40 protein-coding genes and 1 pseudogene are annotated in these 42,100 nt (G+C 59.8%); 18 read left to right on the top strand and 23 right to left on the bottom strand.

From position 1 onward, the window contains the following. Positions 1 to 121: 121 nt before the first annotated feature. Entirely contained in the window at positions 122 to 1,093 is a 972-nt protein-coding gene (gene pfkA / locus VF629_RS23855; RefSeq protein ID WP_331061022.1) for a 6-phosphofructokinase, read from the bottom strand. 234 nt (positions 1,094 to 1,327) lie between these two features. On the opposite strand from pfkA, the gene VF629_RS23850 reads away from it, so the two are divergent. Then, positions 1,328 to 1,786: a TerB family tellurite resistance protein gene (locus tag VF629_RS23850; RefSeq protein ID WP_331061021.1), complete on the top strand. Its 459-nt coding sequence runs from the start codon at positions 1,328 to 1,330 to the stop codon at positions 1,784 to 1,786. Between the two features lie 158 nt (positions 1,787 to 1,944). Here VF629_RS23850 and VF629_RS23845 read toward each other — a convergent pair whose 3' ends face one another. The 4 genes from VF629_RS23845 to VF629_RS23830 form a co-directional block, all read right to left on the bottom strand. Beyond that, complete coding sequence (locus VF629_RS23845) at positions 1,945 to 3,144, bottom strand: aspartate aminotransferase family protein (RefSeq protein WP_331061020.1); 1,200 nt, start codon at positions 3,142 to 3,144, stop codon at positions 1,945 to 1,947. 206 nt (positions 3,145 to 3,350) lie between these two features. Beyond that, positions 3,351 to 3,845: a hypothetical protein gene (locus tag VF629_RS23840; protein ID WP_331061019.1), complete on the bottom strand. Its 495-nt coding sequence runs from the start codon at positions 3,843 to 3,845 to the stop codon at positions 3,351 to 3,353. A gap of 14 nt (positions 3,846 to 3,859) precedes the next feature. Continuing rightward, on the bottom strand, positions 3,860 to 4,330 hold the full coding sequence (locus VF629_RS23835) for a hypothetical protein (RefSeq protein ID WP_331061018.1): 471 nt from the start codon (positions 4,328 to 4,330) through the stop codon (positions 3,860 to 3,862). Positions 4,331 to 4,390: 60 nt separating this feature from the next. Further along, positions 4,391 to 4,942 carry an RNA polymerase sigma factor gene (locus tag VF629_RS23830; protein ID WP_331061017.1) on the bottom strand — a complete coding sequence of 184 codons (552 nt, stop codon included), beginning with the start codon at positions 4,940 to 4,942 and terminating at the stop codon, positions 4,391 to 4,393. Positions 4,943 to 5,180: 238 nt separating this feature from the next. On the opposite strand from VF629_RS23830, the gene VF629_RS23825 reads away from it, so the two are divergent. The 3 genes from VF629_RS23825 to omp85 all read left to right on the top strand — a co-directional run bounded on the left by VF629_RS23825 (position 5,181) and on the right by omp85 (position 7,506). Continuing rightward, positions 5,181 to 5,525, top strand: coding sequence for a DoxX family protein (locus tag VF629_RS23825; RefSeq protein ID WP_331061016.1), 345 nt, complete (start codon positions 5,181 to 5,183; stop codon positions 5,523 to 5,525). Continuing rightward, complete coding sequence (locus VF629_RS23820) at positions 5,526 to 5,885, top strand: DoxX family protein (RefSeq protein WP_331061015.1); 360 nt, start codon at positions 5,526 to 5,528, stop codon at positions 5,883 to 5,885. 232 nt (positions 5,886 to 6,117) lie between these two features. Further along, positions 6,118 to 7,506, top strand: coding sequence for an Omp85 family outer membrane protein (gene omp85, locus VF629_RS23815; RefSeq protein ID WP_331061014.1), 1,389 nt, complete (start codon positions 6,118 to 6,120; stop codon positions 7,504 to 7,506). A 20-nt stretch (positions 7,507 to 7,526) separates the two neighbouring features. Here the strand turns inward: omp85 and VF629_RS23810 are convergent, their stop codons facing one another. Then, positions 7,527 to 7,691, bottom strand: coding sequence for a hypothetical protein (locus VF629_RS23810; RefSeq protein WP_331061013.1), 165 nt, complete (start codon positions 7,689 to 7,691; stop codon positions 7,527 to 7,529). Positions 7,692 to 7,806: 115 nt separating this feature from the next. On the opposite strand from VF629_RS23810, the gene VF629_RS23805 reads away from it, so the two are divergent. Together VF629_RS23805 and VF629_RS23800 are read left to right on the top strand one after the other, a co-directional pair. Next, a complete protein-coding gene (locus VF629_RS23805; protein ID WP_331061012.1) occupies positions 7,807 to 9,507 on the top strand; it encodes a hypothetical protein in 1,701 nt (566 codons plus the stop codon). Between the two features lie 234 nt (positions 9,508 to 9,741). Next, positions 9,742 to 10,473 carry a class I SAM-dependent methyltransferase gene (locus VF629_RS23800; protein ID WP_331061011.1) on the top strand — a complete coding sequence of 244 codons (732 nt, stop codon included), beginning with the start codon at positions 9,742 to 9,744 and terminating at the stop codon, positions 10,471 to 10,473. A gap of 107 nt (positions 10,474 to 10,580) precedes the next feature. Here the strand turns inward: VF629_RS23800 and VF629_RS23795 are convergent, their stop codons facing one another. From VF629_RS23795 to VF629_RS23765, 7 genes and pseudogenes are all read right to left on the bottom strand, one after another. Beyond that, positions 10,581 to 11,537 carry a transketolase family protein gene (locus tag VF629_RS23795; RefSeq protein ID WP_331061010.1) on the bottom strand — a complete coding sequence of 319 codons (957 nt, stop codon included), beginning with the start codon at positions 11,535 to 11,537 and terminating at the stop codon, positions 10,581 to 10,583. A gap of 105 nt (positions 11,538 to 11,642) precedes the next feature. Then, a pseudogene (locus VF629_RS23790) lies at positions 11,643 to 11,964 on the bottom strand (endonuclease domain-containing protein). 140 nt (positions 11,965 to 12,104) lie between these two features. Beyond that, positions 12,105 to 13,463: a vWA domain-containing protein gene (locus tag VF629_RS23785; protein ID WP_331061009.1), complete on the bottom strand. Its 1,359-nt coding sequence runs from the start codon at positions 13,461 to 13,463 to the stop codon at positions 12,105 to 12,107. 165 nt (positions 13,464 to 13,628) lie between these two features. Continuing rightward, positions 13,629 to 14,516, bottom strand: coding sequence for a transketolase (locus VF629_RS23780; protein ID WP_331061008.1), 888 nt, complete (start codon positions 14,514 to 14,516; stop codon positions 13,629 to 13,631). Between the two features lie 136 nt (positions 14,517 to 14,652). Further along, positions 14,653 to 15,099, bottom strand: a complete 447-nt coding sequence (bcp, locus tag VF629_RS23775) for a thioredoxin-dependent thiol peroxidase (protein ID WP_331061007.1) — start codon at positions 15,097 to 15,099, stop codon at positions 14,653 to 14,655. Between the two features lie 108 nt (positions 15,100 to 15,207). Next, entirely contained in the window at positions 15,208 to 17,211 is a 2,004-nt protein-coding gene (locus VF629_RS23770; RefSeq protein WP_331061006.1) for a M23 family metallopeptidase, read from the bottom strand. 133 nt (positions 17,212 to 17,344) lie between these two features. Further along, positions 17,345 to 17,959, bottom strand: coding sequence for a fumarylacetoacetate hydrolase family protein (locus VF629_RS23765; protein WP_331061005.1), 615 nt, complete (start codon positions 17,957 to 17,959; stop codon positions 17,345 to 17,347). 206 nt (positions 17,960 to 18,165) lie between these two features. On the opposite strand from VF629_RS23765, the gene VF629_RS23760 reads away from it, so the two are divergent. Together VF629_RS23760 and VF629_RS23755 are read left to right on the top strand one after the other, a co-directional pair. After that, positions 18,166 to 18,960, top strand: a complete 795-nt coding sequence (locus VF629_RS23760; RefSeq protein ID WP_331061004.1) for a M48 family metallopeptidase — start codon at positions 18,166 to 18,168, stop codon at positions 18,958 to 18,960. A gap of 100 nt (positions 18,961 to 19,060) precedes the next feature. Further along, positions 19,061 to 19,624: a hypothetical protein gene (locus VF629_RS23755; RefSeq protein ID WP_331061003.1), complete on the top strand. Its 564-nt coding sequence runs from the start codon at positions 19,061 to 19,063 to the stop codon at positions 19,622 to 19,624. Between the two features lie 134 nt (positions 19,625 to 19,758). Here the strand turns inward: VF629_RS23755 and VF629_RS23750 are convergent, their stop codons facing one another. Further along, positions 19,759 to 20,463, bottom strand: a complete 705-nt coding sequence (locus VF629_RS23750) for an alpha/beta fold hydrolase (RefSeq protein WP_331061002.1) — start codon at positions 20,461 to 20,463, stop codon at positions 19,759 to 19,761. Further along, on the bottom strand, positions 20,463 to 21,872 hold the full coding sequence (locus VF629_RS23745; protein ID WP_331061001.1) for a UDP-N-acetylmuramate--L-alanine ligase: 1,410 nt from the start codon (positions 21,870 to 21,872) through the stop codon (positions 20,463 to 20,465). Before VF629_RS23745 ends, VF629_RS23750 begins: the two co-directional genes overlap by 1 nt. A gap of 279 nt (positions 21,873 to 22,151) precedes the next feature. On the opposite strand from VF629_RS23745, the gene dnaB reads away from it, so the two are divergent. Then, a complete protein-coding gene (gene dnaB / locus VF629_RS23740) occupies positions 22,152 to 23,768 on the top strand; it encodes a replicative DNA helicase (protein ID WP_331061000.1) in 1,617 nt (538 codons plus the stop codon). Here dnaB and VF629_RS23735 read toward each other — a convergent pair. After that, entirely contained in the window at positions 23,765 to 24,544 is a 780-nt protein-coding gene (locus VF629_RS23735; protein WP_331060999.1) for an L-type lectin-domain containing protein, read from the bottom strand. The two genes, dnaB and VF629_RS23735, sit on opposite strands and share 4 nt — an antisense overlap. Before the next feature lie 252 nt (positions 24,545 to 24,796). Beyond that, positions 24,797 to 25,522, bottom strand: a complete 726-nt coding sequence (locus VF629_RS23730; RefSeq protein ID WP_331060998.1) for an SIMPL domain-containing protein — start codon at positions 25,520 to 25,522, stop codon at positions 24,797 to 24,799. Between the two features lie 94 nt (positions 25,523 to 25,616). On the opposite strand from VF629_RS23730, the gene VF629_RS23725 reads away from it, so the two are divergent. Then, complete coding sequence (locus VF629_RS23725; protein WP_331060997.1) at positions 25,617 to 26,387, top strand: sulfite exporter TauE/SafE family protein; 771 nt, start codon at positions 25,617 to 25,619, stop codon at positions 26,385 to 26,387. Between the two features lie 127 nt (positions 26,388 to 26,514). Here VF629_RS23725 and VF629_RS23720 read toward each other — a convergent pair whose 3' ends face one another. From VF629_RS23720 to VF629_RS23710, 3 genes are all read right to left on the bottom strand, one after another. Further along, the gene (locus VF629_RS23720; protein ID WP_331060996.1) at positions 26,515 to 27,783 is read right to left on the bottom strand and encodes a PepSY-associated TM helix domain-containing protein; all 1,269 of its coding nucleotides are present in this window, start codon (positions 27,781 to 27,783) and stop codon (positions 26,515 to 26,517) included. Positions 27,784 to 27,882: 99 nt separating this feature from the next. Next, complete coding sequence (locus VF629_RS23715; RefSeq protein WP_331060995.1) at positions 27,883 to 30,414, bottom strand: TonB-dependent receptor; 2,532 nt, start codon at positions 30,412 to 30,414, stop codon at positions 27,883 to 27,885. Between the two features lie 227 nt (positions 30,415 to 30,641). Continuing rightward, entirely contained in the window at positions 30,642 to 31,691 is a 1,050-nt protein-coding gene (locus VF629_RS23710) for an LLM class flavin-dependent oxidoreductase (protein ID WP_331060994.1), read from the bottom strand. Between the two features lie 129 nt (positions 31,692 to 31,820). Between VF629_RS23710 and VF629_RS23705 the strand changes: the two genes are divergently transcribed. Next, positions 31,821 to 32,582, top strand: coding sequence for a dienelactone hydrolase family protein (locus tag VF629_RS23705; protein ID WP_331060993.1), 762 nt, complete (start codon positions 31,821 to 31,823; stop codon positions 32,580 to 32,582). Here the strand turns inward: VF629_RS23705 and VF629_RS23700 are convergent, their stop codons facing one another. Together VF629_RS23700 and VF629_RS23695 are read right to left on the bottom strand one after the other, a co-directional pair. Further along, positions 32,583 to 33,626: a bile acid:sodium symporter family protein gene (locus VF629_RS23700; protein ID WP_331060992.1), complete on the bottom strand. Its 1,044-nt coding sequence runs from the start codon at positions 33,624 to 33,626 to the stop codon at positions 32,583 to 32,585. It abuts the gene before it with no gap. A 122-nt stretch (positions 33,627 to 33,748) separates the two neighbouring features. Further along, positions 33,749 to 34,258: a hypothetical protein gene (locus VF629_RS23695; protein WP_331060991.1), complete on the bottom strand. Its 510-nt coding sequence runs from the start codon at positions 34,256 to 34,258 to the stop codon at positions 33,749 to 33,751. A gap of 183 nt (positions 34,259 to 34,441) precedes the next feature. Between VF629_RS23695 and VF629_RS23690 the strand changes: the two genes are divergently transcribed. From VF629_RS23690 to VF629_RS23660, 7 genes are all read left to right on the top strand, one after another. Beyond that, a complete protein-coding gene (locus VF629_RS23690; protein WP_331060990.1) occupies positions 34,442 to 35,485 on the top strand; it encodes an SDR family oxidoreductase in 1,044 nt (347 codons plus the stop codon). A gap of 105 nt (positions 35,486 to 35,590) precedes the next feature. After that, positions 35,591 to 36,358: a prolipoprotein diacylglyceryl transferase gene (locus VF629_RS23685; RefSeq protein WP_331060989.1), complete on the top strand. Its 768-nt coding sequence runs from the start codon at positions 35,591 to 35,593 to the stop codon at positions 36,356 to 36,358. Positions 36,359 to 36,416: 58 nt separating this feature from the next. Next, entirely contained in the window at positions 36,417 to 37,157 is a 741-nt protein-coding gene (locus VF629_RS23680; protein WP_331060988.1) for a hypothetical protein, read from the top strand. Between the two features lie 25 nt (positions 37,158 to 37,182). Beyond that, positions 37,183 to 37,731, top strand: coding sequence for a hypothetical protein (locus tag VF629_RS23675; protein ID WP_331060987.1), 549 nt, complete (start codon positions 37,183 to 37,185; stop codon positions 37,729 to 37,731). Positions 37,732 to 37,804: 73 nt separating this feature from the next. Next, entirely contained in the window at positions 37,805 to 38,344 is a 540-nt protein-coding gene (locus VF629_RS23670; RefSeq protein ID WP_331060986.1) for a hypothetical protein, read from the top strand. Positions 38,345 to 38,363: 19 nt separating this feature from the next. Beyond that, complete coding sequence (locus tag VF629_RS23665) at positions 38,364 to 39,167, top strand: tetratricopeptide repeat protein (RefSeq protein WP_331060985.1); 804 nt, start codon at positions 38,364 to 38,366, stop codon at positions 39,165 to 39,167. A 43-nt stretch (positions 39,168 to 39,210) separates the two neighbouring features. Continuing rightward, positions 39,211 to 40,617: a radical SAM protein gene (locus VF629_RS23660; protein WP_331060984.1), complete on the top strand. Its 1,407-nt coding sequence runs from the start codon at positions 39,211 to 39,213 to the stop codon at positions 40,615 to 40,617. Between the two features lie 320 nt (positions 40,618 to 40,937). On the opposite strand, the gene mutM is transcribed toward VF629_RS23660, so the two are convergent. Then, on the bottom strand, positions 40,938 to 41,918 hold the full coding sequence (gene mutM, locus VF629_RS23655; protein ID WP_331060983.1) for a DNA-formamidopyrimidine glycosylase: 981 nt from the start codon (positions 41,916 to 41,918) through the stop codon (positions 40,938 to 40,940). Positions 41,919 to 42,100 lie beyond the last annotated feature (182 nt).

The following is a 42,100-nucleotide window of genomic DNA, read 5'->3' as shown; positions in this document are numbered from 1 at the left end:
GGGACCCTGGCTATCTGTGGGTGTAATTAGGGTAAGTGGGTAGGGGGGTGGGAGGGCAGGAGTTGGGGATGATTGCCGCAACCCTTACCCTCCCACCCCCATACCCTCTTACCCTAAAAACCTACACGCTCAGAATCTCCACCATGCGCATGAAGCTTTGGTTAATCAGCTTCTTCTTGTTGATGGTGTCGGTGAACGGGGTGTAAACCAGTTTTTTGTCGATGATGCCGGCCATGACGTTGCGCATGCCGTTCATGAGGCCCTCCACGGCGGCGATGCCGATTTGGGAACCCAGCAGGCGGTCGGAAGCCGTGGGCGAGCCGCCGCGCTGAATGTGGCCAATGACCGTGACGCGGGTGTCGAGTTGCGGAATGGCTTCCTTCACGCGGGCGGCCACGGTGGTGGCGTTGCCTTCTTCGTCGCCCTCGGCCACGATGACGATGAACGACGTTTTGGAGCGCTGCCAGCCCGTCTGCAGGGTGTCAATCACCACATCTACGCTCATTTGGGTTTCGGGAATCATCACGATTTCGGCCCCGCCGCCGATGGCGCACGGAATGGCAATGTAGCCGGAATCGCGGCCCATTACTTCCACGAAAAAGCAGCGGTCGTGCGAGTCGGCCGTGTCCCGGATTTTGTCGATGCAGTCCAGCGCCGTGTTCACGGCCGTGTCGTAGCCGATGGTGTAGTCGGTGCCGTAGAGGTCGTTGTCGATGGTGCCGGGCGCGCCCACGGTGGGAATGCCAAACTCGTCCTCAAAAATCATGGCGCCGGTAAACGTGCCGTTGCCGCCAATGGCCACCAGCCCTTCGATGCCGTGGTTCACCAGCTGGTCGAAGGCCTGCTGGCGGCCTTCTTTGGTCATGAATTTCAGGCTGCGGGCCGATTTCAAAATGGTCCCGCCCTTCTGCACCGTATTCGACACCGAGGCCGAATCGAGGCGCACAAACTCGCCCTTTATCATGCCGCTGTAGCCGCGCATAATGCCGTACACCTCAATGCCGTGGTAGGTGGCCGTGCGCACCACCGCCCGAATAGCGGCGTTCATGCCCGGCGAATCGCCCCCACTGGTAAAGACTGCAATTCTCTTCATCTGAACTTTCTTAAATCAGGTGGGCGCGCAAATGGCGCCCAAACCCCGCAAAGTTGGCGAAAGGAATGCAAACCTTTGCCCTATGGCTTTAAATAACTCCTGGCCGGGCGTTATCTTTTTTTTGCCTTTCGCGTAGGTCACCAGTAGCGACGAGTTGATTTTTCGTGTACCTTGACTATCAAGTACCAGCCCACGGGCACCTTATCCAATTTTCACTCCTAATTCCCACGTTGTATGTTCGGTTTTTTCGAAAATGAGCAGGCTAAAAAAATCAAAGGCCATTTGCTAAACCTGGCGGCCCTGGCCAAAGCCGATGGCCACATCGACGCGCGGGAAATGAACTTCATTCTGGCCGTCGGCAAGAAGAACGGCATTAGCTCCTCCGATGTGCAAGCCATCATATCGGGCTCCAAAGGCACCAGCACCGACCTGCCCACCAACGACTCCGAACGTTTCGACCAGATTTTCGACCTAGTAGACATGATGCTCGCCGACGGCGTGGTGGACGACACCGAGATGGATTTCTGCATCATGATGGCCGAAAAACTGGGTTTCCGCAAAGCCATTGTGGGCATCCTGGTTCGCAAGATTTCGCAAGGCGTGAAAGACGGCCTGCCCCGCGAGCGCATCAAAGAAGAAAGCAACGCCTTCCTGAATTACAACGAATTGCCCCGGCCCAACATCGTGGTGTGAGCAGTTGGCAGTTAGCAAAAGGAACGTCATGCTGAGCGGAGCCGATGCATCTCTACTGCACTACTAATTAGAGTTAGTAGTGCAGTAGAGATGCTTCGGCTCCGCTCAGCATGACGTTCTGGTTTATTAGCCTATGTTCTGGTCTAATCCAAACTGGCTTAGGCGGCCGTCACGGCGTCGATGGCCCGCAGCAAGGCCGCGCAGGCTTCGTCAATCTCTTCGTCGGTGATGATGAGCGGCGGCGCGAGGCGCAGGGAATTGTCGCAGAACAAGAACCAGTCGGTCAGGATGCCTTCGTGCGCCAAGGCGTGGTCGATGATGGGTTTGAGCACGGCGAAGGACTCAAATTCTACCGCCATCAACAGCCCGCAGCCGCGCACGTCCCGAATGGCCGGGTGCCGCAGTTGCGCCCGAAACCGCGCCGCTTTGGCGGCCACGCCCTCGGCCAACCGCTCCTCCTGAATGACCTGGAGCGTGGCCAGCGCCGCCGCGCAGCTCACCGGGTGGCCGCCAAAGGTGGTGCAATGTCCCAGAATCGGGTTGGTTTTGAAGCCGCTCATGATTTCCGTGCTGGAAATGAAGGCCCCGATGGGCATGCCGCCGCCCATGCCCTTGGCGCACACCAAGATGTCGGGCTCGATGCCGAACTGCTCGAAGGTCCACATGGTGCCGGTGCGCCCGTAGCCGCACTGGATTTCGTCGAGGATGAGCAGGGCGCCTACCTCGCGGCAGCGGCGGCGCAGAGCGGGCAGGTAGTACGGCGTGGGGATGCGCACGCCGGCTTCGCCCTGCACCGTTTCGATGACCACGGCCGCGGTGCGCTCCGTAATCAGGGCCAGGTCGGTGAAGTCGTTGTGGCGAATGTGGCGCACGTCGGGCAGCAAGGGGCGGAAGCTGTTTTTGAAGCCTTCGGAACCGGTGATGGAGAGGGCGCCGTGCGTGGAGCCGTGGTAGGCGTTGAGGCAGGAAATGAGCTCGGTGCGGCCGGTGTGACGCTTGGCCAATTTCAGGGCGCCTTCGATGGCTTCGGTGCCGGAATTGGTGAAATACACCGAATCGAGGTGCGCGGGCAGGGTTTGGTGGATGGCCTCGGCTAGTTGGGCGGGCACGGCTTGCACCAGCTCGCCGTACACCATCAGGTGCAGGTATTTGTCGAGTTGGGCCTGAATGCCGGCCAGCACGCGCGGGTGACGGTGGCCCACGTTGCTCACGCCGATGCCCGAAATAAGGTCGAGGTAGCGCTGGCCGTCGGGGCCGTACATGTACACGCCTTCGGCCCGCTCAATTTCCAGCAGCAGCGGGAAATCGGAAGTTTGGGCCTGATGGCGCAGAAATAATTGGCGGGGAGTGAGAACCACTGAGATAGAAAATGTGAAGCTTTTGTAGAACGAGTAGCCCGAATTTTCAATTCGGTTCGCCAGGACTTTCTGCCGGGCCGAATTGAAAATTCGGGGTACGCGTGCAACCGGCCGCGCCTCGTTTCGATTTTTTACAAAAATAACGAGGCCGCTGTGGGTGCAGCGGCCTCGGGGACTTGGGTAGGGAAAACGGGTACGGCCCAGGGTTATTCTTCGCCGGCGCCAGCCTGGACGGGCTGGCCATTCGGGCCGGCCACCCGCTTGATAACTTCCTTGGTGAAGTCGCGCTCGGCCGCGAAAAGCTGCGCTACCTGCCGCAGCGAAATCACCTTTTGAAATTTCTCGAAGTATTCCTTCTCCAGGTTCAGCTCCTGCTGGCGCTTGTTGAAGGTTTGCGCGAAGCCGTCGCGGATTTGCTGGTCGGTCATGCCGTCCGGCACCCCGCGAAAAATGCCCCGGTTGCCCCGGTTCAGCTGGCGGCGCTTGTCCACAAACTCGTTGTAGAGCGGCCAAAACTTCTGGGCCTGGTCCTGGGTGAGGGTCACGCGGTTGGTGATGAAGGCAATCTTGGCGTTTTCCAGCTGCGCCAGCCGCTCGCCGCGCCGCGCGCCGCCCGGCGACTGGGCGTGGGCACTGGGCGTGAGCACCAGCAGCAAGGCCGCCAAGCTGAGAAAACGAAAAACAAATGAAAGGGTGGACATCGTGGGAATGAACATTATAATAAATAGGTAAGGTCTTCGGAAGGCTGCGCGTCGAGCGCCTCCGTCAGCTCGTCTTCGGTGGCCTGCAAAAAGCCGTTGGCCAAACCGGGGTTGGCCGCCGTGAGCACGGCCAGGTCGGTGGTTTCGACGCGGGCGCCGCTCGTGAGCAAGTAGCCAACCAGCTCGGTGCGCGGCACGGCATCGAGCGAGGCCGTGGCTGCCGACGCCGAACCAGCAGCCGGCGGCCCGCTCAGGTAAAACGACGCAGCAAACCCGCCCAGCACGGCCACCGAAGCCAAGCCGGTGCGCAGGGCCGGCGACAACCAGGCCAGCCAGCGCCCGCCCGCGGCGGTGCCGGGGGCCTCGGCCCGGGGCAGGCGGGTCATGATGTGCATGGGCAGCTTATCGAAGTAGTCAGCCGGCGGCTCGCTCAGCAGCGGGCGGGGCCGCCGGGGGTGCGCGTCGAGCTTGAAGGGAGGTTTCATGGCAGTTGGATGGAAAAACGGGGGCGGCGTTTAATTCTGCTGATTATTAAATGCATTGAATCACCGCTCGTCGACGGTGCGGGTCACGTACTCTTCTACTTTTTTCACGGCGTGGTGGTAGCTGGCCTTCAACGCGCCTACGCTGGTGCCCGTTACTTCGGCCATTTGCTCGTAGGGCATCTCGTCGTAGTAGCGTAGGTTGAACACGAGGCGTTGCTTGTCGGGCAGGCGCAGAATGGCTTGCTGCAGCTTCCGCTCAACCTCGTCGCCGGCCAGGGCGGGGTCGGCTTCGATTTTGGCGGCCAATTCGGCGCCCACGTCGGTGAGCGGCAGCAGAAACTTGCGGCGCTTGCTGCTCAGGAAATTCAGGCACTCGTTGGTGGCAATGCGGTAAATCCAGGTGAAAAGGGCGGCGTCCTGCCGGAAGTTCTCCAAATGCTTCCACACCTTCACAAACACGTCCTGGGTGAGGTCGTCGGCGTCGTCGTGGTCGATGACCATCTTGCGCACGTGCCAGTACACCTTGCTCTGGTATTTGCGCACGAGCTGGTTGAACGCCAGGTTGCGCGAAGCGGGGTCTTGAAACTTGAGAAGGATGTCGTGGTCTTCCAAACGCGGAGGCCGGGGAAAATCAGGGGGCGAGCGGTTGGACGGCAAGGTAAGCGCCGCGTTTAATGGCTGCCGAAGAATTTCTGACGCTTGGGCGGCGGGCCTTGCCGCGGGGCCGCTCCGCAAGCCGTCTTTATGAACATTGTGGGTACAGCCGTGCTTATCAAAGACGCCCTGCCCCACGCCCGGGGCCAGTCCTCTCGGTTAAGACCACACGCTTGCACCTTCATCCGCCCGCACCATGCTCAGCTTCGTCGCCCTTGCTCGCATCATTGTCGCCGTTTCCGTGTGGTTTGTCTGGACGTTTCGGTTCGGGAACGTTGTGAAAGAATTTCAGCAGTTTGGCTTGTCCGACTTAACCCGCAGCCTGGTGGGCGCCGCCAAAATCATCCTGGCCACCCTGCTGGTCGTGGGCATCTGGTACCCGGCGCTGGCGCTGATTCCGGCCCTGCTGATGGGCTTTTTCATGCTAGCCGCCCAATACTTCCACTTCAAGGCGAACAACCCCTGGCCGAAACGCTTGCCCTCGCTCGTGCTGCTGCTATTGTGTGCCTACGTAGCCACCGCTTCCCTGAACCTCCTGTAGATGAGCCTGCTTCAACTTCTTGTTCTGTTTTCCAGCTTATCGTTTTTCGCGTATGCGGTTTCCTATTTCCGGTCGCCGCACATGAAGGCAGAATTCCGGCGCTTCGGCCTGGAAAAAGTGGGCTTGCTCACCATTGTATTGGAAATACTTGGCGCAGCGGGCTTGCTGGTGGGCTTGTTTTTCAACCCCATTTTATTAATTGCATCCGGCGGCTTGGCGGCGCTGATGTTTCTGGGCGTTTTGGTTCGATTCAAAATCAAGGACGGTTTGTGGGTTACTATTCCGGCCGCGTTTTTCATGGCCCTGAACACCTACATCTTTTATGAGTCGCTCGAAATTGCCCGGTCGGGGTTGAGCTAAACATGGCCCGGGTGGAACCGGCGGCGCGTTGCTGGATGGCTCGGTGCAAACATCGTTTCCTGCGGCCCGGCCAGCTTCTTCGGCGACTGGCGCCGCCGTTATCTTGCCGCCGCAAATTGGCGCATTCGTCTCTTGCCCGTTTGGCTACGTTCTGACGCGACCACGCCCATTGGGGCAACGTTGTGGAGCCAGGCAGTCGGCGGTGTATTCGCACCAATGTTAAGGTTAATCAATGAAGAAACTACTCTTGCTGGCGGCAGTGGCCAGCTGGCCCGCATTAGCGGCCGCCCAGGCCCCCGACAGCCTCTCGTTCATTCGCTCCAAACGCATTTCAGACGCCGACCTGGCCAAGAAACGCGAGGGCACGTTCATCACCGGCCTGCCCGACCTGTCGTCGGACCCCGTCACCGGCTTTGGCTTGGGCGTGAAGTCCAACATCTACTGGAACGGCACCCGCGCCAACCCGTTGTTTGCCTACACGCCCTACCTGGCCCACCTGAAGGCCAACGTGGCCTACTACACCAGCAACGCCCGCGAGCTGTCGCTCTCCGCCGACGTGCCCTACTACAAAGGGTCGCGCTGGCGCTTCCGCGTCGACTTCAAGGCCCAGCAAAACCCCGCCAACCTGTACTTCGGGGCCAGCGAAGCCACCCTGGGCCGGCTGCGGCTTCCCTCCGACCCCACGGTCACCTTCGAGAAGTATGCCGACTACAACGACGCGCGCCAGCAGCTGCGGCCCGGCCAGGCCGGCGAAGCGGCCTTTGTGAGCGACGCGCTGTCGAACCGCTTCCGCGAAACCGAATTCATGCTCAACCTGAAAGCCGACTACGCGCTGGGCAAGGGCCGGTGGCGGGTGATGGGCGGCTACGAAATCCAGAACCTGCAATACAAAACCTTCACCGGCACCAACACCGACGCCACCGACCCCGCCAGCGGCAACACCCGCAACGCCCCCAACGGCAAGTCGTTGCTGGAGCGCGACTTTGAGCAGGGCGCCATCGTGGGCCTGAACGGCGGCTGGGTGTCACTGGTGCAAACGGCCCTGATTTACGACACGCGCGACTTCGAGCCCGACCCCACCCGGGGCCGGTATTTTGAAGCAGCCAACGAGTTTTCGAACAAGGCCATTGGCTCACAGTTTAACTTCAACAAGGTGTTTTTCCAGGGCCGCGCCTACCAGAAGCTGCCCGTGGGCAAGCGCACGGTGCTGGCGGGCCGGGTGGCGGGCGGCACCATTTTTGGCCGCAACGCCCCCTTCTTTGAGTTTCAGGACCAGTGGAGCCCCGACGGCAGCATCAACGCGCTGGGCGGGCGGCAGTCGTTGCGCGGCTACCGGCAAAACCGCTTCCTGGCCCGCACCGTGGCCTTCGCCAACGTCGAGTTGCGCGTCCGGCTAGCCGACGTCAAATTGGGCAAGCAGAACTTCGGGCTAGGCGTGGCCCCGTTCGTGGACGCCGGCACCGTGCGCAACCGCTGGCAGGACCTTGATTTCAGCGGCATCAAAACGTCCTACGGCGCCGGCGCCCGCATTGCCTGGAACCTGTCCACCATCGTGTTTGCCGACTATGGCATCTCTGAAGAAGACCGGCTGTTTTTCTTCGGCATCGGGCAGGTATTTTAAGCATCCTGCGCCATAAATAATTAATTGGCGCCCCAGGTTTGGAGCTTTAATGAGCAGTCCTTTAGTCTGTATAAATAATTAGAAAAAGCCGCAAAACCGGTCATGCTGAGCGCAGCACGCAGCATAATCGTGTTTATTTTCAGCTCTTCGAACGGCAAAAACAGGTCAGCATTGTAGATATCCATTCAATAAAAATGGTATATTTAGTGCCATCAAATGAGCGACTTATAAGCCAGCAGTAGCATGTAAGCCTGGGGTTCAGGGCAGCGACTTTGCCTCGCCTTTTAGCCTTGAGCCACCATGAAACGGGTATGCGTATCCTGGGCTCTTGCCGGCGCAGTCGCAGCCGGCTTTTCCTGCCAAGAAAAAACTTCGGCGCCGTCGCAGGCCGCCATCACGGCGCTGAGCCTCAAACGGGGACAAGTCATCACCTGCGGCGCGGGCGACCAGAAATTGGGAGCCGTGCAGTTTCCCATCACCGGCACTGCGCAAGCCCAGGAGCGTTTCCAGCTGGGCCTGAAGCTGCTGCATTCCTTCGAATACGACGAAGCAGAGAAGGTATTCGCCAAAATTATTGACCAGCAGCCTACTTGCGCCATGGCTTATTGGGGCGTGGCCATGGCCAATTTTCATCCGCTCTGGACCCCTCCTTCCGAAGCCGAGTTGCAGAAGGGCACGCAAGCCATCACGCTCGCGCAAGGAATCAGCGAAAAGTCGGGACGGGAGGCCGATTACGTGGCCGCCATTGCCGCCTTTTACACCGATTGGGAGAAAACCGACCACCCCACCCGCTGCGCCCGGCTCGAAAAGGCCATGGAAACCCTGCACACCCGCTACCCCACCGACAGCGAGGCCACCATTTTCTACGCCCTGGCGCTGAACGCGGCCGCAAAACCCACCGACAAGCAGTTCACGAACCAGAAAAAGGCCGGGCAATTGTTGGCCGCGCTCTACCCCAACGAGCCCGACCACCCCGGCATCATTCACTACACCATTCACACCTACGACTACCCCGAGCTGGCGGCCCTGGCGCTGCCCGCCGCCCGGAAATACGCGGCGGTGGCACCGTCGTCGGCGCACGCCCTGCACATGCCGTCCCACATTTTCACCCGGCTGGGCCTGTGGGAGGAATGCGTAAATTCAAATTTGGCGTCCGTGGCTTCGGCGCAATGCTACGCGCAGGAGGCCGGCATAAAAGGCCATTGGGACGAGGAGCTGCACGGCATGGACTACTTGATGTATTCGTACCTGCAGCGCGGCGAAAACGACCTTGCCAAGAAACAACTGGCCTATCTGAAAACCATTAACGAAGTCACGCCGCAAAACTTCAAAGTGGCCTACGCTTTTGCTTCCATTCCGGCCCGCTATGCGTTGGAGAACAAGCTATGGCAAGAAGCCGCAACGCTGCAAGTGCACAAGAAAGATTTTCCATGGGCGGACTTCCAATGGCAAAAAGCCATTGTTCACTTCACCCGGTTGCTGGGCTTGGCCAACACCGGCAACGTGGCGGCTGCTAAAACAGAACTAGCGGAGCTTAAGAAAATCCACAGCAAACTGGTGGCCCAGAAAGATGCCTACAAAGCCAGCCAAGTGGAAATCCAAGCCAAAGCAGCCGAGGCCTGGGTACAATTAAAAGAGGGCAAAAACGACGCTGCGCTGACGCTGATGACAGCAGCGGCCGACCTGGAAGACAAGACCGAAAAACACCCGGTTACGCCATGTGAAGTGATTCCGGCGCGGGAGCTATTGGGCGATATGCTCCTGCAGTTAAATAAACCCCAGCAGGCGCTGCAAGCATACGAAGCCAATTTAAAGAAGCGCCCTAACCGACTCAATGGACTGTACGGTGCAGGACTAGCAGCCGAGAAAGCCGGCGACACCGAAAAGTCAGCTTACTACTACAAACAGCTGCTTCAGGTAACGAGCCAGGCAACGCCCAGTAGACCCGAATTGCTGGCAGCCCGGCAGTTCCTGACCACCCGCAACCGAGGCACTATTTGAGGCCGCATTTACGTCCAATGCGTTGCCTAAATGTGTCTGCAACAATATATAATAGTACAGGTAAGCTCGATTGAAATCATTGAAATAAAGTTTGTACCTCCACTCCGAGCACAGGTGTTGATAGCCATACAGGGACAACACTGTTCCCTATATTTGCAGAATTCCGCGATGCCCTTAACTCGTTTACTTGGTTGAAGGGATTTTTGAACTTAAACCAATTTAGCACCCTGCGAAATGAATCGTCTTCTTGAAAACATATTTATAACCAAGAGCTTTAAAAATAGCGCTGGTTTGACAGTCAACATTCATTCGGAGACGTCAAAAGAGCAATGCGAATTTTTGCAGCGCATCATACGGGAAAATAACTTTCACTCCTCTATAGAAATTGGCTTTGCATACGGCATGTCAACTTTGGCTATTGTAGAGCAAATTGAAAAAAACAACGGCACACATTTAGTAATTGACAAATTTCAACATTCAGGTTGGAGTGGCAATGGCCTCGACCTAATTGAACAAGCCGGCTATGCAGACAACTTGGAATTTGTAGAGGAGTTTTGCTATATTTCATTACCAAAAATCTTGGCAAGTGGGCGTAAGTTTGACTTTGCATATATTGATTCCACTAAGCAAATGGATTGGTTGCTTGTAAATTTTTTTTATCTTGATAAATTATTATCTAAAAATGGAATAATTGTGTTTGATGATGTAGATTTTCCCGGCATCAGGAAGTTGCTACGATACATATCGCAATTCCCAAGCTACGAAGTATATGCACAATACCCAGAAAATCGAAATTCAACCACTGGCAATTATTCAAAATTGTTGACCGCCATGCCAAAGGCTAAAAAGTTTCTAAAAGAAGAAATCCTGATATCTGATTCTGAGTTAGGCATAGATGCTTCTTGTGTTGCACTTAAGAAGACAAACGACGATGCTAGAAACTGGGATTGGCATGTCAGTTTTTGAGTGACTGTTCGACTCAGCCAATAGTTCATTTTAAATCACAAAAGATAAACCACCAAAGGCCCACTCTTTTACTAAGAAGTGGGCCTTCTATTTGCTCTAAATCATCCTTACTTTTTCCGCTTCATCACCGCCTCCACGGCGGCCACGATGGCGGCTTCGTTGAGCTTGTATTTCTCCATCAGCTGGTCGGGCGTGGCGCTTTCGCCGAAGCTGTCGTTCACGGCCACCATTTCCAGGGGCAGGGGCTCCTCGCGGGCCAGCAGTTGGGCGATGCTGTCGCCGAGGCCACCGTTCATCTGATGCTCTTCAGCGGTTACCACGCAGCCCGTTTTGCGGACCGAAGCCAAGATGGCTTCCGCATCGAGCGGCTTGATGGTGTGGATGTTGATGATTTCGGCGTTGATGCCTTTTTCTTCCAGCAGTTTGCCGGCCAGCACCGCTTTCCACACCAAGTGGCCGGTGGCGAAAATGCTCACGTCGGTGCCTTCGTTCAGCACCCAGGCCTTGCCGATTTCAAACTTCTGGTCGGCGAGCGTGAAGTTGGGCACCACGGGGCGGCCAAAGCGCAGGTACACCGGGCCGTGGTGGTCGGCGATGGCGATGGTGGCGGCTTTGGTCTGGTTGTAGTCGCAGGGGTTGATGACGGTCATGCCAGGCAGCATTTTCATCATGCCCAGGTCTTCCAGAATCTGGTGGGTGGCGCCGTCTTCGCCCAACGTGAGGCCGGCGTGCGAGGCGCAGATTTTCACGTTCTTATCGGAGTAGGCAATGCTCTGCCGAATCTGGTCGTACACACGGCCGGTGCTGAAGTTGGCGAAGGTGCCCGTGAACGGGATTTTGCCGCCAATGGTCATGCCCGCGGCCACGCACATCATGTTGGCCTCGGCGATGCCTACCTGAAAAAACCGGTCGGGGTTTTCCTTTTTGAAGGCGTCCATCTTGAGCGAGCCGGTGAGGTCGGCGCAAAGCGCTACCACGTTGGGGTTGGTTTTGCCCAGCTCGGCCAGGCCAGCGCCAAAGCCGCTGCGGGTGTCTTTGGATTCGGTGTAGGGAAAGTCTTTCATGGTGTGTAAGGGGTGTTAAGGCGGTCAAAACTCTCCTCCTTACCAAGGAGGGGACGTTGCCGCAAAGCGGCAACTGGGGTGGTTGTGGGCGTTGAACGGCTAACGTTAACGCGCACTAAAACTACTTTCAATCGAATGCAACACGCTATCTAAATCCGACCAAATTAATCTGTTCTCAAACCTGATTACGCGAATACCAGCCGCGTTCAGGTATTCAGTGCGCGCCGCGTCGTGCAAATTACCCGAGGCCGTGAAATGGCCCGCGCCGTCTAATTCAACCGCAAGCTTTTCCTGCGGGCAATAGAAGTCCAGAATGTACGCCAATGCTGTGCTGGCGGCGGAATTTGCGACCGGCTAGCTGGGCGCTTTTTAAGCGGTTCCATAGCACAGCTTCGGCGGAGGTCAGGTGTGTCTGAGCGTGCGGCATTCGTCTTTTTTGTGAGCAAGGTTGTTGAGGATGGTCATGGACTTGTCTTATTACGATTCGTTCAACGCCTACAACCACCCCAATTTTTGCTTTGCAAAAATGTCCCCTCCTTGGTAAGGAGGGGAATTGGTCGTTCTACTTTACTTTCCAAAAATGGCTACCGATGTGGTCTGGCCACTTCGAATGCTGAAATTGCGCACATCGGTGAATTTACTCCCAGTGCTGGTTTTGGTGCGAAAAACCAGGCGGTAGGCGCCGGGCTGCATGGGCAGGTTCAATTTGCTGCTGCCGCCTTCGGGCAAGGTGTATATCCAGGTTTGCGACTCGTCGTTATTGAGTTGGTAGATGCTGCCGTAGCCTTTCAAATCGGTGGTGATGTTGAGCGTGCCGGGCGCGGCATACGTGACGGCCAGTTCCTGCCCCTGTTTCACGCTGACGCGGCGCGTGATGCGCGGGAGCGTGAGCACTTCCACTTCGTAGTTGCCGGCCAGCAGCTTTTGCTTGGTGCCGAAGGGAAAGCTGGCCACGGTGTTGCGCTGCGGGTCGCGCACCACCGCTTGCATCGTGCCGTAGGGGTTAGGCGTGAGCTGCGGGCTTTGCAGCCAGAGCGTGCCTTGCGGCGTTTTGTAGGTGAGCACGTTGGCCTTGCCGGGCTTGATGACCAGGTTCTGCTGGCGCACGGGCGGCACCGTGTTTATCACCAGGTCGTAGCTCTGCAGGGCGTCGATGTCGAGCACGTCGGCCTTGCCTTGGGCGTCGCGGTAGTGCACGTAGTTGTACTCGGGCTGCTCGGTCACGTTGTTCACGAACGTCATGTTCACGTTCGTTTCCACCGGGCGGCTGTCGGCATCGGTCAGGTTTACGCTGACGGTGGTCTTGCTGAGCGTTTGGGCAATGACGTCGTTCATTACCGTGCGGAAGGTCTTCACCTCGGCGGCGTTGTAGTATTGCCCCAGGCACTCCAACTGCTTACCAAAATCCCGCTCGGCCCCAATCCCAATGACGAAGGGCTTCAGGAACACATGCTTCCGCTGCAGGGCAATGGAGGCCGCGCACGGGTCGCGGTTGCACGACTCCAAGCCGTCGGTAATCAGCAGCAGCACGTTGCGCGAAGACTTATCCGTGGGAAAGTCGTTGGCCGACTGTTCCAGCGAATAGGTAATGGGCGTGTTGCCTTGGGCTTTGAGCGTGGTCAGCTTGTCTTTGATGGCCTTGGCGTTGCGCGGGGCAAAGGGCACCTCCAGCTTCGAATCCTGGCAGTTTTTGTCGGCGTTGGGAAACTGGTGGCCGTACACGCGCAGCCCCAGTTCCAGGTTGGGATAGGCATTGAGCGAGTCGACCATTTTGCTGAGCATGCGCTTGGCTACGTTCCAACGGGGCTGGCCCTCCCAGGGCGCCATCATCGAGCCGGAGGCATCAAGCAGGAAGAGAATGCGGGTGACTTTCGGCTTTTCGGGCGCGGCGTTTTGGGCGAAAGCGTTTCGGCTGAACCCCAACAAGACTAGCAGTACCGCCCACGTCAACCTCACCCCTCGGCCCCCTCTCCCAAAAAGAAGGGGCACCGGTTCTGCCTCTAGCGAAAACGTCAGGCTCCCCCTCTCCGCGGGAGAGGGGGCCGGGGGGTGAGGTGCACGCCAGGCGCAACGCTGCATCGTCAGTGCGCCTTAGTAGTCGCCTTCCGTGCCCACCGTCAGCTGGCCCAACGCTTCAGCCAGTTGAGCATCGTTGGGCGCCACGCCGTGCCACTTGTGGCCTTCCATCATGAAGTCCACGCCAAAGCCCATTTTGGTGTCCATCAGGAACATGATGGGGCGGGCTTTGCCGGCAGCGGCCACGCAGTTTTCGAGGGTGGGCAACAGGGCATCGAAGTGGTTGCCGTCGCCTTCGAAAACGTGCCAGCCAAAGGCTTCGAACTTGGCGCGCAGGTCGCCGAGGCCGCCGATTTGGTCGGTCGAGCCGTCAATCTGCTGGCCGTTGCGGTCCACAATGGCAATCAGGTTGTCGATTTTGTGATGGGCGGCGTACATCGCGGCCTCCCAGTTCTGGCCTTCTTCCAGCTCGCCGTCGCCCATGAGCACGAACACGCGCTGACGGTCGCCGTTCAGCTTTTTGGCCTGGGCGGCGCCACAAGCCACGCTCAGGCCCTGGCCCAGCGAGCCCGAGGCAATGCGGATGCCCGGAAGGCCTTCGTGCGTGGTGGGGTGGCCCTGCAGGCGCGAGTTGAGCTTGCGGAAAGTAGCCAACTCGCTCACGGGGAAGTAGCCCGAGCGCGCTAAACACGAGTACATGGTGGCCGACGTGTGGCCGTTGGACAGGAAAAACAGGTCCTGGTCCTTGCCGTCCATGTCGAAGGGCTCGGGGTGGTGCTTCATCACCTTGAAGTAGAGCGCAACCAACAAATCGGTGATGCCGAGCGAGCCGCCGGGGTGGCCCGAATTAACGGCGTGCACCATGCGGACGATGTCGCGGCGCACCTGGGTGGCTATTTCCTTGAGCTCTTGAATGGATTTCTCGGGTTGTTCAACAGTTTTGGAGGTGGTCGTATCGGCCATAGCAGCTGGGGTTTCTGGTTGAGATTATATTCTGGACTGCACGATGCGGGCAGCCGGGCACTCCGGGCAAAAGTAAACCAATGGGGTTGGCGGGCACCTACCTATCGGATTTCGGCCTGACAATCAGCCAGAAAAATTATAGGAGCTGGGCGGCGTGCTCTTTGGTGTCCACTTTCTTAATAACCTTCTCAATCAGGCCGTTTTCATCAATAAGGAAGGTGGTGCGCACGGTGCCCATGTAAGTTTTGCCGTAGTTTTTTTTCTCCTGCCACACCCCGTAATCCTGCACAATTTTCTTCTCAGTGTCCACGAGCAGTGGAAAGGGCAGGTCGAATTTCATCGCAAACTTCTTGTGGGCGGTTTCGTCATCGGTGCTCACGCCAATGACCTGAATGTTGCTGGCCTTCAACTCTTCCTGGTGGTCGCGCAGGTTGCAGGCCTGGGCCGTGCAGCCGGGCGTGTCGTCCTTAGGATAGAAGTAGAGGGCCACTTTCTGGCCGCGCAGGGCGCTCAGCGAGACGGTGTTGCCGTCCTGGTCTTGGGCGGTGAAGTCAGGGGCGGGTTGGCCGGGTTCGAGGGACATTTTAAGAAGGGTATGAGGGTGTGGGGGTATGAAATGTAGCGCGGACTTTTAGTCCGCGAATGACACAACTCGCTCGCGGACTAAAAGTCCCTGCCGGGTACGACCGCGCTACAAGCTCAGCGGAATCACCCGCTCGTTGCCGGCTTGGTCGGTGAGGCGCAACTCGGCGGGGCCGCGCAGGCGGGGGCCCAGCGTGTCGGTGGCCACGGTGAAGAGGGTTGAATTCTTGTGCTCGAAGCGCAGCATCCGGAATTTGCCGCCCACAAACAGGCGGTAGCTTGCCAGCCCCGACAAGTCATCGCCCACCCGGAAGAGCAGCTGGCCACCCGGGCGCCCAACCAGACTGGCCTTGGGGGCCACGGTGTCGGTGAGAATGCGGTAGGAGGCAAACTGGCGAATGGCAGCCGTAATCTGGCCTTTGTCGTCCCACTTGCCGCCCACGTAGGCCTTGCCGCCTTTCAGCGTGGCGGCGTAGATGGCGGTGCGCTGCGGGTCGGCGGGCGGGGTGGCGGGCTTCAGGGTGAGCACGGCTGTTTTGTAGAGTATCTGAAGCGGCGAGCCCACCGTCCAGAAGCCGCTGCCCTTGGGCTCGGGCTTGTAGGAAGTGGCGAGGTAAAGGTTGTCGAACAGGGTTTGCGGGCCGAACGCCAGGTTGAGGTAGGGCGTGGCGTAGGTGGTCTCCTTGCCGGCTGGCACCAGCACCTGCCGGTCGAATTTCTTGGTGATGCTGCCGAAGCGCAACGAATCGGGCAGGCCGGCGCGCAGGTCGTAGAGGTACACGTTTTCGCTGTTCTGGGTATAGCTGGGCCGCACTTCCAGCACGCGGTTGCCGCGCATCAGCACTAGGTTGCCCGCCACCGTGTCGGTGCTGGGGTTGGTGGCCACGGCCTTGAGCAGGTTGCGCGTTACCTCGAAGCGCAGCGCGGGCTTTTTGACGGCCGCCGACCGGGTGTTGAAGTAACCGGGCTGCTCGCCGCGCAGCACCAGGCGCACCGGCGTCTGGTTGTTGTAGGAGTCGGCCAGCACCACGTCGATGGTGTACACTTTGCCGGCCTCCACGTTCAGGCGGCCTTTGCTGGGGCCGGTGGTGTACATCTGCAGGTCGTTGCCTTCGTCCACCCACAGCTTTTGCAGGGTGCGGCCCTGGGTGTGCTGGTAGAGGTAGTCGACGAAGTTGCCCACCTGCCGCGTGCCAGTTGGGAAGGGCACGGCGTCGATGACGTGCTGGTAAAACGGCTGGCCGTTCACCTTCACCGTCACCCGCTGGATGCCGTTTTTATTCCAGGCGTTGTCGAACCGGTCGAAGCCCTGCACCAGCAAGCCCACCGACCCGAAGGCGCTGATGGTATCGGGCCATACGGTGGCCACGCCCGGGCCCGGCTGCACCTTGGGCGCAAACACAACCTTGGCAAACACATTCCTCACCCGCGAATCGATGCCGAGCGGCTCCAGGGCGAAAGCCTGCAGCGTGGGCGCCGCGTGGTCCTGAATCTCCGGGAAGCCGCCCCATTGCAGCGGATTGTACTGCCGGTCCTGGGCGTCGCGCACCTCCCAGTGCAGGTGCGGGCCCGCCGAACCGCCCGTGTTGCCGCTCAGCGCCACCACTTCCCCGCGCTTCACCGGAAACCGGTCTTTCTCAAAGAATGCTTCCAGTTCGTAGCTCTGCTTGTCGTACTGGCGCTGGCGCAGCTCGGCCGCCACGGGCCCGCGGAAGTCGTTCAGGTGGCCGTACACCGTCGTCAGTCCATTGGGGTGCGTGATGTAGAGCACGTTGCCGTAGCCGAAAGACGACTGCTTGAGGCGCGAGATGTAGCCGTCGGCCGACGCGTACACGGGCTGGTTCACGCCGCCGCCGGTCTTGATGTCGAGCCCGCCGTGGAAGTGGTTGGGCCGAATTTCGCCCATGCTGCCGGCCAAAAAGCCCGGCTTGCCCGGCGCAATGGGAAACAAGAAATAGCCGGACGGCACCATCGGCCGGCCGCCGTTCAGCATCTCACTCATGGAGCGGCTGCGCTCCGAGGTATCGGCTTCCTGCCCTCCTACTTTTCCCGGCTGCCCAGCCAACACGACCAGTGCCAACCCGAGAATCAACTTCGCTTTATTTTTCAACATTCTAACAAACAACAAAACGTCATGCAGAGCGCAGCGAAGCATCTCGCGTGTGGCAGTAATTACTTGCTGCGGGCAAGATGCTTCGCTGCGCTCTGCATGACGTTTTAACTAAAAACAAATGGTAGTGCACCCCCTACCGCACGCTCAATTCGAGCAGCCTTTCTCCTTCCAAAAAGCCTACCAACTGGTCGCCCACTTTTACGGGGCCCACGCCGGCCGGGGTGCCCGTGAATATGAGGTCCCCCATTTTGAGGGAAATGTATTTCGAGACGAAGCTGATGATTTTGGCAAACGGGTGCAGCATCAAGCTGGAATTGCCGGTTTGCCGGGTTTCGCCGTTCACTTCGAGGTGGAAGTTGATGTTGGCCAAGTCGGCGATTTCTGCCACCAGCCTAAAGGTGGGCGAGATGGGCGCCGAGCCGTCGAAAGCCTTAGCCAACTCCCAGGGCAGTCCTTTCTTCTTCAGCTCGCTCTGCAAGTCGCGGGCCGTGAAGTCAATGCCCAACCCCACGGCATCGAAATAGGTGTGGGCAAACTGCTCGTCGATGTGGCGGCCGTTTTTACTCACGCGCAGCACCAGTTCCAGCTCGTGGTGAATGTCGTTGGAAAACTCGGGGATGAAGAAGGGCTGGCCGCGTTGGAGCAGCGCCGTTTCGGGCTTCAGAAAGATGACGGGGGCAGCGGGCACTTCGTTGTGCAGCTCGGCAATGTGGTCGGCGTAATTGCGACCAATGCAGATGATTTTCATAGGGGAATTCGGACGGAGCGGACTCAAAACTACGGCTCGGCGCGGGGTTGGGACAACCGCAAGAACGGTTTTTCCGGCTCGCCCCGGGCACCGGCTAAACATTTACCCAGCCCGGTGCCGTATAGGCGGCAATTGCGGGCCCACTTTGGCCTGAAACGTGCTAGCTGCCTTGGCCGCTACCTCACCCCCATCTTTTCTTTGAAGCCATGCTCAAGAAACTCACCCTTGTGGCAAGTTTGGCCTTACTGGCCGCTTGCTCCACGGTGCCCATCACGGGCCGCCGGCAACTCAGCCTCGTGAGCGACACCGAAATCAACACCCTGGCCGCGCAGCAATACCGCGAGGTAATTGCCAAGGGCCCACTCTCGACCAATTCCCAGTACGTGTCGATGACGCGCCGCGTGGGCCAACGCGTTCAGTCGGCTGTGGAGTCCTACTTCCGCCAGCAAAACGCCTCCGACCAGCTCGCCGGGTACCAGTGGGAATTCAACGTGATTCAGGACGACAAGCAGCAGAACGCCTGGTGCATGCCCGGCGGCAAAGTGGCCGTGTACACCGGCATCTTGCCCATCACGCAGGACGAAACCGGCCTGGCCGTGGTGATGGCGCACGAAATTGCGCACGCCGTGGCCAAGCACGGCTCCGAACGCATGAGCCAGGGCCTGCTGCAGCAGGCCGGGGGACAGGCCTTGTCGGCGGCGCTTTCCACCAACGCGCCGGGCACGCAGCAGCTGGCTTTGCAGGCGTTCGGTGTGGGCTCGCAGCTGGGCCTGCTGAAGTACGGCCGCAACCAAGAAAGCGAAGCCGACCACCTGGGCCTGATTTTCATGGCCATGGCCGGCTACAACCCCGACGGCGCTGTTGCGTTCTGGCAGCGCATGGACTCCAAGGGGGGCGCCTCGCCGCCGGAATTTCTGTCCACGCACCCGTCCAACGGCACCCGCATTGCCGACATCCAACGGGAGCTGCCGGAGGCCCGTAAGTACTACAAACCCCGCTAGTTCGTTGCAGCTAACAGTTGAGCGCGAAAACTTAACACGACGCCAAGCAACGTTTGCGCGCCACTTTCGCTCTAACGCCCGTAATACTCAACCTTAAACCATGAAATTTCTCCCTCGTTTGCTTGGATTGGGCTTGCTGAGCCTGTTGGTGGCGTTGCTGGCCATGGCCTGCGAAACCGTCAAGCCCACCACCAACGAGTTTGGCAGCCCCAACAAAGTCAAGGGAGAGGTAATTGCCGCGCCGGAGAGCCGCAAAATCGTGCACTTCACCGACACCAGCACCGAATACTCGACGCCCCGCAACTTGCTGGCCCGCGCCTTCATCAAGCAGTTCAACGACGGCACGGTCATCGACAAAGTGCAGGTGCGCAAGGCGCCCAGCGAAGACGGCGCGCCGGTTAGCTACTTCCTCATCGGCATGGGCCTGCGCAACGGCATGTTCCGGGCCATGGCCCTGCCCCTCACCGGCGGCGGCGACAACACCTACTTCCTGCGCCCCACCGCCGAGCGCTACACGCTTTCCGGCGTGGGCTGCAGCATTTGCTACTTCAATTTCGAGAACGGCCGCATCGTGGGCACCACCTGCGGCGGCAACACCGGCGGGGGCAACTGCGACCTAAAAGTGGAACCCAACAACGCACTTTTTTCCGCCGCCAACCGATGAGCACCCGCAACAAATGGCTGCTACGCGCCGCCCTTACCGCCCTGGCCCTCCTCATCACCACCGACACCAACCGGCCTCCCCGGCCTACCCCAAAAAAGCCCGCTGAATAGCGGGCTTTTTTTATAGCCTAGTGTTCAGGCATGAGATACTGCGAAGCCCCGAATTCGACTTGCTAGGTCTGCGATGTCCACCCGTTCGATGGGGTGTGGCGTGTTGGGCAGCACCTCGTAGCGCCCTTGAGGCAAATGCTGGGCTAAGACTTTGCTCGCATCACCGCGTTCGGAAGTCAGGTCGCCATCGCCCATCAGCACCTGCACAGGCACCTGCAGCGCTGCAAAGTCGACCGCAGTCAGTGGCGGGCTGGCGCCGGCCGCCGTCATCATGCTGGCGGTGGCGCGTACCACGGCGGCCCAGTCGGCTGGGGCGTGGCGCTGGCGCAGTACCTCCACAAAGGTGGGCACTTTGGCCAGCATCTTCTCCGGGTCGAGAAGCCGTATTTCGGCCGCGGCCGACTCTTGCGACCAGTCCAGCTTGGTGCCCAACGTGGTGATGCTGGCAAATTGCGCCGGCTCGTGGTGGGCCGCCAGCAGCGCCGCGTAGCCGCCCATGCTGTAGCCAAACACGTGGACCGGGGCTGTTTCGTGCGTTTTCAAAAACGTCAGAACTTCCTCCGCAAAATGCGGCAGCGTGAAAGTTGCCAGGTCCACCTCCCTCCCGCCGTGGCCGGCAAAGGCAAAGGTTTTCACGTTGAAATCAGCCGACAACAGCTCCGTCAGCGGCGCCAACGTGGCGGGGCTGCCCATGGCCCCGTGTAGCAGCAGTAGCGTCGGCCGTTGCATCAGCCCGTGATTTCGGTGGCCAGTTCCGTCAGGTTCAAGCCGTCGAAGGTACCCGAAGACATGAGCAGCAGGTTGGCATTGGCCCATTGCTGCGAACGCAGGAAGGCAGCAAGCTCACTGCTGTCGGTAATTACCTTGATGTCGGGCCGCTGAAACGCTTCGGCAACGGTAGCGGCGGCCAGCGGCGGCAAACGCTTGTGCTCCAGCACGTGCGGGTTGAAATATACCACGGCCACATCCGGCGCGTCGAAGCAGTGCGCGTACTGCGGCAAGAAGGCCGGGTTGAGGCTGCTGAACGTGTGCAGCTCCAGGCAGGCCACTAGGCGCCGCTGCGGAAACTGCTTCTTCAGGGCCGTGGCGGTGGCTTTCAACTTACTGGGTGCGTGGGCAAAGTCCTTGTACACCACCGAGGTGGCGCCTTCCTTCACCAGTTCCAGCCGCCGGGCGGCGCCGGGGAACGAGGCCACGGCCTTGAAGAAGTCCTTTCCCTTAATGCCCAGCTGCTTGCAGACTTCCTTGGCCGCAGAGATGTTGCGCAGGTTGTGCTCGCCAAATACCTGAATGGGCACTTCCTCGTCCTTTTTGGTGACGAGCAGGGTCTTGCCGTTGCGGATGACGTGCTCGTGAGGGCCGTAGCCGATGTAGGTCACGTCGGGGTTGGTGGGCACGCTCACCAGTTGCACTTGCTCGTCGTCGCGGTCGTAGATGAGCACGCCGGCCTTGGGCGTCATGTCGGCGAAAATGCGGAATTGCTCGCGGTAGTTTTCCTCGGTCGGAAACACGTTGATGTGGTCCCAGCTGATGCCCGAAATCACCCCGATGTGGTGCTGGTAGAGGTGAAACTTGGGCCGACGGTCCACGGGCGACGACAGGTACTCGTCGCCTTCAATGATGATGATGGGCGCGTCGCTCAGTTGCACCATCAAATCGAAGCCCGCCAGTTGGGCACCCACCGCGTAGTCGAACTCGCGGCCGTGGTAGCGCAGCACGTGCAGAATGCAGGCCGTGATGCTCGTTTTGCCGTGTGAGCCGCCAATAACGATGCGCTGCTTGTCGCGGCTGGCCTCGTAGATGTACTCGGGGAAGGAATAGATTTTCAGGCCCAGCTCCTGGGCACGCAGCAGTTCGGGGTTGTCGGGGCGGGCGTGCATGCCCACAATCACGGCGTCGAGGTCGGGGGTGATGCTGCTGGCGTCCCAGCCTTCCTGGGCCGGCAGCAGACCGGCAGCGGCCAGGCGGCCTTTGGCGGGCTCGAAGATTTCGTCGTCGGAACCCGTGACGTGGGCGCCACGCCGGTGCAGGGCCAGCGCCAGGTTGTGCATGATGCTGCCGCCCACCGCAATCAGGTGAATGCTTTCGCGCGGGGCCAGGGCCGCGGTGTCGTTCTCGTTTTTCGTGTCTGGTGCCAAAGGAATTGCTGCGCTGGTTCAAGCGGTTGGGATGCGGCGGGCGGCCCGGCCGATTTGCCAAGTTAGCCGCCCTTTCCCAACAATCTGAACAATAAAGGAAAGGGCCGCGAAAGTACACAATCCCGGCTGCCGGGACCGTTCTATAGCCAAAAGAATCGATTTTTCCGCTCTAATCTTTTCCCCGCCCCAGGAGTTAGCTTTGTGTACATCGTGTACCGCCGGGCTTGCAAAACAATGCCCGGTGCCTAGTTTCCGCTGCCCCAACACCCCTGACACCCCATGCAAGACCGGATGGACGACCGCCTGAAGCAATCCGCAGCCCGCGCCAAAGCTGCGCTGGCTAACCGCGGAACTTCTGGGGGCGTGCCTTACAACGCCAGTGCCGCCGGCAAGCTGCCGCCCCAGGCGCCCGAGCTCGAAATGGCGGTGCTCGGGGCGCTCATGCTGGAGAAAGATGCGCTCACGTCGGTCATCGACCTACTCAAGCCCGAGAGCTTCTACAAGGACGCGCACCAGCGCATCTACCGGGCCGTTATTCGGCTGTTCGACAAATCGGAGCCCATCGACCAGCTCACCGTGGTGCAGGAGCTGCGCGAAATGGGCGAGCTTGAAGCCTGCGGCGGCCCCTTCTACGTGGCCAACCTCACGCTGAAAGTGAACTCGGCGGCCAACGTGGAATACCACGCCCGCATCATCACCGAAACGGCCATCAAGCGCGAACTGATTCGCATTTCAAGCGAGATTCAGCGTGATGCTTTCGAGGACACCACCGACGTGTTCAAGCTGCTCGACGACACCGAGTCGGCCTTGTTCGAGGTGTCGGAGTCGAACATCCGCAAGAACTTCGACGACATGCGAAGCTTGATGGGCAAAGCCATCAAGGAGCTGGAAGAGAAGAAGAACCAGTCCGACGGTTTGACGGGGGTTCCCACCGGCTTTACAGCCCTGGACCGCGTTACCAGCGGCTGGCAACCATCTGACCTTGTGATTATTGCGGCTCGGCCAGGGATGGGCAAAACGGCGTTTGTGGTTTCGGCCATGCGCAACGCGGCCGTGGACTTCAAGAAAGCCGTGGCCATTTTCTCGCTGGAAATGTCCTCGTTGCAGCTGGTCAACCGTCTGATTTCGGCCGAAGCCGAGCTGGATTCCGAGAAAATCAAGAAAGGAAGCCTCGCCGACCACGAGTGGCAGCAGCTCAACCACAAAATCACGGCCCTCTCGGCCGCCCCGATTTACATCGACGACACGCCCGGCCTGAGCATCCGCGAGCTGCGCACCAAGTGCCGCCGCCTGCGCTCGCAGAAAGACGTGCAGATGATTATCGTCGACTACCTGCAGCTGATGAGCGGCAACACCGACGGCCGCGGCGGCAACCGCGAACAGGAAATTGCCAGCATCTCGCGGGCCCTCAAAGGCATTGCCAAGGAGCTGAACGTGCCCGTGCTGGCCCTGTCGCAGCTCTCGCGCTCGGTAGAAACCCGCGGCGGCGACAAGAAGCCGCAGCTGAGTGACCTTCGCGAATCGGGCTCCATCGAGCAGGACGCCGACATGGTAATCTTCCTCTACCGCCCCGAATACTACGGCCTCGACCAGGACGCCGAAGGCAACTCGACCCAAGGCGTGGGCGAAGTCATCATCGCCAAGCACCGGAACGGCTCGCTCGAAACCGTGCAGCTCAAGTTCATCGGCAAGTACACCAAGTTCGCCGACCTCGACGGCATGGGCGGCGGCTTCGACAGCAGCGGCTACCAGCCCATGGGCCTGCCTGCCAGCAACTTCGACAGCGAGCCGAGCCCGTTTGCGCCAAACACCATTCGCTTGGGCTCGAAAATCAACGAGTCGCCAGTGCCCTTCCCCAAGAGCAACTTCAACACGCACGAAGACCCGCCGTTCTAGTTGGGTTTTATAAACCCACCTACTTCGGGGAATTCCATCAGCCCAGCGCCTTCCGCTGCAGGCTTTGCGCTCAGCGTTTGGCCGGGCACGGATTCAGGCGCAATTGGGGAATTGCTGGCCACGCGCTTGAGGCAGAAGTACTGGAGGTTGTGCTTCCGGCCAGTGGAGGCAGTGAAGCCCCATATCACTGAGGGGTTACCGTTGAAAACGGTGTTGATGAGGTCGCTTTTGGCTTGGCAGACCACGCGCCCGTCAAGATGCACTAAGATGCTTTGGTCGGCGGGGTTCCAGCGGAAGTGGAAGCTGTGCAGGCGGTCATCTTCTAGGTTCGGGCTGGCTGCTTGCTCCGGCTGGGGGGCAGAATGTGTGCTCACCCCGTTCACCATCAAATTCACGTGGTCGTGGGCCGGGTCGTTGCGGGCGTAGTTTTGGTAAGTGTCGAATTCCACGGCCACCGAGGGCGCGATGCCGCCGTAGCCCATGCCTTCGCCGAAAATGCCGGTCGCGGCAAAACCACTCGGGTCGTTTTGCAGCAGGAAGGCGATGCCGTCGGCACCTAGTTCGTTCTTATCGCCGAAGTAGACATCGAAGTCAACCTCGAAAGGGTTGCGCAGGTCGATGCGGGAGGTGTTGTAGGCGATGCCTTCGCTGTAGGGCTCGTCGGGCGTGAGGCGAATGCATTCGCCCATGGGGGCCGCGTCGAGCAGGGTCACGAACTGGGCCCGGCCGGTGAGCGCCACGAGCATCAAAAACAGGATGGGTAGCGTCCTCGGCATGGCAATGCGGGCTTGTGGAACTAGGTCAGCAGATTGAAGATACAACCCTGGACGCCTACATCAACGGGCCAAAAAAGTGCGTCATGCAGCGCGCAGCGAAGCATCTTGCCCGTCACCACTATTTAGTTGCCCACGCGAGATACTTTGCTGCGCGTTGCATGACGATAAATCGGCTTTTTCAACGTCGCCTTGGAAATCAGCAATGCGGACGAGTGGCAACGCTTGTCTACAGCTGCGCTGGGAACCTACTGGCTACTCCAGCGCCGACGTCAGGCTGCAAACGCTTGCGAAGCGCAGCAATTCGGGGCTGGTTTTGAAACCGCGGCCCCCGAAGCCTTTGCCGTACAGCTCAATGTTGGCTTGCCGGCCGCTCCACTCGTCCTGGGCGCTTTCGGGGCTCGACGAGTCGCTGGCTTCGAGCACGGCTCCGCGGCGCACTTTTAGGGCGGCGCACATTTTATCGGCGGTTTTCACGGCGTCGGCCAGGGCCAGCACGTCGGCTTCGCGGCGCAGGCTGTCGGCGCGGGTGTGGCCGTAGTTCAGGTTTTTGATGCTGTTGATGCGGGTGGCCAGCAGCTCTTCGAGGTAGGGCGAGAGGCGCCGCAGGTCGGTGATGCGCACCGTAACGGACTGCGTGGAGTTGAACCCAACGAAGACCCTTTTTTCGCGCACGTAGGTGAATTCTTTGTCTGAGGAGGTGCTGCTCACCCGCACGTCGTTGGGCCCGGGGGCATAGCGCTTGGACAGGGCCAGCACCTGGTCGACCACGGTCTGGACTTCGGCCACGGCGTCCTTGAGTTTGGGGCGGGTAAACTCGGCATCCACCGTCAGCTCGGCAAAATCGGGGTACACCGTGACGCTGCCGTAGCCCACGGTACGCACTTGGCGCGGAGTAGCCGGAGCAGTGGCGGAGGGGGATTGGCAAGCACCAAGTGCAGCCAAAAGAACGAAAAAGCCGAAGCGGTAAGCAGTGGTCATGGCGTTGATTTTTATGCCGAAACGCTGCTCAGCCGCTTGTATTGTATAGTTTCTATATGATGAGCTCCCAGGCGTCGGGCGCTACCTTCGCGGCATGACGACTGCGGTGCTATTGCTGTGTTTTTTTGCGTTTCTGGCGGGGTTTATTGATGCCATTGTGGGGGGCGGGGGCCTGATTCAACTGCCGGCTATGCTGGTGCTGCTGCCGGGCGTGCCCGTGCCTACCGTGTTTGGCACCGGCAAAGTATCGAGTTTGTCGGGCACGCTGGCCGCCCTGCGCCGCTACCTGAACGGACCGGAGAAGCTGGACATCCGCTGGCGCACGGTGGCTCTCACGGCGCTGGTGGCAGGCGGCTTTGCGCTGCTGGGCTCGCGGGCCGTGAGTTTGCTGCACAAGGAGGCCGTGCGGCCGCTGGTGCTGGGCCTGCTGGTGGTCATGGCCATTTACACGGCGTGGCGCAAGGATTTTGGCAGCCTGCACGCGCCGCGCCTCAGCGGGACCCGGGAGGTGCTGGTGGGCATTGCGCTGGGCGCGTCGATTGGCTTTTACGACGGCTTTTTTGGGCCGGGCACGGGCAGCTTGTTGCTGTTTGCCTTCGTGGGGCTGTTTGGCTACGATTTCATCGCAGCCTCGGCCTCGGCGAAGCTGGTGAACGTGGCCACCAACCTGGCGAGCTTGTTTTATTTCGCCACTACCGGGCAGGTGCTCTACAAGGTGGCGCTGCCCATGGCAGCCTGCAACATTCTGGGCTCCACCCTAGGGGCGCGCATGGCGCAGCGGCACGGCACGGGCTTCGTACGGGTGCTGTTTTTGGGGGTGGTGGGCGCCTTCATCCTCAAGCTGGGCTGGGACACTTTTGCGTGAGCTCCCGTGTCGGTCGGGCCGGCCTAGGCAGCCGGACCGGTTACCGGGCGCCTGCGTCGTTCTGGCATCAACCGGTCGGGCCGCCTAGGGCGGCCGGACCGGCACGAGCACCCACTATCTTGCGTCTCTATACGGCTTGCAGGGTGCGCTGCTTCTTGCGGTTCTTACGAATTCGGTTTAGCCACAGGATGGTGCCCGTGATGGGGAAACTGGCGCCGAGCAGGCTGATTACCAAAGCGAGTATTTTGGTGGGCCAGCCGAAAATGGCGCCGGTGTGGATGGGCTTGAACAGGCCGCGAATCTTCTGGCCGAGGGGGCGCTGGGCATAGGTTTGGCCGCTGATTACCTGGCCGGAGTATTGGTCGAGGTACACTTCATCGGTGGCGTTTTCCGTCACGGCGCCGGGCCGCAGCACGGCTACTCGAATGCTACCCGTGGGTTCTTTGGGCAGCTGTAGGGAGTAGTTCTCGGCGTCGGGGGCTTGCTGGCGGGCCAGGGTCAGGGCCGCATCGGCGGCGAAAGTGGTGGCGCCCGCAGCCGGCGCGGCCGAAACCGGCGGCTCGGGGCGCTTCAGGGGCGAATTGGTGAGCTGGTTAATGCCTTTGGTTATCCATTCAAACGACATGCCCACGCCGGTGAGGGCGAACACGAGCAGGAACAGCGAAGCGTAAAAGCCCAACACGATGTGAAAATCGTGGTTGAGGCGCTTCCAGCCACTCCCCCACTTCACCTTCAGGCGCTGCGTCATGGCCTTGCGCGTGGCGGGCCACCACAGGATTAGGCCCGTGCCCAGGATAAAGAGGAAAATGGACGCGTTGATGCCCATGACAAGCTTGCCAATGGGGCCGGCCACCAGCCCGCGGTGCAGCTGCTCCACAGTGTGGAAGAACGTTTCACGGGGGTTGATTTCACCTAAAACCGCCGCTGTGTAGGGGTTTACGTAGAGGCGGGGGCCGCCGTCGCCTTTTCCCTTGCCTTTGCCGGGGCCACCTTCGCCGGGCTTGCCCGCACCGGGCCCACGGCCCTCGCCGCCCGGCCGGCCAGCGCCCTCCAGTTTGGCTTTGCCATTGCCCGAGCGCTCGCCTTTGGGGCCGCCGTCTTTGCCGCCCGGGCCGCCGGCACCGGCCAAGCTCACTTCCACGCTGCGGGCGGGGTCGGCGTAAACTTTCCAGCTGGTGATTTTGGCTTTGGGCTTGTAGGCGCGCACGGCGTCGGTGAGCTGCGCCAGCGACAGCCGCGGCGTGCTGGCGGGCACCACGAAATACCGCTCCGAATGCCAGGTCTGCTCAATCTCCTTCTCAAACACCAGGATGGTCCCGGTGAGGCACACGAAGACGATAATCAGCCCCGAAGCCAAGCCCAGGTACAAGTGAATGTTGCGGATGAAGACTTTCATAAAAACAGAGCAGGCGTGGCAGCAAATAACCCGTCGGAAGGCAAGGCGTCCGACGGGTTAAGAAGTAAATTTCGCAAGCAAGAATTCAATAAATCAGAATTACAGCTTGTAGCCCAGCGTGGCCGAGAACGAGCGGGGCGCGATGGGGTTCACGCTGTTGTCGTCGTGCAGGTTGTAGCTGAGTTCGTCGAGGAGGTTGGCCATTTTGAAGCGCACCGAGAACCGCTCGTAGGCGTAGCCCAGCGAGGCATCGAACAGCACGTAGTTAGGGATGCTGATGAGGCGGAAGGCATCATTCTCGACGGTGAGGCGGGTGTTACGGCCCGCCACTTTGTCGCCCACGTAATAGCCGGTTACACCCGCCGTGAGGCCTTTGAGCAAGCCGTTCTCACCGAAGGCACTGCCAAAGTTGTAGAACAAGCTCAGGTTGGCCGTATGCGCGGGGTTGTAGCGCAGGCGGCTGCCGTTTTCGTAGATGTTGCTCTTGGTGTATGTCGTGTGGTTGTAGCTGTAGCCCGTGATGAAGGACCAACCCAAGTACGAGCGGCTTTGCACGTCTAATTCGACGCCTTTGCTGGTAACCTCGCCGGCCAGCTCCTGCGCCGACGGCAAGTTCCTGTTATAGTTGGGCGCGTTGGGCTGAATGACCTGGGCTTGGTTGCTGTTCACAATCTGGTAAGCCGTGGCGTTCAACGAAAGCACGCCATCAAACAAGTCGTTCTTGATGCCCACTTCGTACTGGTCGATGATGGACGGCGGCAAGCCATTGCCCTGGTTGTCGGTCACGGTGTTGCCTTGGGGCGAGAACGAGTTCGAGTAGGAAGCGAACAGAGACGTGGTTTTGATGGGCTGGAACACCAGACCCAGGCGCGGCGAAAAGGCGCTGTCGTAGCGGCGGTTTTCCTTCACGGTGGCGGCGGTGGCGGCGGGCTGAGTTAGCGCGGGGTAGGTGTACACGTCGCTGGGGGTTTCCTGGTAGCTCCAGCGAAGGCCGGCCAGCACTTTCACGTACTCGCCCAAGCTGATGAGGTCTTGGACGTAGAAACCAGCGCGACGGGTGTTGCCCAGCGTGCGGGTGTTGTAGCGCAGGTCGTCGAAGCCGCTCACGGCGTTGGCCGGCGCGCGCAGCACCTTGCCCCGGTTCAGCACATTGATGGAGTCAAAGGGCTGGGCGATGTAAGACAGGGAGTTGGTGTTGTATTGGTCGGCATCGGCGCCTATCAGCAGGGTGTGGCCAATGCCGCCCGTGCGGAACGTGCCGGTCAGGTCCAGTTGGGCGAGGTAGTAATTCTCAGCGGTTTCGCTGCGGTTGAGGCTGCGCAGCATGTCGCCATACAGCGCTGGCTTGGGCGTGGGTGCCACGTAGCTGGGCGTGCCCACAATTCCCCGGGCCGGCCGGAAACCACTGTTGATGCCCACGGGGCGCGAGGCGCTGCGCTGCTCGTTGTCGTAGCGCTGAAACGCGCCCACGGCCCGTACCTGCCACACGTTGTTGAGGCGGCTGGTGAGTGTGGCGGTGGCGCTGGTTTGCTGGGTGGCGTTGATGGCGTTGTCAACGTTCAGGAACCGGCTGCGCGACTCCAGAATGTTGTAATCGATGGCTCCCACGCCAAAGTCTGGGGTGCGGTTGTCGCGCAGGTAGTCGCCTTCCACCAGCAGCTCAGTTTTGGGCGTGAGGCGGAAGAGCACCGAGGGGTTCACGTACACCCGGTTGGACTCTACTTCGTCGCGGTAGCTGTTGCTGCGGTCGTAGGTGCCGTTCAGGCGAAAAGCCACTTTGTCGCTGCTGCCCACGGCGCCGTACACGTCGAATTGGGGCTTGATGAATCCGAAGCTGCCCACGCGCAAGCCAACTGAGCCCCCGCGCTCAAACTGCGGCTTCTTGGTCACCAGGTTCAGCACGCCGCCCGCGGCCACGTTGCCGTAGAGGATGGCCGCGCTGCCTTTCAGCACTTCCATCCGCTCCAGGGAGCTTACTTCCGGCATCACGCCGTTGTTGAAACGCACGCCGTTTTTGAAGGTATTGCTGCTGCCGTAAGCAAAGCCGCGGCTGCCAAGCTCTTCTTGGGTGCCGCCGGTGGTGCTGGTCACGTACAGGCCCGCCACGTTGGACAGCACATCGCTCAGGCGCAGGGCCTGCTGCTGCTCCAGCACCTCTCGCTCCACGGTCACGGTGCTTTGCGGGTTGTCCAGCGGCGCAATGGGCATTTTGCCCACGCTGGTGAGGCGCTGGTTCATGCTTTTGCCGCCGGTCACGGTCACTTCGCTTAGCTGCTGCTCGCCGGAGGCCAGGGTTACGGGCTGGGCCGTTACCGTTTGGCGAGCGAGTACTTCCACGCTGATTTCCTGCGGTACGCAGCCCAGGCAGCTCACCGTGAGGACTTGCCAGCCAGCGGGGGCGCTGAGCTGGAAGCTGCCGTCGGCGGCGGTCGTGGTGCCGCGGGTGGTGCCCTTCACCATCACCGAAATCTGCTCGGCGGGTTTGCCGTTAGCCAGCATTACTACGCCGCTCACGGTGCCGTGCGCTCCGTTGTGCTTCTCATGCTGTCGGTGGGGACGCTCCGACTGGGCCGTGCTTGTAAGCGGTAACAGAGTGGCAACAAAGAGCAGAGGAAGTATGGGAAGACGCATGGGTTATTTAGAATCATTCAAAATATGGTGCAAAGGTGCAGTCTATTTAGAATTGTTCCAAATAGTATATTGAAAAAATCTTTCTATTCCCCCTTAAAGAGCCATTATTAATTTGTTAGCTCAACAGCAATTGTCTGGACAAGCAAAAAGCCCGGCTAAGGCCGGGCTTTTTATGTTTGTGGCTAGCTAAACCAATCCAGCCAATGGCCTGCCAGCGCCGGTTGAGCTTACACCAACTCCGCGTGGCGCTGGGCAGTGGTAGCCGTCAGCTCAAAGGCTTCGGCCAGCAGCTCGTAGGAGCGCCGGCGGTCCTGGAAGTCGGCGGTGATGGTGACGGCCGTGATTTCATCGACGCCATAGTCAGCGGCCAGGGCGGTGAACTGGGCGTGCACCTGCTCGGGCGTGCCGCTCACCACGCGGCCTTGGTTTTGGCGTAGCAGGGCCTGGTCTTCGGCCGTGAAGCGGTAGCTGCGCACTTCTTCGGTGGTGGGAAAAGGAGTAAACTGGCCTTTGCTGAAGCGAATGAGCTGCAGGTCCATGGCGGCGCGCAATTCCTGGGCGCGCTCCTCGGTGTCGGCGCAGAGCGTGAACACGGCCATGTTGGCCAACGGTGCGGCCAGCTCCAAAGACGGGCGGAACCGCTGGCGGTAAGTGCGCACGGCCTCAGGGCCGCCGGTGCCGTTGATAAACTGGGCAAAGGAAAACGCCATGCCCAAGTGCGCGGCAAACAAGCCACTCTGGCCGCTGGAACTGAGTATCCACAGCTCCGGGGCCGCGGGCGCCTGCGGAATGGCCATCACCCGCTCGTGAATGGTGTCGGGCACTCGTTCGTCGCGCAGGTAGGCTTGCAAGTCCATGAGCTGCTCCACGAAGTCCTTTTCGTTGAAGGTGTTGTTGGGGTTGAGGGCGTAGGCCGTGAGGCGGTCGGCGCCGGGGGCCCGGCCCATGCCCAGGTCGATGCGGCCGGGAAACAAGGTTTCGAGCATGCGGAAGTTCTCGGCCACCTTCAGGGCGCTGTAGTGCGGCAGCATGATGCCGCCCGAGCCCAGCCGAATGCGCTGGGTTTGGCTGCCGAGGTAGGCCAGCAGCACTTCCGGCGTCGAGCCGGCCAGGGTGTTGGTGTTGTGGTGCTCGCTCACCCAGAAGCGGCCGTAGCCGAGGCGGTCGGCCAGCCGGGCCAGCTCCGCGGTTTCGAGAATGGCCTCGCGCGGGGTGCTGCCCGGGCGAATGGGCGACTGGTCGAGGACGTTGAGGCGAAGGTTGGGGGTGGTAGTCATTTTCAGGGGGGTAAGACGTGAGAACCGCCGAAGGGGCCTTCCGGTTCGCGGGAAGTGCGTGGGGCCCGGAATGAACAAATGCCGGACTAGCTGTTTAAGCACCCACACTTTCAACTACCCCCTGCTTTCATGAGCGACCCAACCTTCGTCACCCTCTCCGTAGCCGACGGCACCGAGATGCGGGCTTACACAGCTTTCCCCGACAGCACCGGCCCCGTGCCTGGCCTGATTCTATTGCAAGAAGCTTTTGGCGTGAACCACCACATCCGCAGCGTGGCCGACCGACTGGCGCAGGCGGGCTACGCCGTCATTGCCCCCGAGCTGTTTCACCGCACTGCCACCCCGGGCCTGGAAATCGCCTATTCGGATTTCGCCACCGTGGCTATCCCGCACTACGGCGCCATCGACAGCGAAGGCCTGACGGCGGATTTGCAGGCCAGCTACGACTGGCTGACCTCGCAGGCGCTGGTGGTGGCCGATAAAATTGGCAGCGTCGGCTTTTGCCTGGGCGGGCGCGTGTCGTTTCTGGCCAACGCCGTGCTGCCGCTCGCGGCGGCCGTTTCCTACTACGGCGGAGGCACCCACCTCCTAAAAGACCGCGCCAAAGACCTGCACGCGCCGCAGCTCTTCTTCTGGGGTGGGCTCGATGCCCACATCGGCAAAGAAATGGTGGCCGAAGTGGTGGACGCGGTAGCCGCCGCCGGCAAGCCCTACATCAACACCGTCATCTCCTACGCCGACCACGGCTTCTACTGCGACGAGCGGCCCAGCTACCACCCGCAAGCCGCCGCCGAAGCCTGGGGCATGACGCTGGCGTTTCTCAAGGAAAAGCTGGGCGCTGTTGCCGGTCTTGGCGGGGCCTCACCCCCGGCCCCGTCTGCCTCCTATTAGCTAAGCAGCCGCTACCGGCTGAGCCGCAGTTTGCCGGCCGAGGTACTGCGCCATGCTGCTGGCCAGCACAATCTGCAGGGCGTGGTAAAGCATGAGCGGCAGAAGAATGAGCCCCGTGGCCGCACTGGCGGGGAAAAGCAGGCTGGCCATCACGCTGCCGTGAACCAGGGATTTTTTGGAACCGCAGAATACGGCCACGATTTGGTCGGCACGAGAGAAGCGCAGGGCGCGGCTAACGCCCCAAATGATGGCAAAAACCACCAGGTAAAGGCCAACCATGCCGGCGCCCAGCTTGGCAATGTCGGCGGGCTGGTAGCGGCTGAAAATGCCCTCGGCAAACGACTCGCAGAAGGCGGTGAAAACGATGAGCAGGATGGTGATTTGGTCGAAGATGCGCAGGCCGGATTTGTGACGCTCAGCAAAGGCGTTGAACCGGGCATTGAGCAACACCCCCGCCCCTACCGGCAGCACCACCTGCCACAGCAGCTGCACGGCCAGGCCCCACAGCTGGCTGCCGCCCGTGCCCGTATGCAGAAACAGGCTGGTGAGCAGCGGCGTGAGCAGAATGCCGATTAAACTGGAAATGCTGGCGTTGAAAATGGCCGCCGGCAGGTTGCCGCCCGCAATGCTCACCATCACCACCGAGGTTGAAACCGTGCTGGGCAGCGCGCACAGGAAGAAGATGCTTTGCCAGAGGGCATCGCCGCCAGCGGAGTTAAAAAATGGGCGCACCACCAGCGCCAGCAAGGGAAACAAGGCGAAAGTGGCCAGCTGCACCAACAGGTGCAGGCGCCAGTTGCGCATGCCCGCCCGCAGCTTCTCGAAGCTCAGCTTGAGGCCGTAAAAGAAGAACACCAGGGCCACGCCCACGGTGGTAATTACTTTCCACGGCACCGGGCTGGCCTTGCTGCCCAGGCCGGGCTGGAAATAGGCCAGCACCACCACCCCAATCAAGGCCAGCAGAAACCAGTCGAGGCCGGCGCGGGCCAGCAGGGCAAAGAAGCGGTTGGAAGCAGGTGGAGCGGGGGCAACGGGCTGGGCCATGCCCCAAATACGCCAACGCGGCCCCGAAGGCCGGGCAACTCTGTTTCAAAACAAAAAAAGCGCCTGACTCCGAAGAGCCAGGCGCTTGGTACTGAACCGGCCGCTGGTTGCTGGTTGCTGCCTTATTGGTCGCCGCTGCCACCGCCCAAGCCGGGCGGCGGGGTGCCTTGCACGCCCTGCACGTTGGGCACGCCCATCTTTTCCTCGCGCTTGCGCTGGTATTTAGCGAATTGAGCGGGAGTAAGCACGTCTTTGATGGCCGAGAGGCGCGAGCTGCTGATGGTTTCGATGACACCGGCCAGCTTGCGCGGGTCGGTCTTGTACTGCAGGCGGGCGGACTCCAACCCCTCCACCGAGCGACGATTGATGGCCCGGACTTTCTCGGTTTGCTGGGGCGAGAGGCCGAGGTTCTGCTGCATGTTGGCCGTAAGCGCATTGGCCTTTGCGTCGACCGTGGCGGCGGGCGGAGCAGGCGCCTCAGCGGCGGGCGCACTGGCAGCCGCGGTGGTTTTGGTTTTCACGCTGGCTTGGCCCACAGGCTTCACCTTGGTCTTGACCGTGGCCGGGGACTGCGCCAACGCCGCGGACACGGTGGCCAGGGCCAGCAACGAAGAGAGCAATAACAATTTCATGGGGCAATGATTTACTACAACAGAAAAGAAGGGGCGCAACGGCGGGGTAAATATCGGATGAAAACCCGGCCGGTACTGCCTCAAACACACCGCCATCCACGTTTCGTGCCAGAGCCAGTCGAAAAAACCGGCCGGTGACCACGGCGGTGCAACCTTTCGGCCCTTTTTGGCATACAAACCTCCATGAAACACGACAAGCGCACCAACAAAAACTGGTTGCTGGCCGCCGGCCTTGGCGCCGCCACCCTCGCCGCCACCCTGTGGTCGAACCGCCGCGGGTCGTACGACCTGAGCCAACGGGTAGTGCTCATCACCGGCGGCTCGCGCGGCCTGGGGCTGGTGCTGGCCCGCCAGGCCGTGGCCGAGGGCGCCCGCGTCGCCATTTGTGCCCGCGACGAGGCCGAGCTGGCCCGCGCCCGCCAGGACTTGCTCCTGGCCGGCGCCGCCGAAGCCGACGTGCTGACCCTGGCGCGCGACATCACCAACGAAACCGAAGTGCGCACCATGGTGGCCGAAGTGGAAACCCGCCTCGGGCCCATCGACGTGCTCATCAACAACGCCGGCATCATCGTGGGCGGCCCCTTGGACAACATGGACACCCGCGACTACGAGGACACCATGGCCATTCACTTCTGGGCACCTTTCCACGCCATGCAGGCCGTGCTGCCCAGCATGCGGCGCCGCGCAACCGGCCGCATTGTCAACATTTCCTCGCTGGGGGGCAAAGTGGCCCTGCCCCACATGGCCCCCTACAGCGCCAGCAAATTTGCCCTGGTGGGCTTGTCCGAAGGCTTTCGGGCCGAGCTGCGGCAGCACGGCATTTCCGTGACCACCGTGTGTCCTGGCCTGCTGCGCACCGGCAGCCCCGGCCACGCCATGGTGAAGGGCCAGCACAAGAAAGAGTTTGCCTGGTTCAGCATTGCCGATTCCCTGCCCGGCTTCACGCTGAGCGCCGAGCAAGCGGCCCGCCAAATCTGGAACGCCTGCCGCCGCGGCGACGGCGAAATCATTCTCTCGCTGCCCGCCAAGTTTCTATCGGCCTTCCACGGCCTGCTGCCCGGCACCACCACCGACATCCTGAGCTGGCTCAACCGCGCCCTGCCCGCCACCGGCGAGAGCGCCGCCGCCAACGTGCGCCGCCTGGGCTCCGAGAGCGAGTCGGAAATTACCCGCTCGCCCCTCACCGCCCTCACGCGCAAAGCCGCCCGTGAAAACAACGAGGCGTAGCACGAGTACCCCGACCTTTCATTTCGGCCCGCGTTGAACGGAAGCTGTTCTGGCGGGCCGAAATGAAAGGTCGGGGTACTCGTTTTTACGGCGCATCTTCGCGCCATGCATTTTCCCGTTGAGCTAGCCCTGGGCCCGGCCCGCCTGCCCGTGCACTTGCTGTGCGAGGTGCTGGCGTACGCCCTCGGCTATCGCCTCTACACCTACCTGCGCACCCACTCCCCCGACCGCATCAGCACCGCGCACCGGCAATGGATTTTTGTGGGCGCCGCGGCGGGAGCGCTGCTCGGCTCGCGCCTGCTGGGCCTGCTGGAGCACCCCGAGTTGCTGGCCCACCCGCCCGGCGGTTGGCTGTACTACTTCACCAACAAAACCATTGTGGGCGGCTTTTTGGGCGGCCTCATCGGCGTGGAGCTGGCCAAAAAGCGGCTGGGTGTGACGGCCAGCAGCGGCGACCTCATGGTATTTCCCCTCCTGCTGGGGCTGAGCATTGGCCGGCTCGGCTGCTTTTTTAGCGGGCTGGAAGACGGCACCTACGGCACGGCCACGGGCCTGCCCTGGGGCATCAACTTCGGCGATGGCGTGGCCCGCCACCCCACCAACCTTTACGAAATCTTGTTTCTGGGGGTGCTGGCGCTGCTGCTGTGGCTGCTGGAGCGCCGCGGGCCCTTGGTGGATGGCCGGCGGTTCCAGCTGTTTTTGAGCAGCTATCTGCTCTTTCGGCTGCTGGTGGAATTCATTAAGCCCACGGCGGCGCTGCCGGGGCTGGGGCTCACCGCCATTCAGTGGGCCTGTGTAGCGGGGCTGGGGTATTATGTTTGGCTATTCAGCCGCAAGCCAGCCATTGTTCAAGATTCTTCGGTGCATCGGTAATGCAACTGCGCGCACTGCGATTCAGCAAGCACACCCATCTACACCTTTTCTGCATTCCATGAAAAAAGGATTGTTACTCTCCAAAGCGCGCATGGCGCTGGCCGGCCTTGTCGTTGCGCTCTCGCCGGTGGCCCTCACCGGCTGCGACTACGCCAAAGCCAACGTGAACACCCTGGTAACCGACGACTGCGGCGTGAACTGGAAGCTGATTGCCGCCGGCAAATCGGTGCCCAAAGGCGTGGGCAATCCGTGCTTCTACAAAGTCACCATCCCCGACTACCCCATGCAGGGCGACAGCCACTTCAAAGTGGTATTTGCCGAAAACGTGCTGGCCTCGCTCGACGTGAGCTACGACTACACCATCACCAATCCCATGGCCTTCATTCAGGAAGCCAAATACCTCGGCAAAACCAACAGCGCCGAAGTCGGCACCCAGTTTGAAGCCGCCGAAAACACGGTCATCGACAAACGCATCAAAGACGCGGTGCGCGGCCGCCTGTCCAAGGAAGACGTGGTGACCTTCAGCCCGTCTGATTTCGAAGATTTGCTGCTACCTGAGCTCAATAAGCTGCTCCAGCCCCGCGGCGTGACAGTCAATTTCCTCTCCCTGGTGCCCGTGTACGACGAGCAAACCGCCCAAGCCGTGGACGTGGCCACCGCCATGAAAATCTACACCTCCAAGAATCTGGGGAAGCTGGGCGAACAAGTCATTGCCAACCGCGCCGGCGCCAGCCGCATTGTGGTTGAAACCCCAGCCGCAGCAGCGCCCGCGCCAGTGGCGGAAGAAAAGGAGAAGTAATACAGCTCTTTAAATAAGGTAATAGATGAAAGATTCTACCGTTTCGATAGCAGTTTGGGTAGCTGTTAGTTTGGCACTTTACTACTTAACGAAAGGCGGTAAAAGGCAAATACATGCCACTGCCGATGGAAGCTTTGAACTGAGAATGGCCAAACTGTACCAAATAATTGGCCTATTGGGAGGTATTATAGCAGGTATTGGTTTGTTTCTTCCTCTAATAGCTAACGAATACACCACGAGCATATTCGTTGCCTCTTCATTTGTATTTATGCTGTTCGCAGCACTATCCACTTCTTGCTTCTTGTGGTACCGCAACCATAAAGTAAAATTCAACGCAGAGACTATTACTGCACAGAATGTTTACGGCAAATCAGAGGATATTTTATGGAAAAATATTGCTTTAGTAAAATTCAAACCCTTTGCAGGAAAAATGGAAATTACTGATGCCTTTGGAAAGAAAATATCTGTTCATCAACACTTGGTTGGCTTTTCTACTTTTATTGGTGAGTTAAAAGAGAAAAGAGGCGTTTACAACTTCGTATGCGAAAGTTTGCCGCCTGCATCTATAGCATAAGCGACCAATTTCTTTAAATAAAGAATCCCATGCCCGAACGTCGTCACACCCACCACAATTTCACACTGAGCCTGTGCCCGCCTTACCTGCGCCGCATGAACGCCAATCGCGCAAGAACAATGTCTGCATGAGACACGCGCTTCTACTGTGGCTGGTGTGGCTAATGACCAGTACGGGTGCTCAAGCCCAATACATCACACTGCCCAACGGCGAATTTTTAGATACAACCTCAACTCGCAACCCTGCTTGTGCCAAGGTGCCTGTGGTGCGCTACTACAGCGTGGAAGGCAAATACCCACGCAGTTCGGAGACGTTGACCGAGCAGGCGCAAGCGTTTATAACCCGCAAGGGCCAGCAATACCGCGGGGAGGGCCACATTACGTTTCGGTTCATCATCGACTGCCAAGGGCATCGTGAAGCACGCACCCAACTGCTGCAAACCGATAAACGCTATCAGCGCGCTACCTTTTCGCCGGCATTAGTGCGCGAACTGTATGGTTTTGTGCAAACGCTGACGGACTGGAAAATAGGCAAAGCTCCTTTCCCGGTTCGGTACCTGACGTATCTTAATTTCAACATTAGCGATGGAAAAGTGGTGGCCGTTACTCCTTAGCTGCCTACTGGCGCTGCTAATGGCTAGTTGTGGCCAAACTGTAACCAAACAGCCATTGGCAGCCGAGTGCAGCCGCAAAACCTACCGCGACTCGCTGATAACGCGATACATTGAGCGGGGGGCCGAAAAAGTGAGTTACCTCGACCCGCGCTGGAATCAGTATTGCGACAGTTTGATTGCCATTTGCCCCAACATTGGCGTTGCCTACCAGCACAAAGCCGTGCCGCCGGTGAAGGATGGCAAATGGGAGGAGGCATTTGCCTTGGAGGATAAAGCCGTGGAGGTGGACCCGCAGGCCTGGCTGGCCTACCGGGGGTTTCTGAAGGTCATCAAAACCAAGGATTACGAAGGCGGCTTGGCCGATTTTCAACTGGCTGCCCGCCGCAATGCCAACGGCCGGGAGATGGACCATACCTTCCCGTTTTTTGAAGGATTGTGCCACCTAAAAATGGGGCAATATGCGCTGGCAGAGCAAGATTTCAAGCGCGACATGGCTTTGCAAAAAAGCAGCATTGCCGAAGCCGACATTCATTTCAACAGCCTCTTCTACGTGGGAGTGTTGTATTGGAAAATGGGGAAATACGCCCTGTCTGAGCAGTATTTGCAGCAATGCCTAAAACAGTACGCCCAGCATCCCGACGCTAATTATTACTTGGGGCTGACGCACCGGGCGCAAAAGCGGGAAACCGAGGCCCGCCAGCGACTGACGTTCGCGCAACAATGTCTGGCAAAAGGCTACCAGATGAACGAAGACAATACGTTTTATGAAAATTACCCCTACCAGATAACGACCTACGAGGTGCAGCAAGCATTGCTCCGTTGAAGAACGGCTCCTGCTTTTTCCAAAACCTTATTTTCTCCTGCCCATGCCCGAACGTCCCTACACCTACTACGATTTCACGCTGAGCCTGTGCCCGCAGTGCCTGCGCCGCATCGAGGCCAAAATCGTCTTTGAGGACGGGAACGTGTTCATGCTCAAGCGCTGCCCGGAGCACGGGCGGCAGAAGGTGCGCATTGCCACCGACATTGAGTATTACAAGAGCATTCGCAACTACGTGAAGCCCAGCGAAACGCCGCGCCGCTTCAACATGGCCACGCACTTCGGCTGCCCCTACGACTGCGGCCTCTGCACCGACCACGAGCAGCACAGCTGCCTCACCGTCGTTGAGATAACCGACCGCTGCAACCTCACCTGCCCCACCTGCTACGCCGAAAGCAGCCCCACCCACGGCCGGCACCGCACCCTGGAAGAAGTAGAAGCCATGGTGGACCTAGTGGTGGCCAACGAAGGCGAGCCCGATGTAATTCAGATATCCGGCGGCGAGCCCACGTTGCACCCGCAGTTCTGGGAAATTCTGGACATGTGCAAGCGCAAACCCATCAAGCACCTGATGGTAAATACCAACGGCGTGCGCCTGGCCAAAGACGAAGCCTTTGTGGCGCGGCTGGCCACGTACGCCGGTGCGTTTGAAGTGTATTTGCAGTTCGACTCTTTCCGCGAAAACGTGCTGCTCACCATGCGCGGCCGCGACTTGCGCGAGGTACGCAAACAAGCCATCGAGCACTTGAACAAATACAACCTCAGCACCACGCTGGTGGTGACTTTGCAAAAAGGCCTGAACGATGACGAAATAGGCGACATCATCGACTATGCCCTACAGCAGCGCTGCATCCGCGGCGTCACGTTTCAGCCCACGCAGGCGGCTGGCCGGCTCGATAATTTCAACCCCGAAACCGACTCGTTCTCGCTCACCGAAGTGCGCCAGGGCATCATCGACCAAAGCCCGGTGTTCACGGCGGAAGACCTACTGCCCGTGCCCTGCAATCCCGACGCGCTGGCCATGGCTTACGCCCTGAAACTAGACGGCGAAGTATTCCCCCTCACCCGCTACATCGACCCGGCCGAACTGCTCAGCAACAGCAGCAACACCATCGTGTACGAGCGCGACCCGCGCATGCGCCAGCACATGCTCAAGCTGTTTAGCACCGCGAATACGGTGGACACGGTGGTGCCCGAAATCAATCAATTGTTGTGCTGTCTGCCGCAGGTTTCGGCGCCGAACTTGGGCTACGAAAACCTATTTCGCATTATCATTTTGCAATTCATGGATGCGTATAATTTCGACGTGCGCGCCGTGAAGAAATCCTGCGTGCACATCGTCAGCAAAGACCTGAAAATTGTGCCGTTCGAGACAATGAATATCTTCTACCGCGACGCCGAGAAACTCGCGCGGCTGGAAGAACTGCGTGGCGAACGGATGGGCATTGTATAAATGCAACCGCTTATCCCACCCCCTACCCCGCCAGACGAACAGCCCAAAATGAATGGCTGCCTGGCAATCCTGCTAGTAGGCTTGGTTGTATTGTTGATAGGCTGGAGCATGTGTAGCCAACCGCTTTAAACTTAATCGTTGTCACCCTAACGCAGGCTTATACCAACGACATTTCATCGATGAAAAAGTCCACCTTCGGTAGCATTGTCCGCAACAACCTACTGGCCGTGCTGGGCGCAGCTATTGTGCTGGGCCTGGCGGCGAAATTTATCGACGACTCGTTGATATTTCTATTTGCGCTCATCTATTTGGGTCAAGCATTACTCAACCTTATACTGGCGTTTGCCCACCTTGGCCGAGGGCCCGAGGATGTGGGCGCCGCTCCCTATTTTCTGAGCACGTTTTTGGTGCTCATCATCGGGTTTGGGGCGTGTTCGGGCATTTTCATGGTTGCGGGGCACCTGGATGTCCACTGAAACCGGCGCGGGCTGGCACTTCGGGCAGGTGTAAGTAGCCCGGCCGCCCAAGTAATATTTGTCGATTTTTACCTTCGGATGACGGGGGCAAAAGGTGTGCGCATCGTCGCTGGCGGGCGTGGCCGACGTGTCCCACTCGCGGGCGTGGATGAGGAAGCTGGCCGGAAAATGGCGGTAATTGGCTTCCTGGTTGATGGCCGTGTTCAGCACCAGTTGCACGGCTTCGTGCAACGCTTTCCCCTCTTTATCCGTGAGCGAAGAACCCACGCGCTCGGGGTGAATTTTGGCCTGAAACAGCACCTCGTCCACAATCCAGTTGCCGAGGCCGGCGGTGATGCTTTGGTCGAGCAGCAAAGGCTTGAGCAACGTCTTGCGGCGCGCTAGTTTCTGGTGCAGTTCCGCGGCTGTGATGTCGAGGGCATCTGGGCCGATTTTCTTAGCCTTTTGGTGCGCGGCGGCGCTATCGGCCAAACGAATACGGCCAAACTTGCGCGGGTCGATAAACGCCAGCCGCAAGCCAGAGTCCTCAAGGTGCAGGGCCACGCGGGTAAAGCGCGGGGCGTCGGGCTCGTCGCGGTAGGCGCCCACGTCGCCGGTCATGCCGAAGTGCAGCACCAGCACCTTGCCGTTGTCCAGCTCCAGAAAGCAATTCTTCCCCAGGCGGCTAGTGCCCGTGACAGTGCGGCCCACAAGGCCGGCGCGCAGTTGGTCTTCGGGCGTGGCCAGCACGTGGGCATCGTTCACTTGCACAGCACCAATGGTTTGGCCCACGGCTAGTTCATCAATAAAGCGGCGGTAGGTTTCGACTTCGGGTAATTCGGGCACAGGTGGGAAGGGTTGAGTTTTGAGGGTTGAATGCTTGCGTATTACAGACCGTCATGCTGAGCGGAGTCGAAGCATCTCTACCACTTCGTTGCAGACGTGAGGCCTCACCCCCGGCCCTGCGGGTACGACCCCTCTCCGGTGGAGAGGGGAGCCTGACGAAGCAGGCGAGATGCTTCGACTCC

This window comes from Hymenobacter sp. (assembly GCF_036388155.1).
Lineage (GTDB): Bacteria > Bacteroidota > Bacteroidia > Cytophagales > Hymenobacteraceae > Hymenobacter.
This window is presented reverse-complemented; position numbering and strand designations above follow the sequence as displayed.

Bases quoted from the DNA above. Each gene is read 5' to 3' on its own strand.
- VF629_RS23755 (WP_331061003.1), top strand. From the start codon at position 19,061: ATGAAATTTCTCCCTCGTTTGCTTGGATTGGGCTTGCTGAGCCTGTTG.
- VF629_RS23805 (WP_331061012.1), top strand. From the start codon at position 7,807: ATGAAACGGGTATGCGTATCCTGGGCTCTTGCCGGCGCAGTCGCAGCC.
- VF629_RS23685 (WP_331060989.1), top strand. From the start codon at position 35,591: ATGCATTTTCCCGTTGAGCTAGCCCTGGGCCCGGCCCGCCTGCCCGTG.
- VF629_RS23850 (WP_331061021.1), top strand. From the start codon at position 1,328: ATGTTCGGTTTTTTCGAAAATGAGCAGGCTAAAAAAATCAAAGGCCAT.
- VF629_RS23710 (WP_331060994.1), bottom strand. From the start codon at position 31,691: ATGACTACCACCCCCAACCTTCGCCTCAACGTCCTCGACCAGTCGCCC.
- VF629_RS23825 (WP_331061016.1), top strand. From the start codon at position 5,181: ATGCTCAGCTTCGTCGCCCTTGCTCGCATCATTGTCGCCGTTTCCGTG.
- VF629_RS23700 (WP_331060992.1), bottom strand. From the start codon at position 33,626: ATGGCCCAGCCCGTTGCCCCCGCTCCACCTGCTTCCAACCGCTTCTTT.
- VF629_RS23810 (WP_331061013.1), bottom strand. From the start codon at position 7,691: ATGGATATCTACAATGCTGACCTGTTTTTGCCGTTCGAAGAGCTGAAA.
- VF629_RS23795 (WP_331061010.1), bottom strand. From the start codon at position 11,537: ATGAAAGACTTTCCCTACACCGAATCCAAAGACACCCGCAGCGGCTTT.
- VF629_RS23665 (WP_331060985.1), top strand. From the start codon at position 38,364: ATGGCTAGTTGTGGCCAAACTGTAACCAAACAGCCATTGGCAGCCGAG.
- VF629_RS23705 (WP_331060993.1), top strand. From the start codon at position 31,821: ATGAGCGACCCAACCTTCGTCACCCTCTCCGTAGCCGACGGCACCGAG.
- VF629_RS23800 (WP_331061011.1), top strand. From the start codon at position 9,742: ATGAATCGTCTTCTTGAAAACATATTTATAACCAAGAGCTTTAAAAAT.
- VF629_RS23680 (WP_331060988.1), top strand. From the start codon at position 36,417: ATGAAAAAAGGATTGTTACTCTCCAAAGCGCGCATGGCGCTGGCCGGC.
- VF629_RS23690 (WP_331060990.1), top strand. From the start codon at position 34,442: ATGAAACACGACAAGCGCACCAACAAAAACTGGTTGCTGGCCGCCGGC.
- VF629_RS23760 (WP_331061004.1), top strand. From the start codon at position 18,166: ATGCTCAAGAAACTCACCCTTGTGGCAAGTTTGGCCTTACTGGCCGCT.
- dnaB (WP_331061000.1), top strand. From the start codon at position 22,152: ATGCAAGACCGGATGGACGACCGCCTGAAGCAATCCGCAGCCCGCGCC.
- VF629_RS23820 (WP_331061015.1), top strand. From the start codon at position 5,526: ATGAGCCTGCTTCAACTTCTTGTTCTGTTTTCCAGCTTATCGTTTTTC.
- VF629_RS23730 (WP_331060998.1), bottom strand. From the start codon at position 25,522: ATGACCACTGCTTACCGCTTCGGCTTTTTCGTTCTTTTGGCTGCACTT.
- VF629_RS23780 (WP_331061008.1), bottom strand. From the start codon at position 14,516: ATGGCCGATACGACCACCTCCAAAACTGTTGAACAACCCGAGAAATCC.
- VF629_RS23725 (WP_331060997.1), top strand. From the start codon at position 25,617: ATGACGACTGCGGTGCTATTGCTGTGTTTTTTTGCGTTTCTGGCGGGG.
- VF629_RS23675 (WP_331060987.1), top strand. From the start codon at position 37,183: ATGAAAGATTCTACCGTTTCGATAGCAGTTTGGGTAGCTGTTAGTTTG.
- VF629_RS23695 (WP_331060991.1), bottom strand. From the start codon at position 34,258: ATGAAATTGTTATTGCTCTCTTCGTTGCTGGCCCTGGCCACCGTGTCC.
- VF629_RS23735 (WP_331060999.1), bottom strand. From the start codon at position 24,544: ATGCCGAGGACGCTACCCATCCTGTTTTTGATGCTCGTGGCGCTCACC.
- omp85 (WP_331061014.1), top strand. From the start codon at position 6,118: ATGAAGAAACTACTCTTGCTGGCGGCAGTGGCCAGCTGGCCCGCATTA.
- VF629_RS23765 (WP_331061005.1), bottom strand. From the start codon at position 17,959: ATGAAAATCATCTGCATTGGTCGCAATTACGCCGACCACATTGCCGAG.
- VF629_RS23840 (WP_331061019.1), bottom strand. From the start codon at position 3,845: ATGTCCACCCTTTCATTTGTTTTTCGTTTTCTCAGCTTGGCGGCCTTG.
- VF629_RS23715 (WP_331060995.1), bottom strand. From the start codon at position 30,414: ATGCGTCTTCCCATACTTCCTCTGCTCTTTGTTGCCACTCTGTTACCG.
- VF629_RS23835 (WP_331061018.1), bottom strand. From the start codon at position 4,330: ATGAAACCTCCCTTCAAGCTCGACGCGCACCCCCGGCGGCCCCGCCCG.
- VF629_RS23750 (WP_331061002.1), bottom strand. From the start codon at position 20,463: ATGCAACGGCCGACGCTACTGCTGCTACACGGGGCCATGGGCAGCCCC.
- pfkA (WP_331061022.1), bottom strand. From the start codon at position 1,093: ATGAAGAGAATTGCAGTCTTTACCAGTGGGGGCGATTCGCCGGGCATG.
- VF629_RS23720 (WP_331060996.1), bottom strand. From the start codon at position 27,783: ATGAAAGTCTTCATCCGCAACATTCACTTGTACCTGGGCTTGGCTTCG.
- bcp (WP_331061007.1), bottom strand. From the start codon at position 15,099: ATGTCCCTCGAACCCGGCCAACCCGCCCCTGACTTCACCGCCCAAGAC.
- VF629_RS23770 (WP_331061006.1), bottom strand. From the start codon at position 17,211: ATGTTGAAAAATAAAGCGAAGTTGATTCTCGGGTTGGCACTGGTCGTG.
- VF629_RS23660 (WP_331060984.1), top strand. From the start codon at position 39,211: ATGCCCGAACGTCCCTACACCTACTACGATTTCACGCTGAGCCTGTGC.